This is a genomic window from Pseudomonas sp. AC242 (assembly GCF_979258655.1).
In genome coordinates this window covers 4,675,001-4,730,629 of record NZ_OZ409873.1, presented here as the reverse complement: position 1 = coordinate 4,730,629, position 55,629 = coordinate 4,675,001, and the positions used below count along the sequence as shown (strand labels likewise).

Sequence of the window (55,629 nt, the reverse complement as noted above, 5' to 3'; positions counted from 1 at the left end):
TTATTCGGTGATCCTGCTGGACGAAGTCGAGAAGGCTCACCCGGATGTGTTCAACATCTTGCTGCAAGTGCTTGAGGACGGTCGCCTGACTGACAGCCATGGCCGTACGGTGGACTTCCGCAATACCGTGATCGTCATGACCTCGAACCTGGGGTCGGTACAGATCCAGGAGCTGGTCGGTGATCGTGAAGCGCAGCGTGCTGCGGTGATGGATGCGCTGACGTCGCACTTCCGTCCGGAGTTCATCAACCGGGTCGACGAAGTGGTGATCTTCGAGCCACTGGCGCGGGATCAGATTGCGGGCATCACCGAGATCCAGTTGGGTCGCCTGCGTACGCGTCTGGCTGAGCGTGAGCTGAAGCTGGAACTGAGCCCGGAAGCGATGGATAAGCTGATCGCTGTCGGTTACGACCCGGTGTATGGCGCACGTCCTTTGAAACGGGCGATTCAGCGCTGGATCGAAAACCCGCTGGCGCAATTGATCCTTTCGGGTCACTTCATGCCAGGCGACACAGCAACCGGCGTGGTTGAGAACGACGAAATCGTTTTCAACTAAGTCCAAACGCCAATGAAAATTGGCAGGCCCCACCTTGTGGGGCCTTTTTTTTCGTTAGGCTGTTGAACTCAAAGGAAAAGGCTTGTAAAGTGCGCCCCGCAGTCAGTCGCCAAGACGGTCTCAGCTCACTGAGTTGAAATCTGAAATAAGTTGCAAATCATTAACTTGAAAGCAATTTAGGGGGTTGACAGAGGTGTTCTAGGTTGTAGAATAGCGCGCCTCAGACACACGAACGCAGCGATGCGAACGAGTGACTGGAAGCAACAAGTTTCACCGTTGTAAATTGAAATATGTAGTTCCGTGATAGCTCAGTCGGTAGAGCAAATGACTGTTAATCATTGGGTCCCAGGTTCGAGTCCTGGTCACGGAGCCAATTTCAAACCGGGGTATAGCGCAGTCCGGTAGCGCGCCTGCTTTGGGAGCAGGATGTCAGGAGTTCGAATCCCCTTACCCCGACCATTTTTGGGTCGTTAGCTCAGTTGGTAGAGCAGTTGGCTTTTAACCAATTGGTCGTAGGTTCGAATCCCACACGACCCACCATTTTTGAAACCAGTTAGCGCTGGGATCGAATCTTAAGATCAGAGGCCAAAAGCGCTGATCGAAGAAGGCGATCTTTGAAAGGTCGCCTTTTTTTTACCGGGGTATAGCGCAGTCCGGTAGCGCGCCTGCTTTGGGAGCAGGATGTCAGGAGTTCGAATCCCCTTACCCCGACCATATTAAAAATCCTCGTATCGAAAGATACGGGGATTTTTTTTGTCCGACAAAAACTCATTTCCCTTCAAGTCATCATACAACCTGCCGATAGCCCGCTAACACGAGGGGACTGCCATGGCTTTCGCCCCTTGAATCTGGCCAATACAAGAATAAGGGCGTGCGTCATGTTGCTTCGTCAGTTGAATATTGCTCCCCGGGCTGCCTTGGGATTTGCCCTGATTGCGGTGTTGGTCGCCTTGCTCGGCGTGTTTGCGCTGGGGCAGATGTCGAGTATTCGCGACAGTGAAGTTGCGGTAGAAAATCAGTGGCTGCCAAGCATTCGTGGCGGCGACGAGATTCGCGAGATCATGCTGCGCATTCGCACCATCTCGTTGCGCATGGCGCTGGACCAGGATGCGAACAATATCGCCACCTACCGCAGCCAGATGGACACCCGCGACAAGGAGCTGAGCGAGAAAATCGCCGCCTACGACAAACTGGTCAACACCCCGGAAGGCCAACAGTTATACGACCAGTTCAAAAAAACCTTCGCCGCGTATCGCAGCGGTATCGCTCAATCCTTCGCCCTTGCCGAGCAAGGCAAGCGTGATGAGCTGACCAAGTTGCTGTTGGTCGACATGAAAACTGTCGTCGATGGCTCCGGCAAACAACTCAACGACCTGGCAGACCTGTTTGCCAAACAGGTCGCGGCTGAAAGCCAGAAGTCCGCTGCGCACTACGAAAACTCGCGCACGATCGTCAGTTTGTTCATTGCGTTGGCCGCGCTGGCCACGGTGGCACTGGCGATGATGCTCACGCGCAGTATCGTTCGACCGCTGAGCAGTGCCGTGAGCGCCGCAGAAAGTGTGGCGCAGGGTGATCTGACCCGGCCGATCGAAACTCATGGCAACGATGAAGTCAGCCGTTTGCTCAAAGCCTTGGCGACCATGCAGCAAAACCTGCGCGAGACGCTGCAAGGCATCAGCGGTTCCGCCACGCAACTGGCGACCGCTGCCGATGAACTCAATGCGGTAACACTCGACAGTACGCAAGGGCTGCAACAGCAGAACCACGAAATCGAACAAGCCGCGACAGCGGTCAATCAGATGACGGCTGCGGTGGAAGAGGTCGCACGCAATGCGGTGTCGACCTCTGACGCGACCCGCCAGTCCAGCGAGTCGGCGCATCTGGGCCAGGTGCGTGTCAGTGAGACCGCCACGGCCATCAACGCACTGGCCAGCGATGTGCAACAGACCGGTGAGTTGGTGCAATCACTGGCCAACCAATCGCAGGACATCGGCAAAGTACTCGACGTGATTCGGGCGATCGCCGAGCAGACCAATCTGTTGGCGCTTAACGCGGCTATTGAAGCGGCGCGGGCCGGTGAGAGCGGGCGAGGTTTCGCCGTAGTGGCCGATGAAGTACGCGCGCTGGCTTATCGCACGCAGCAATCGACTCAGGAGATCGAGCAGATGGTCCAGGGCATGCGCAGCGGTTCGAGCCTGGCGCTGGATTCGATGCAGGCCAGTACCGCGCGGGCGACGACCACGCTGGCCTTGGCTGAGCGCGCCGGTGAGGCGCTGCAAACCATTACCGCGTCGGTGCATGAGATCCATGAGCGCAATCTGGTGATTGCCAGCGCTGCGGAAGAACAAGCGCAAGTCGCGCGGGAAGTGGACCGCAATCTGGTGAATATTCGGGATTTGTCGGTACGTTCTGCCGCCGGTGCCGACCAGACCAGCGCCTCCAGCCATGAGTTGTCGCAACTGGCCAATGCTTTGCAAGGCATGGTGCGGCGTTTCCAACTGTAAATAACCACACATGAAAAAGCCGCGCTTCTCACAGGAGAAGCGCGGCTTTTTTCTGCCGATCAGGCGCCGTCTTGATCTTTCAGGTGCTCGAACAGACCTTTTGGCATCTTCTTGCCGTTGGCTTCAAAATTGGCCTTTACGTTGTTGTAGGCCTCTTGCTCGTCGATGAAACCGTCATGGTTGGTGTCGATCTTGTCGAAGTCGGACTTCGGCGCGACTTTGAGGAATTCGGCGCGGGAAACCTTGCCGTCACCATCGCTGTCAGTCTTGGCCATCGAAGCATCGCCGCATTTGCCTTCACCGCATTTGCCTTCCGGCGCTTTCACCGAGGTATCGGCCGAAGCGACCATATAGCCCTGCGCCAGTGGCTGGGCGGCAAACACCGATCCGGACAACATCAGCCCGCCAGCCAAGGCTGCGCCGATCAGGCCAATGGATTTTTTACCGAGGGTCGAAGTACGGGACATTTACATTCTCCTGGCTGCACAACGCAACCACACGTTAAGGACGAAAGCCTGAGCAGGTGTGCTCGGGTGTGGCCATTAGGCGGTGGCGGTGTATCGCGACTGTGTCGCGCAGCGGGGGAGTTTGTAAGCGAAGGGCGATAAGGAGGGCGCAGATACACTACGAGACAGAATCACAAATCAAATGTAGGCCTTCGCCTGCTCGCGATAGCGGTGTATCAGACAACATCGTTGTCGTTTGACACACCGCTATCGCGAGCAGGCGAAGGCCTACAAGGTTTTTTAGTGCAGCTTCAGACGCGGCTCGGTGCCACGGCCAATCTTGCTGCCCAGCATCAGCATCGCCGTGCGGAACGGCCCGTACAGCGCCATCTGGTGCATGCGGTACAGCGACACGTAAAACATTCGCGCCAGCCAGCCTTCAAGCATCACGCTGCCGGTCAGGTTGCCCATCAAGTTACCCACCGCCGAAAAACGCGACAGCGAGATCAGCGAGCCGTAGTCGGTGTACTTGTACTCCGGCAGGGTCTTGCCTTCGATGCGCAGCTTCAGCGACTTGGCCAGCAACGACGCCTGTTGGTGCGCGGCTTGCGCCCGTGGCGGCACGTTACGGTCAGTGCCTGGTTGCGGGCACGCAGCGCAATCGCCGAAGGCAAAGATGTTCTCGTCGCGAGTGGTTTGCAGCGTCGGCAGCACTTGCAGCTGATTAATGCGATTGGTTTCCAGACCGTCGATGTCCTTGAGGAAACCTGGTGCGCGAATACCGGCAGCCCAGACTTTCAGGCTGGCCTTGATCTCATTGCCATCGGCCGTGATCAGACTGTCGGCGGTCACTTCGCTGACCGACGCGTTGGTCATGACCTTGACCCCGAGCTTTTCCAGGGTTTTGTGCACCGGCCCGCTGATACGCTCCGGCAGGGCAGGCAACACCCGTGGCCCGGCTTCGATCAGGGTGATGTGCATGTTTTCCGGTTTGATCCGGTCCAGACCATAAGCGGCCAACTCATGCGCAGCGTTATGCAGCTCTGCCGCAAGCTCGACACCGGTCGCACCAGCACCGACGATCGCCACGCTGATCTGCTCGACCACATCGGTTTGCCCGGCGTGTGCACGCAGGTAGTGATTCAACAGTTGCTGGTGAAAGCGCTCGGCCTGTTTGCGCGTGTCGAGGAACAGGCAGTGTTGCGCCGCGCCCTGAGTGCCGAAATCGTTGGTGGTGCTGCCGACACTGATCACCAGCGAGTCGTACTGCACTTCCCGCGCCGGCACCAGTTCTACGCCGTTTTCGTCGTAGGTTGCTGCCAGCTGGATTTTCTTCTGTGCGCGATCAAGCCCGCTCATGCGCCCCAGCTGGAACTCGAAGTGGTTCCATTTTGCCTGGGCAACATAGTTGAGTTCGTCTTCGGAAGAGTTCAGCGATCCGGCGGCCACTTCGTGCAGCAGCGGTTTCCAGATGTGCGTCAGGTTGGCGTCGACCAGCATCACGCTGGCCGTGCCGCGCTTGCCCAGAGTCTTACCCAGACGGGTAGCCAACTCCAGACCGCCGGCGCCGCCGCCGACAATAACAATACGATGGGACATAGGGATAACTCGCAAGGTTTTTAAAGGAAATCGGTGCGGTTACCCAAGCGAGCGCGAGGCAGCTCATAGCGTCAGGTAACTGATAAATCGGCTCAACAGGCCAAGACCAATGGTCACTGCCAGCACCAGCACCAGGAGCATCCACGGCCGGAATGGCCGGCGCTCGACTCGGTGTTGGGACAGTTGCAGGTACTCTTCGACATGTTTCTGGTCTTCAGGGTTCAGGCGGCTGGTCATATTTGCCTCGTCAGGTAGACGTTACTGAATGGGCAGAAGCTACAGCGGTTTTTACCCGGGGTTGAACGCAGCATAGCCGCTGTCCGGAACCGGCTCGACGCTCACACTATCTTCAAGGCGAATGATCCCGCTTTGTAACACCCGCGCGGTAATTCCGCCATGCCCGCGTACCGCTTGAAAGGTGCCCGGGCCGAGGTTGTTCTGCAGGCGTGCGCAGGGCTGACACCAGCCCGTGGTTTCGAATATTGCCTGACCGATGCGAAAGCGCCGACCCTTGAGGCTAAACAAATTGATACCGCTGATAACGAGATTGCGCCGCAGATCTTCAGGTCTGACCGGTTGATCATCAGGTCGCCCCATCAATGCGCTGATCACCGCCAAATGTTCCCACTGGATCAGGGTCACCTGCCGTGCGTTGCGCACACCAGGGCGGGCGTGATCGCCGGTCAATCCAGCTTCAAGTCGAGCCTCCACGGCATCAAGTTCGATCATCGGCCCACGGGATTCTGGACGCACGCCGATCCAGCGCACACATCCGGTCTGCGGCACATCGGCGATCAGTTGCTGCAGTGGCGTCACAGGCTGATCCCGACATCGAAAACGATGCTGCGACCGAGGTTGCTGCGCAGGAAGTCCGGTGCGTCCGGGTGGGCGAACAGCACTCGGGCGAACGTCGGTCCGACCAGCGACAGTGAGCGCCAGCCCTGGCGCAGATATTCAGTGGGCGGGGGAAAATGGCTGTTCAGGTCCAGTACCTCACGTTTAAGACTGGCGAAGGCGATGATATCCAGTTCGCCCAGATCCATGCCGCGTTCCTTGTAGTTGTGCGCTTTTTTGCGCAAGGTCGGCGCCAGTCGCATCAGGAATTCATTGGCCGGGATGCGCTTGGGCTTGGCTTCACGGCGCACCAGCTGGCTGAGAGAAAAGGCGCTGCGGCGTCGCTGCAGTTCATCGCGCCATTCGTCGTTGAGTCGGCGCCCCTCGTCGAGCACGAAGAACACCTCGAAATTGGCATCGCGAAACAGCACATCCGGCGGTTCGCCGGCCGGCGCGAATTCGTCGGCGCGGTAGGGAATGTTGAGGCCTTGCAGCAGGCGTTGGCAGACCCAACGCTCACGCTCCCATTTGCGGGCATTGGACAGAAAGGCGTTGGCCTGCTCGGCCGCGATGGTCAGCAGGCGTAAATAATCTGAGTCATCCATAAGCCCAAGCTTAGCGTTCAAATGCGACAAGCTGAAAGCGTTACGCGGCAAAGTGCATCAGTGGGCAGTCGAGAAGGGCGGTGTAGACTCATGGCAATCGATTATTTGCGCCAAACCGTGAGGACTCATCGTGAAATTTCGCTGGCTGCTGCTGTTTGCTGTTTTTCCGCTGTGTGCCCATGCACTCGAAACCGGCGAGCGTCTGGCTCCCTGGACGTTACTCGATCAGCACGAGCAACCCTTCACCCTCGACAACAGCACCACCACGCTGCTGGTGGCGCGCGATATGGACGGCGCCAAACTGATCAAAGAAGCGTTGAAGGATCGGCCCAAGGGCTATCTGGAGGCGCGCCACGCAGTATTCGTTGCCGACATCCAGCGCATGCCGGCGCTGATTGCCAAAATGTTTGCCGTACCGGCCATGCGCGACTACCGCTATCGAGTCATGCTCGATCGAGAAGGTCGGGTTGCATCGCGCTATCCCGGCGCGGAAGGGCAGGTGTTGTGGTTGCAACTCAAGGACGGTCAATTGCTCTCGCAACGTGAATACGCCAACGCGAGCGAGCTGCGCGAGGCACTGGAGAAGGCGCGCCCATGATCGGCGTCGAGGTGCTGGCGACTGAAAGTCTGCTGCTGGGCTGGCTGATTTACTTGCCGGTGTTGTTCTGGGCGATCCTGCGTGCACCGTGGGTCGAGTTGTTCAGCGACAGCCGGCGTCAGCATCTGCTGTTCGGCACCGTGTTTGCGTTGTTTCTGTTGTGGTTGATGCGCAGGGATTTCGACACGGGCGTGTCGTATCACTTCCTCGGCATGACGGCGGTAACGCTGTTGCTGGACTGGCCGCTGGCGATCGTCGGCGGGCTGGTGGCGCAAATCGGCCTGGTGCTGCTCGGGCGTCAGGATCTCGCGGCGATGGGGGTCAATGGTGCCTTGTTCATTTTGCTGCCGGTGCTGGTCACCGAGTGCGTGGCGATCCTCGTCGAGCGTGCGCAGCCGCGCAATCCGTTCGTGTACATCTTCTGTTCCGGATTTTTTGCCGCCGCGTTGTCGGCCCTGTTGTGCCTGGTCCTCAGCCTGACGCTGCTGTGGTACGACGGCCTCTTCGCCATGCCGGAGTGGCTGGAAGACTTCATCGGTTACGTGTGGCTGATCATTTTCCCCGAGGCGTTCATCAACGGCATGATCGTCAGTGCGCTGGTGGTATTCAGCCCGGAATGGCTGGAGACCTTCAACCGCACGCGCTACCTTTCGGCGCCGTGGAAGGACGACGACCCCAAGTCTTGATCCACATCAAACCCGCCACGCGCGGGAAATTTCATGCTCGCGCAAATCTCTTCAGGAGCAGCGGCATGAGCGTTTACGAGTGGGCAAGGCAGGAAACCAGGCAGAGTCTGGACATGGCGCAGGAGGTGGGCTTTGACCCGGGGTTGAGTTTGCGCGCCTTGCTCAGTGCGGTGGTGCAGCAGAGCAAGGCCGTGCGCAACGCCGAAGACCTGGCCGACGAGTTGCGCTTTCTGGCGGAAAACCTCGACGACGATCAGGACTACGGCTTTATGCGGCCCTGAGAGGATCAGTGGCGCGGATCGAAGTCACCGGAAAACAGTTCGTCCTCGGCATCCGGTGCGACCGGAATTTTGTGTTCTTCCGACGCCCAGGCGCCGAGGTCGATCAGTTTGCAGCGATCGGAGCAGAACGGCCGAAACTTGTTTTCGGCGGTGAATTCTACGGGGGCGCCACAGGTCGGGCATTCAACGGTGGGGATCTGGCTCATGCTTGGCCTCCGGATAAAGTCAGGTAAAAGTGATGCAGACGCTCGACTTCGCTGTGCAGCCAAGCGAGATCGCGGTCGTTGACCACCACGTCGTCGGCGCGGCTTACACGGTCTTCGCGGCTCGACTGAGCCTTGAGGATCGCCTGAACCTGCTGCTCGCTGGTCTGGTCACGCTGCAAGGTGCGTTCGATCTGCAATTGTTGCGGGGCGTCGATCACCAGGATGCGCTGGGTCATCGCGTATTGCCCGGATTCGATCAGCAGTGGCGAAACCAGAATCGCGTAAGGCGATTTTGCCAGCGCCAGGTGATGGGCGATTTCTTCGGCGATCAACGGATGCAGCAGCGCTTCGAGCCAGCGACGTTGCTCCGGCAATTCGAAGATCAGTTTGCGCAGGGCGGCGCGGTCCAGCGTGCCATCGGCCTGCAGCACGCCGGGGCCGAAGTGTTCGGCAATCTTTGCCAGGGCGGGACGGCCCGGTTCAACCACCCAGCGCGCCGCGTGATCGGCATCCACCACGTGGACACCCAAATCAATGAAGTGCTGAGCTGCCGCGCTTTTGCCGCTGCCGATGCCGCCGGTGAGGCCGAGAATCCAGGGTTTTTCCACAGGGGTATTCATTTCAAACCGACAAACTGCCAATAGAAGTCGGTTATTTGACCACCCCAGAGCAAGGCAATCCAGCCAGCAATTGCCAGCCACGGGCCAAAGGGTATCGGCGTGGAGGTTTTCTCATTGCGCAAGCGCAGTAAAACCACCCCGATAATGGCGCCCACCAGCGATGAGAGGAGGATGGTCAGCGGCAGAATCTGCCAGCCGCCCCACGCGCCAAGCAGCGCCAACAGCTTGAAATCACCGTGGCCGATGCCGTCCTTGCCGGTCAGCAGCTTGAACAGCCAGAACACCGACCACAGCGCCATATATCCGGCCACCGCGCCCCACAGTGCATCGTGCAACGGCACGAACACGCCGAAGCTGTTGACGATCAACCCCAGCCACAGCAACGGCAGCACCAGCACATCGGGCAGCAGTTGATGTTCGGTGTCGATCAGGCTCATCGCCAGCAACCCCCAGGAGAGCAAGATCAACAAGCACGCCGGCCAACCGAAACCGAAGTGCCAGGCGATGAAGGCCGAGAGCAACCCGCAAGTCAGTTCGGTCAAAGGATAGCGTTTGCTGATGGGCGCCGCGCACGCTGAACAACGCCCGCGCAGCCATAGATAACTGAGCAGGGGAATGTTTTCCCACGGACGGATCCGGTGGGCGCAATGCGGGCATTCGGAGTGCGGCAGCATCAGGTTGTAGGTCGGCAACGGCGCTTCGCCGGGCAAACCGAGTACGTCGTGGGCTTGCTGGCGCCAATCGCGTTCGAGCATTTTCGGCAGGCGCCAGATCAGCACGTTAAGGAAACTGCCGACCACCAGACCCAGCAGCAGGGCGGTGAAAACAAAGGCCAGTGGATACAGGGCGAACAGTTCGTCGATAGGCATGTCAGATCGCTGAGCCGAGTTGGAAAATCGGCAGGTACATGGCCACGACCAGCCCACCGACGATCACCCCCAGCACTACCATGATGAATGGCTCCATAAGGCTGGTGAGGTTGTCGACCATGTTATCCACTTCCTCTTCGTAAAACCCCGCGACCTTGTCGAGCATCTCGTCCAGCGCGCCGGACTCTTCGCCGATCGCGGTCATCTGCACGGCCATGTTCGGAAATACCCCGGTGCTGCGCATCGAAAAATTCAGCTGCATGCCGGTCGAAACGTCCTGACGAATCCGCAACACGGCACGCTTGAACACCACGTTGCCGGTGGCGCCGGCCACTGAGTCGAGCGCTTCCACCAGCGGCACACCGGCAGCGAATGTGGTCGACAGGGTTCGAGCGAATCGCGCCACCGCAGACTTGTACATCAGCGTGCCCACCAAGGGCAGTTTCAACAGCCAGGTGTCTTTGCGGTCGCGTAATGCCTGAGATGTTTTCAGTGCATGGCGGGTACCAAAGATCGCCGCGACCAGCGCGCCGAGCATCGCCCACCACCATTGCTGCATGAATTCCGACAGGCTGATCACCATCAGGGTGAAGGCCGGCAGTTCGGCGCCGAACCCCGAGAACACCGACTGGAATTGCGGCACCACTTTGACCAGCAGGATCCCGGTCACGACTGCCGCCACCAGCACCACGGCGGTGGGGTAGGTCATGGCTTTTTTGATCTTGGCCTTGAGCCGTTCGCTTTTTTCCTTATAGGTCGCGACGCGTTCCAGCAACGTGTCGAGGGCGCCGGACTGCTCGCCCGCATCGACCAGATTGCAATACAACTCGTCGAAATACTGCGGCTTCTTGCGCAGGGCTGTGGCGAAGCTGTTACCTGCCGCGACCTCCTGTTTTATCTCGTCCACCAGCTTGCGCATGGCCGGGTTTTCAAAGCCTTCGCCAATGATGTCGAACGACTGCAGCAGCGGCACTCCGGCCTTCATCATGGTCGCCATCTGCCGGGTGAACAGAGCGATGTCCTGGGCCTTGATGCGTTTGCCAAAACTCAACAACGAGGCGGACTTCTTGCGCACCTTGCCGGGATTGATCCCCTGTTTACGCAGTTGTGCCTTGATCAGTGCCGGGTTCTGTCCGCTCAACTCACCGGTGACTTTGCTGCCTTTCCTGTCCGTGCCTTCCCAGGCATAGATACTGATTTTCGCTGCCTTGACCGCCATGTTCAGTCCTTGGTGACCCGGTTGATTTCTTCAAGGCTGGTGATGCCTTGCATGGCCTTGTGCAGCCCGGAGGTGCGCAGGTCGTCGAAGCCGTCGCGGCGCATTTGAATGTCGATTTCCAGCGAGTTGCCTTCGGCCATGATCAAGCGTTGCAACTCCGGTGTGTTTTTCACCACTTCATAAATCCCCACGCGTCCCTTGTAACCGCCGTTGCAGTGATCGCAACCGACCGGCTCGTAGATCGTGAAATGGCCGATGCGTTCCTCGGGGAAGCCTTCCTTGATCAAGGTTTCGCGTGGGATCTCGATGGCTTTCTTGCAGTGGCTGCAGAGCTTGCGTGCCAGGCGCTGGGCAATGATCAGGCTGACCGAGGTGGCAATGTTGAAGCCGGGAATGCCCATGTTGTGCAGGCGCGTCAGGGTTTCCGCGGCGCTGTTGGTGTGCAGGGTCGAGAGCACCAGGTGACCGGTCTGCGCAGCTTTGATGGCGATCTCGGCGGTTTCCAGGTCGCGGATCTCACCGACCATGATCACGTCCGGGTCCTGGCGCAGAAACGAGCGCAACGCCTGAGCAAAGTCGAGTCCTTGTTTAGGATTGACGTTGACCTGGTTGATGCCTTCCATGTTTATCTCCACCGGGTCTTCGGCGGTGGAGATGTTGATGTCGACGGTATTGAGGATATTCAGGCCGGTGTAGAGCGACACGGTTTTACCCGACCCGGTGGGGCCGGTGACCAGAATCATGCCCTGTGGCTGCTTGAGTGCGGCCATGTACAGATCCTTTTGCTCGGGCTCATAGCCGAGGGCGTCGATACCGATCTGCGCGCTGGACGGGTCGAGAATCCGGATCACCACTTTTTCGCCCCACAACGTGGGCAGCGTGTTGACCCGGAAATCGATCGACTTGCTTTTCGACAGGCGCATCTTGATCCGCCCGTCCTGCGGTTTGCGCCGTTCCGAGATATCGAGGCTGGCCATGACTTTCAGGCGTGCGGCGATGCGCCCGGCCAGTTGAATCGGTGGTTTGGCCACCTCACGCAGGATGCCGTCGGTGCGCACCCGCACCCGGTAGTTTTTCTCGTAAGGCTCGAAGTGCAGGTCGGAAGAGCCACTCTTGATCGCGTCGAGCAGCATCTTGTGCACGAAACGCACCACCGGCGCATCGTCGGCATCGAGGCCACCGATGGCGTCCTGCTTGCTGTCGTCGACGGATTCGACATCGAGGCCGTCAAGATCGACATCGGCCATGTCTTCCAGGCCACTGCTGTGGGTGTCGAAGAACTTCTCGATGGCATCGGTGAGCTTGTCGTCCTCGACCAGAATGGCTTCGGTGCTCAGCCCGGTGCTGAACTGAATGTCGTTGATCGCTTGATGGTTGCTCGGGTCGGAGATGCCGACGAACAGCTTGTTGCCACGTCGCCACAAGGGCAGGGCATGGTGCTGACGCACAAGTTTTTCGCTGACCAGGCCCTTGGGTTGGGTTTCCTTGTCGAGGCAATTGAGATCAAGGAACGCCATGCCGAAATGCTCGCTGGCAATCTCGGCCACTTGCCAGCTCTTGACCAGTTTGTTCTGCACCAGATAGCTGACCAGCGACAGGCGATTGCGCTGGGCCTGTTGCCAGGCTTGCTGGGCGCTTTTTTCCGTGAGCAGTTCGGCCTGGACCAATTGCTTGGCCAGACCGCTCAGAGCGATGTCATTCATGGGAATTCCGCACACTTGCAGTTCATGACTTATAGCCTAGTCAAGTGACAGCGCCAAACACGGCGGGTGCAGGTGACAAAAAGTGTCAGATAGTGCGGTTGCAGGTTGTAGGAATTGGCGTTGCAAGCGCTTCGCGCCCCAATGGGCGGGTCTTGAAGGCATTGGCATGGCCTATGCTGCGTCACTTTCAGATCATGAGATTTCGACTCATGCATGGAGCGTGTCTATGAAAAAACAACAAGGGTTTACGCTGATCGAGCTGTTGATCGTGGTGGCGATCATCGGGATTCTGGCGACCATCGCCCTGCCGCAGTATTCCAAGTATCAGGCGCGGTCGAAGGTGACGGCGGGGCTGGCGGAGATCAGTGCGATGAAAGTGCCGTTCGAAGACACCATCAACCAAGGTACCGATCCGACGCTGACGCTGGTGGCCGGTAGTGCCACGGTCACAACGTCAAATTGCGCCGTGACCGCATCGGGCACCGCTTCGACCGGGGCCGGCACCATTGTCTGCACAATCAAGAACGCTCCTGGCCCTGTTCTGGACAAAACCATTACCTTGACCCGTTCATCGGGCACCGGTGCTGGCGTCTGGACTTGCGGCACCACTGTGGCGCCGGACTATTCGCCAAAAGGCTGCACCGCCAGTGGTACATAAGTTGAATGTGTGCTGAACAGGATGCCCCGCTTTGCGGGGCATTTTTCATTGCGCGACACTTCACAAAAGCTTCAATAATTTCAGCGTCTTAGGAACTTTCCAAAAAACCGCAACTTGCATGTGAATATTGCGCATGTCATGCAAATTGCATGATTTCGAAAATCTGCGTTAAACATAAGATATTGATTTATAAGGATTTTGTGTTGATGGAAAAGTTGGCACAGCGTTCGCAACTACCTTGGTAACCCTGCTGACAAGACAACCAGCAGACTTTCCAGAAAAACAGGAGTTACTCGTATGAAGAAGTTCGCTATCACTGCCGCTGCTGCTACCGCGCTGACCCTGACCATGGCTTCCGGTGCATTCGCACAATCCACTCAGGCTACCCAGGCTCCAATGACTCTGGCTGCCGGTGAAGTCACCCAGGCTAAAGAAGCTACTTCTGACACCTGGATCACCACCAAAGTCAAAGCTGACCTGGTCACCGAAAAAGGCATTCCAGGTACTGACATCAAAGTAGAAACCAACAAAGGCGTTGTATCGCTGTCGTCGACTACTGCTGTAACTGAATCGCAGAAAGACGTTGCTGTAGCGATCGCCAAGAAAATCAAAGGCGTTAAAGCGGTCTCTGCTGACGGCCTGAAAGCCGAGTAAGGCATGACTTCTCGCCTGGACCGGGAGAAGGCGCGACAGACGGGCCGAGCAATACGTCTGCCGCAACTTTAGAGTTCATGCGAACGGTCACACGGAGGTGACCATTACGGGCCCCGGCACTTGTGTCGGGGCCTGTTCTATTTTTAGAAGCAAAAGATCGCAGCCTTCGGCAGCTCCTACAGGGAAATGCATTCCAGATTGTAGGAGCTGCCGAAGGCCGCGATCTTTTGCTTTTTCAGTTGCCGCGTTTGCTGTTGATCTGCCGCAGGCGATTGCCTTCAAAGCGCAGGTATTGGTACATGCCGTTGCTCGGGCCGTAAGTCCATTCCTCGACCTGAAACTCCTCGCGGCGATTGGCGCTGCGCTTGTAGCCCAACACATCACGGCTGACCGGCTCACCGCATTTCTGCAGGACTTCGCTGGACCGGTCGCCAAGGCTGATCAATTGACTGCCGCAGCGCAGCGTATCGGACGCCGAGGCGTGACTGGCCGCGAGCGTCATTGCGAGCAAGGCCAGCCACTGAAGTTTCATCACTCGGCATCCAGATGCATTTGCGTGACCACGCGGCCATCGCTTTCGGCCTCGCCAAGGTTGGCGTCGATGAAGTACACGCGGTCGTCTGCCAGTTGGCCTTTATCGACCAGATAATCCTTGATGCTGCTGGCGCGGTCCTGACCCAACTGACGCAACAGCACGTCGCTGCCACTCCAGAACTTGATCACGCCTTCGCGCATTTTCGCCGTACGTTCTTCCTTGCCCAGATCCTTCCATTCCGCCGGTGGCTGGGTTTTCAGGCGGGTGCGGTAAATGCCTTCGAGCAGCGGACCTTTCTCGCTGTCCGGCACTTGCAGCAACGACGCCTGCGCCGGGACTTTATCGCCGCGACGCTGGAGCATCTTGTAGTAGTTGTACTGGTATTCACGTTCCAGACGCTGCTCGGCGAGCAATGGGCCATCGCTGCTTTGCGCGGCAGTACCCTCGATTTCCAGGCGCAGTGCCGGACGTTCCTTCAGTGCTTGGGACAGCTTGATCAGCGCCGCTTCGGCATCCTTGCTCAACTCGCTGGAGCCGGGCGCAAACGACACAGTGCCAAGATCTTGCGAACCGCCGCCACTGATCAACCCGCCGATCATTTTGAACGGCGCGGCCGCGGCTTTGACGATCAGGTTGCGCAAGGTCTGCCAGACAATCGGCATCACGCTGAATTGCGGGTTGTTCAAGTCGCCGGTCACCGGCAATTCGATGGAGATCTTGCCGTCGACGTCCTTGAGCAGGGCAATCGCCAGTTTCAGCGGCAGGCTCACGGCATCCGGGCTGTCGACTTTTTCGCCGAGCTGCAATTGTTCGACCACCACTTTGTTTTCGGCTTTGAGCTGGCCCTTGGTGATCAGGTAATGCAGGTCGAGGTTGAGCCGACCCTTGCGAATGCGGTAACCGGCGAATTTGCCGGAGTAGGGCGTCAACGTCGTCAGTTCGACCCGTTTGAAACTGGTGGCGATGTCGAGGCTGGCCATCGGGTCGAACGGATTGACCGCGCCCTTGATGGTCACCGGTGCATAGCGGTCGACCTTGCCTTTGATGTCGACGCTGGCCGGTTTTGCCTGGCGGCTGTCGATGGTGCCGATCTGGCCGTTGAGCTGCTGCACGGCGGTGGCGAAGTTGGGCGTCAGGCTGAAATCGGCGAAGTTGGCCGAGCCGTCATTGATCGCGATGCCACCGATGTGAATGCCCAGCGGTTTTTCGTTGCTGGCTGGTTTGGCTGCTGTGCTCTTTGCGCCACTGTCAGCGGGCTGCGGGATCAGCAGATCATCAATGTTGGTGGTGCGATCATCGTTGATCATGAACCGCGCGTACGGCTGGAACAGGTTGACCCTGTCGATCGACAGACTGTCGCCGTGCTGATAATTCAGGCCTTCGACCACCACTTGCTGCCACTTGAGGAAATCGCGGGTTTTCAGGGTGTCGAGGGTGTGCAGTTGATCGATCTGCGCGCGGCCGGTGACGCTGAGCGCCAGTGGTTCGGTGCTTTTTAGGTTGACCTTCAGGTCACTGCCGAGCATGCCGCTGCGCAGTTCCAGGCGAATGAAAGGATTGATGTAGGACTGTGCGACGCGCAGGTCGATGTCCTGGGTTTTCACGTTGAGCTGGGCGTTGACCGGGGCGAGATTGACGGTGCCGTCGGCGGTGATCTTGCCTTGCTTGCCCACGCCGCTTTCGAGCTTGAGCTTGAAGGGCGAGCCGTTGAGGCTGTCGAAATCCTGCAGGTCGACGTTGAGTGGGGTGATATCCAGTGCTACTGCCGGTTGGGCCGAGCGGTCGGCCAGATGCACGGTGTAGTTACGCAATTGCACGTCTTTGAGCAGCACTTGCCAAGGCTTGCTTGGCGCAGTCGGTTCAGCTTTCGGCGAGTCGGCAGCGGCGGGCGTGCTGGCAGGTTCTGCGGCGGCTTTGGCGGCCGGTTTCGACGGTTGGCTGGCGAACAGTTTCTGCCAGTCCAGTTGGCCGTCAGCTTCGAGCGCCGCCCAGGTTTCCAGTTTGTTGCTGCGGATCTTGCCGACCACGACTTGTTGCTTGGCCAGATCCAGCGAGGTTTCGCTGATGTCGAGACGTTCGAGTTTTGCCAGTGGGCGTCCATCAGGCGCCTTGATCGCGAAGGGCGCGATGCTCACCGCGACATTGTTCAACTGCAGTTCGGTTTCTTTCGACAGATTGAGTTTGTATTCGCTGCTGAGACTGATCACGCCGTCTTCAAGTACCAGCGGCACCGAGTCTCGCACGTAGGGCCAGAAGGCTTTCATCTTGCCGTCGGTGACTTTCAGGGTGCCTTCGGAAGTGAACGGGATCAGGCTGAAATTGCCACTCCAGTCGATCCGGCCACCGGCCGGGCCGATGGCGACCAGGGTCATGTCGGCGCTGTCTTCGGGCAGGGTGCTGAGGTTTTTCAGCTCGAAGCTGAGATCGTCGTAGAGAAACTCGATGGGTTCGCTGGGGCGCACGTCCTCAAAGTGCACGACGCCGCCGGCCAGTTTGATGTTGTCGATGCGCAGCGGGAACGGTTTGGCGTCCGGGTTGGCTGGTGTCGGCTCACTGGCCGGCACATTGAACAGGCCCAGCAGGTTGAGTTTGCCGTCTTTGGCGAAAAGGATTTCGCTCTTTGGTTTGTCCAGTTCGATGTTGGACAGATGCAGGGCTTTGGTCCACAGGCTGTCGATTTGCAGGTCGGCGTACAAGCGATCGAAGCCGATCTGTTCCTTGCCCGGCTCGCCGATGACCAGCCCCCACAGGGTGACTTCAAGGCTGAACGGGTTGAGCTCGATACGCTGGATATGCGCCGGCACCGTCGCGTAATTGGCCAGTTGTTGATTGGCCACACGCAGGGCGATGCCCGGCAAAATCAGAAACCCCAGCAGGCTGTAGAGGGCCAGAGCAGTCAACAAGGCGCCAATTGCGCGAATCAATCCTTTGGGCATGTGCGGCTTCATCTGTCTGAATCGGAGTGCCTTGGAGTATGGCACGCGATTCTGGTTCCGAAGTACCTCGCATGGAGCAGGATTGTTCAGATTTCTCTCAAAACACAGAACCCCTGTGGGAGCTGGCTTGCCAGCGATGAGGGAATACCAGTCGACAACTTTGTTGACTGACCCACCGCAATCGCTGACAAGCCAGCTCCCACAGGGTTGTTTATAGCTGCAGGATCAGGGTTTTCAGCGGCGGTTGCTGGTCCATGGACGGGAAGTCGGCGCCCGGGGTCATCACGCTCCACTCACGCACCGGTCGCCCGGCCTTCTCGGCGCAGCGCAGCACCTGTTCGCGCCAATCGTCCATGCTGACTTTCGCCAGGTTGTTGCAGCAGATCAGCACGCCGTTGTCGGCGGTGGTCAGCAAGGCCGGTTTGAGCAGGCTCTGATAGTCGCGCAGCAGGTCGACGGTACCGAATGCGCTCTTGGCCCAGGCGGGCGGATCAAGCAGGACCAGATCGTATTGACGCTGATCGAGGCGCTGGTAGCTCGGCAGTTTCTGCCCCCGACGCTGGCTGATCGGCAGGCCGGCGAGTTGCCGGATTGCCGGGAAGTAGTCCGACTGAATGAATTCCATCTCCGGCAACTGCGGGTTAAGCCGACCGTTTTCGCGTCCGACCGCCAGATTGCCTTCGGCGAAATCCAGATTGCACACTTCACTCGCGCCGCCGGCGGCGGCACTGAGGCCAACGCCGCAGGTGTAGGCAAACAGGTTGAGCACGGATTTACCTTTGGCGTGATCCTTGACCCAGCCGCGCGTGTTGCGCAGGTCGAGGAACAGCAGCGGATCCTGCCCGGCATGACGCCCGCGCACACGGTAGTTGAGGCCCCATTCGTGACCGACCAGATCAACCAGTGCGGCGTCTTCGGCTTTGTAGACGCTGTCTTCACGGTCGATGCGCGAGTTGCCACGGGAGCGGTCGTTGTAGACCAGCAAGGTTTCCAGGCCCAGGGTTTGATTGACCATCGCGTGCAGTTGCAGCAGGTCATCGCGTTCCAGCGTCTGGTGAAAACTCTGCACCAGCAGTTGCGGGCCGTAGCGGTCGATGGTCAGACCGCCGGCGCCTTCCTGGCTGCCGTGGAACAGCCGATAGCAATCGGTGCCCTGGCTGTGCAGCACAGCGAGCAAGTCCTGGCGTTGATCGAGGGCGGCGCGCAGCGCCTGATTCAAGGAAGACATGCATGCGCCTTGCTGGAGAGAATTGGGGCGCGGGAGTTTAGCAGCTTGGCGGGTAACCGAGGTGCTGCCTTCGCGAGCAGGCTCGCTCCCACATGGGAATGCATTCCAAATGTGGGAGCGAGCCTGCTCGTGAAGCTTTTTAGGTCAACAGGCCCATCCGCCGTTTCGCTCGTTGCACCGAACCATTGCGCATCGCCCAACGCAGCATCGGTGCGCTGCGCCTGACGCTGGCGCGAATCAATTGCCGTTGCAGCGAGCTCTGCCGGACATCGAGCATGTCGCTGGCCCAGTCCGGCAGCAGGTCGATGCCGGCCTTCATCATCAAATCACCAAAGGGTCGCGCCAGAACACTCGGCGCCGGTGCTGCGAGCAACAATCGCAAAACCTCGCGGCTGCGTTCATCGCACAACAACTGCGGGCGCATGCGTTGCAGATAGTCGGCCACGGCTTGCCGTGATTTCGGCACATCCCGCGCGCCCAGGCGTTCGGCAATCACGGCGATTTCCGCGTAATAACGATCCTGATCCGCCCCCGACAAATGCGGATTGCGATAACGCAAATGCGCGGCGAGAAAGTTACTGACTTCGGCCACATGCACCCACGTCAGCAAATCCGCATCGCTGGCCGCGTAAGGGCGGCCATCCGGCGCGGTGCCGACCACTTGCAGGTGAATGGTGCGCACCTTCTCGATCAACCAGTCGGCGTCGCGTCGCGAGCCGAACGTGGTGCCGGATACAAACTGACTGGTGCGCCGCAAACGCCCGAGCATGTCTTCACGAAAATTCGAATGATCCCAAACCCCGGCCAGTGCCAGCGGATGCAAAGCCTGCAGCAACAACGCACTGATACCACCGATCAACATGCTGCTGAAATCGCCGTGCACTTGCCAACTGACTGAGTCGGGGCCGAACAGGCCGGGGTCGCCCTTGGGGTTTTCCAGGTCGAGTTGACCGAGCGACAGCCCGGTCAGGCTCATGAGTTGGTTTTCAATACGACTGCGGATGAATTCCATGACCACTCAGTGCGAAAGGGCGGGCGCGGTCGGTTGACCACGCCAGGGGTGTTACTGATTGAGGCGCTTGTCGATCAGTCCCTGCACCACACTCGGGTCGGCCAAGGTCGAGGTGTCGCCGAGGCTGTCGAGTTCGTTGCAGGCGATCTTGCGCAAGATGCGCCGCATGATCTTGCCTGAACGGGTTTTCGGCAAGGCCGGCGCCCACTGGATCAGGTCGGGCTTGGCGAAGCTGCCGATTTCCTTGCTGACGTGGGCGAGCAGTTCTTTCTTCAGCTCGTCATTCGGTTCGGTGCCGTTCATGGGCGTGACGAAGGCGTAGATGCCCTGACCTTTGACGTCGTGGGGGTAACCGACCACGGCGGCTTCGGCGATGCTGTCGTGCAGCACCAGCGCGCTTTCCACTTCAGCCGTGCCGATGCGGTGGCCGGAAACGTTAATCACGTCGTCGATGCGCCCGGTGATCCAGTAGTCGCCATCCTCGTCGCGGCGTGCGCCGTCGCCGGTGAAATAGTAGCCGGGGTAGGGTTTGAAATAGGTGTCGACCATTCGCTGCGGGTCGCCATAGACGCTGCGGATCTGCGCCGGCCAACTCGACTTGATCGCCAGCACGCCGCTGCCGGCGCCTTTGATTTCCTTGCCGTGTTCATCGAGCAGCACCGGTTGCACGCCGAACATCGGTTGTGTGGCGCAGCCCGGTTTGATTCGCTGGGCGCTGACCAGCGGGCTGAGCATGATGCCGCCGGTTTCGGTCTGCCACCAGGTGTCGACGATGGGGCAGCGCTGTTCTCCTACGACATTGAAATACCATTCCCACGCTTCAGGGTTGATTGGCTCGCCGACGCTGCCGAGCAATCTGAGGCTGGCGCGCGAGGTTTCTTTCAATGGTTCGGCACCTTCGCGCATCAACGCGCGCAGAGCGGTGGGTGCAGTGTAGAAAATATTGACCTTGTGTTTATCGATGACCTGCCAGAATCGTGAGCTGCTCGGATAACTCGGTACGCCTTCGAACATCAGCGTGGTCGCGCCGTTGGCCAGCGGGCCGTAGACGATATAGCTGTGACCGGTGACCCAGCCGACGTCGGCGGTGCACCAAAACACTTCGCCGTCGCGGTAATCGAGCACGTATTTGAAGGTCATCGCCGCTTGCAGCAAATAGCCGCCGGTAGTGTGCAGCACGCCTTTGGGTTTGCCGGTACTGCCGGAGGTGTAGAGGATGAACAGCGGATCTTCGGCGTCCATCGGTTCTGGCGGGCAATCGTCGCTGACATCGCGCACGGCCTGGTGATACCAGATATCGCGCCCCTCGACCCAGTCGACCTTGCCTTGGCTGCGCTCGACCACCACGACGGTGCTGACGTCCGGGCAACTTTGCAGGGCTTTGTCGACGTTCTGCTTCAGTGGCACGAACTTGCCGCCGCGCACGCCTTCATCTGCAGTGATCACCGTGCGGCAATCGGCATCGAGAATGCGGTCACGCAGGGAATCAGGGGAGAAACCGCCGAACACCACCGAGTGAATCGCGCCGATCCGCGAACAGGCGAGCATGGCGTACGCGGCTTCGGGGATCATCGGCATGTAGATGCACACCCGGTCACCTTTCTTCACGCCACGGCTTTTCAGCACGTTAGCCAAGCGGCAGACGTGGTGGTGGAGTTTTTTATAAGTGATTTGCGCCGACTCGGCGGGATCGTCGCCTTCCCAGAGCAGGGCGGTCTGCTCGCCGCGCTGTTCCAGGTGACGGTCGATGCAGTTGTAGCTGACGTTCAGTTTGCCCCCGGCAAACCAGGCGGCTTCACCGGTTTTCAGGTCGTAGCGCTGAACGGTCTGCCACGGCGTGCTCCAGTCGAGGAAACGCGTGGCCTGTTCGGCCCAGAAGGCCGTGGGGTGTTCAATGGATTCGCGGTAAAGCCGTCGATACTCATCCTGACTCAATTGCGCAGCCCGGCGGACGGCATCGGCTTTGGGGAACGTGCTGATATCAAACATGACGGTTCCTTATTCTTGTGGTGCGACAAGGATAAAGATGCGCTGATGGGGGGAAGGGATCAAGGCCGCCCCTCACCCTAACCCTCTCCCAAAGGGAGAGGGGACTGACCGAGGTGTTTGGGCTTGATACATCGACTTGAAATTCCGGAGTCGAACTCAAGTATTGAAAAGCGTGAAAATCGGCTCCCTTTCCCCCTCTACCCCTTGGGGGGAGAGGGCTGGGGTGAGGGGGAAGCGATTTGGCTGCCACCGCGAAATCCACGCCAAACGCCAGACGAAAAAAAGCCCCTGAACTTCAGGGGCTCTCTATCAAGCAACAGATCAACCGCGGTGACGACCGCGGAAGTAGTTGATCAGGCCCTGGGTGGAAGGATCATCAGCAAGGGTTTCATCGCTGCCGACCAGGCGGTTGTAAACGCCTTTGCCCAGTTCCTTGCCCAACTCCACGCCCCATTGGTCGAAGGCGTTGATGCCCCAGACCACGCTCTGTACGAACACTTTGTGCTCATACATGGCAACCAATGCGCCGAGGCGACGCGGGCTGATGCGTTCGACCACGATGGTGTTGCTCGGGCGGTTGCCCGGGATCACCTTGTGCGGCGCGAGTTTGTGCACCTGCTCTTCGCTCATGCCCTTGTCGCGCAATTCCTGCTCGGCTTCCGGCAGGGTCTTGCCGAGCATCAGCGCCTGGCTCTGCGACAAGCAGTTGGCGTACAGCCACTGATGGTGGTCGGAGACCGGGTTGAAGCTGACGATCGGCACGATGAAGTCGGCCGGGATCAACTGCGAACCTTGATGCAGCAACTGGTGGTAGGCGTGCTGACCGTTGCAGCCGACGCCGCCCCAGATCACCGGACCGGTATCGGTCGACACCGGCGTGCCGTCCTGACGCACGCTCTTGCCGTTGGATTCCATGTCCAGCTGTTGCAAGTGCTTGGTGATGTTGCGCAGGTAGTGGTCGTACGGCAGGATCGCGTGGCTTTGCGCGCCCCAGAAGTTGCCGTACCAGACACCGAGCAGGGCCAGCAGCACCGGCATGTTCTGTTCGAACGGCGCGGTCTGGAAATGCTGGTCCATGGTGTAGGCGCCGGACAGCAGCTCCTTGAAGTTGGACATGCCGATGGCCAGGGCAATCGGCAAACCGATGGCCGACCACAGCGAGTAACGACCGCCAACCCAGTCCCACATCGGGAAGATGTTTTCTTCACGGATACCGAACGCCACGGCTGCCGCGTTGTTGCTCGATACAGCGATGAAGTGACGATACAGCTCGGCTTCCGAACCGCCCTGTGCCAGGTACCAGGCACGAGCAGCCTGAGCGTTCTTCAGGGTTTCGAGGGTGTTGAACGACTTCGACGAAACAATGAACAGCGTGGTCTCGGCGCGCAGTTTCTGCGTCAGCTCGTGGAATTCGCTGCCGTCGATGTTCGCCAGATAATGGCAACGCACGCCTTTCTGCGCGTACGACAGCAGTGCTTCGGAGACCAGCTCAGGGCCGAGGAACGAGCCACCGATGCCGATGTTGACCACGTCGGTGATCGGCTTCTCGGTGTAACCACGCCACAGACCGTCGTGGATGCGGCCGACCAGATCGGTAATCTGGTTCAGAACCTTGTGGACTTCCGGCATCACGTTGACGCCGTTGACCGACAGTTTGTCGCCTACCGGGCGGCGCAGGGCGGTGTGCAGCGCCGGGCGGCCTTCGGAAGTGTTGACGATTTCGCCTTCAAACAGCGCTTTGATGGCGCCTTTGAGATCGACTTCATTGGCCAGACCGACCAGCAGGTTGCGGGTCTGGGCGTTGATCAAATTCTTCGAATAATCGAGAAACAGTCCGCAGCTGCTGAGGGTGAACTGGTTGAAGCGCTGCGGATCGGCGTTGAAGGCTTCGCGCATGCTGAAATCCTGCATGGCTTGGCGGTGATCTTTCAACGCTTGCCAGGCGGGCAGAGCGGTAACGTCTTGAGGAGTGAGGTAATACGCCATCGCTGCGGTTTTCCTTTTTACTTGAACGGCCTTTTGAACACTGAACAGACCCGGCACGCCATGTTTGGGCATGGGATCAACTGCGTCGACACGATTTCTGGACACAGGGCGAATACAGTAAACCTCGCGCTGCGTTCTGTCTTGACTTTGTCTGACCAGATCCCTGTACTTTTTTAACATCGAGACCGGGAACTGGCCGACAAACGGAGGGGGAGCGGGGCGGTTTCGCGATCAGGCGAGCTGAACCGGGATGGCGTTGCTGGTGTGGCTCAGCTCATTGCCCGGCGCCATGTAAAGCATGCGCGGCTTGAAATTGACCAGCTCGGCTTCGCTGTAATGGGCGTAGGCACAAATGATCACGCGGTCGCCAACCTTGGCCTTGTGTGCAGCGGCGCCGTTGACGGAGATCATCCGCGAGCCTTCTTCGCCACGAATCGCGTAGGTGGTGAAACGCTCGCCGTTGTCGACGTTGTAAATCTGGATCTGCTCGTATTCACGGATGCCGGACAAGTCCAGCCACTCGCCATCGATGGCGCACGAACCTTCGTAATCGAGCACCGCATGAGTGACTTCGGCGCGGTGCAGTTTGGCCTTGAGCATGATCGCGTGCATGAGGGTTTTCCCGGGTTGGAATCGAACGGCGGGCAGTGTGCCCGAAGGCTTTGAGGGCGGCAATACAGCTGGAATGCAATCTTCATGACGCTGAAAAACACTGTAGGAGTGAGCCTGCTCGCGATAGCGGTGTGTCATTCAACACTGATGCTGACTGACACACCGCTATCGCGAGCAGGCTCACTCCTACAGGGGGTATTGCGGTGTAGGTTAAACCGGGGTATCGAGATTCAGGTGCAGGTTGTCGATCAACCGCGTAGTGCCGAGGAATGCGGCCACCAGAATCACCAGATCACGGTCTTCAGCCGTCGCCGGACGCAGGGTCAGGGCGTGGCGGATTTCCAGGTAATCCGGACGCAACCCAGATGCCTCCAGCAGTTGCTGCTGAGCACTGATCAACGCCGGGAAATCCCGTTCGCCTTGCTTGATCGACTCGGCAATGTTGCTCAGGCTGCGATAAACCACCGGGGCCACCGCACGTTGTTCTTCGCTGAGGAAGCCATTGCGCGAGGACAGCGCCAGGCCGTCGGCGGCACGCACAGTCGGTTCGCCAATGATCTGGATCGGCATGTTCAAGTCGTGCACCAGGGCGCGAATCACCGCCAGTTGCTGATAATCCTTCTGGCCGAAAATCGCCAAATCCGGCTGGACCATGTTGAACAGCTTGCTGACCACGGTCGCCACGCCTTCAAAGTGCCCCGGACGGCTGGCGCCGCACAGGCCTTCGGACAATTGCGGCACGCTGACCCGAGTCTGTCCGGCCATGCCGTCGGGGTACATTTCTTCGACCGTCGGGGCGAAGAGCAGGGAGCAACCGGCTTCGAGCAGCTTCTCCTGATCCGCTGCCAAGGTGCGCGGGTATTTATCGAGGTCTTCGCCGGCGCCGAATTGCAGCGGATTGACGAAAATGCTCGCGACCACGAAATCCACACGTTGCGTGGCTTTGGTGATCAGTGCAACGTGACCGCTGTGCAGATTGCCCATGGTCGGCACGAAGCCGATGCGCTTGCCTTCGCTACGGGCGCGGGCGACAGCGGCGCGCAGTTCGCGTACGGTTTTAACGGTGTTCATGCAGAGAATCCGTGTTCGATGCCAGGGAACGTGGTGGCTTTGACTTCGTTGACGTAAGCCTTCAGCGCGGACTGGATGCTGTCCTGACCCTGCATGAAGTTCTTCACGAACTTCGGCATGCGGCCAGTGATCGACAGGCCGAGCATGTCGTGCAGCACCAATACTTGACCGTCGGTGGCGTTACCGGCGCCGATCCCGATCACCGGAATCTTCACTGCCTGGCTGATTTCAGCGGCCAGTTCACTCGGCACGCATTCGAGCAGCAGCATCGCCGCACCGGCCTGTTCCAGCGAAATCGCGTCAGCGCGCATCTGCCGTGCCTGGTTCTCGTTGCGACCCTGCACTTTATAGCCGCCAAGAATGTTCACCGCTTGCGGGGTCAGGCCCATGTGCGCGCACACCGGTACACCGCGTTCGGCGAGCAGACGGATCGACTCGGCGAGCCACAACTGACCTTCGACCTTGACCATGTGCGCACCGGCCTGCATCAGCATGGCGCTGTTGGTCATGGTTTGTTCAAGGGTGGCGTTGGCCATGAACGGCAGGTCGGCAAGGATCAGGGCATCAGTGTTGCCGCGTTTGACGCAAGCGGTGTGGTAGGCCATTTCTGCGGTGGTCACCGGCAACGTGCTGTCGTGACCTTGCAGGACCATGCCGAGGGAGTCGCCCACCAGCAGCACTTCGACACCGGCCTCATTACAGGCGTGGGCGAAGGTCGCGTCATAGCAGGTCAGCATGGTGATCTTTTCACCTTTCTGCTTGAGGCTCTGGAGCGTGGTCAGGGTGATGGCTGGCATGTAAAAAATCCTCGTTCAGGCGCTCTGGAAACTACTGCGAGTAACGCGCGTGATTCTTCATCTACTCAGGCGCACGCTCTTTTGTCGTGCTTATAAGGCCTGGATTGCGCCCGTATGTGCCGGGTTGGCGGCAGCGGGACGCCTATAGTCGTGATGAGCCAACAGGAAGTCAATTGCGTGTGTTACCGCATTGTTACGAGGGGAGTGTTACCGCCGTTACTGATGCGATTCAGCGGCGCGGCGGGCCTGATTCGCGGGGTTTTTGTCCGACAATAAATCTGGATATGGAAAGCTATTCCTGTAGGAACTGCGGAACGCTGCGATCTTTTGATCTTGATTTTGAAGATCAAAAGATCGCAGCGTTCAGCAGCTCCTACAAGGGATTTATGTCAGGCGTGGGGGAGGCGTTCCAAGCCGACGAACGGGCAGGCTGCCAGCAGATTGGAGAGGTTGCGGCCATCGGCCAGGCGCAGGTCCTGTGGGGCCAGTTCGGCGAGCGGATACAACACGAACGCGCGTTCCTGAATCTGGTAATGCGGGACTTTCAGGCGCGGCTCGTCGATCAGTTGATCGCCGAACAGCAGAATATCCAGATCCAGCGTACGAGGCCCCCAACGCTCAAGGCGTTCGCGACCTTGATCGTTTTCGATGGCTTGCAGCGCGTCGAGCAGTGCAATCGGCGCAAGATCGCTGTCGAGCGCCGCGACCGCGTTGGTGTAACGCGGCTGGCCCGGCAGCAATGAATCGCTTTGATAAAAGGCAGAAACGCCAGCGAGCAGGGTCTGCGGCAATTGCCCCAGCGCCTCGACGGCGCTGCGCAACTGTTCGGCCGGGTCAGCGAGGTTGCTGCCCATGCCGATGTAGATGCGTTCCATGCCTTTACTCGCCTGTCGAAGCGCTCGGTGCGCCGGCGCGTTTGCGCTTGGAACCGCTGCTGCGGCGACGTTTGCGCGGCGCGCCACTGGCGTCATCACCTTTACCGCTGAGGTCGCGGATCATGTCGCGGCGCTCGCTGTCGTTGGCGTCCTGATAATCCGTCCACCATTCGCCCAGGCCATCGGTTTCCTCGCCAGCGCTTTCACGCAGCAGCAGGAAGTCGTAACCGGCACGGAAACGCGGGTTGTCCAGCAACAGGTCGGCACGTTTGCCGCTGCGCCGTGGCAGACGCTCCTGCATGTCCCAGATCTCGCGGATCGGCATGGTAAAACGCTTCGGAATCGCAATGCGCTGGCACTGTTCGGCGATCAGTTCGTGAGCGCCTTCCTGCATCGCCGGAATCGGCGGCATGCCACGTTCTTGCAGACGCAGCACGCGGGCCGGCAAAGCAGGCCACAACAGCGCGGCAAACAGGAACGCCGGGGTCACCGGTTTGTTCTGCTTGATGCGCAGGTCGGTGTTGGTCAGCGCTTCGCTGATCAGCGTGTGCGTGTACTCCGGGTTGTGTTCCAGCGCATCGGCACTGGCCGGGAACAATGGGGCGAACAGCTGCAGATCAACCAGCATTTCGAAAGTGATCGCACCGTGTCCCGAGAGGAACAGCTTGAGCACTTCTTCGAACAGACGCGCCGACGGGATCTCGCGCAGCATTGGCGCCAGTTCACGGATCGGCTGCACGGTGTGCTTTTCAATGCCGAAATTGAGCTTGGCGGCGAAACGCACCGCGCGCAGCATGCGCACCGGGTCTTCCTGGTAACGCTGCTTCGGATCACCGATCAAGCGGATCAGGTGGTTGCGGATATCGTGTACGCCGTTGGCGTAATCGAGGATGCGCTCGCTGACCGGATCGTAATACAGGGCGTTGATGGTGAAGTCGCGGCGTTGCGCGTCTTCTTCCAGGGTGCCGTAAACGTTGTCGCGCAGAATCCGCCCGCTCTCGTTACGCGAAGACTGGTTGCTGTCTTCGTCGTCTTCGTTTACCGGGTGATTGGCGCGGAAGGTCGCGACTTCAATGATTTCGCGGCCGAAATGGATATGCACCAGTTTGAAGCGGCGACCGATGATCCGCGCATTGCGGAATTCGGCACGGACTTGCTCGGGGGTGGCGCTGGTGGCGACGTCGAAATCCTTGGGCGTGATGCCCAGCAGCATGTCACGCACGCAACCGCCGACCAGATAAGCCTGGTAACCGGCACCTTGCAGGCGTTCGACGATATTCACCGCATAGCGGCTGAACTGCGTTTTCTGCAGCGAATGTTGGCCGCTGTTGAGCACTTCAGGGGTGCTGCGGATGTGTTGCGTACGACGCACGGGAGTTCGGAATGACTGGAACAACTTCTTCAGCATGGGATGCACTGTTTGAAGGAATGTTCGGCCATACCAAAGAATGACCGCATGATGGGCGCAGATTCTAGCATTTAGTCGGGGGATGGTGTAGGACACGGCCGATTTGAGCTGCAAGCCGCAGGCTACAGGCATCGCGCACGATAAAAAGGGGGGATTTTGCTACGAGGAGAAACTACAAGGGGAGCCGAAGCTCCCCAAGAAGTAGTTGCGTGCTCTTTTTATTATTGATTCGGGCTTCTTGTTTTTGTTGAGTGCCCTCGCCACGAAGTGTTTCCTTCGTGACCCTCCCAATCGGGAGCCAAGAGCAAACGGATTGCTTTGGTCGCTGAATTGCAGTGATCTCTCGATCCAACCAGTACAGGCTCTGTCTTAGGACAGTTTTTGTTGTTCTCGGCCTGGTCGTGGGGCAAGCCCCAAATACAACGCCTCTCCAAAAGAATCAGTTAGCTGCGCCTCTCGCCGTCTTGTTTTTATTGTGCGTGAGTCGATTCGTCTTATTTTTATTGTCTTGTGCATTGCTTGTTATTGTTCTTGTACTGAACATATAGCAGGTGCCGTGCCAACTTTTGCGAAACCCAATAAAACAAGGGGTTAGGTCGATATAACCGTTTTGTCGGGGCGAAAAAAAGCCGGGGTTTCGTTACCGATAACCCCGGCTTCTGTTACGTGAATCGACTGAGGTAACAGTTTTTTCACATCTTCAAGCGTTACCCGCACACTCGACAGGTAACGTTCAGCTCTCGCTGGCGACCCCGGTCTTGCGCCGCGGAATGCCCAGACGCTGACGGCGTTCCCACAGGCATTTACGGCTGACGCCCAGTTTGCGCGCCAGTTCGGTCTCGGTCATGTGGTCCTGATGCTCGAGGACGAAGTGCTGGAAGTAGTCTTCCAGCGACAGGTCTTCGGTCGGCTCATGGCTGCTGTTGCTGGCGTTACCGCCCGTTTGCGGTGGCAGACCGATGAACTCGTCGTCTTCCAGATCGCTCAGCTCGATATCGATGCCCAGCAGATCGGCGGAGATTTCCGGGCTTTCGCTCAGAATCACTGCGCGCTCGACCGCGTTCTCCAGCTCACGCACGTTACCCGGCCAGGAATAATGACGGATCGCCTGTTCGGCATCCGCAGCAAACTTAAGGTCGGTACGGTTGATGCGCGCGCTCTGGCGAGCGAGGAAAGCCGTTGCGATCTCATTGACGTCGGCACCGCGCTCGCGCAAGGCCGGCAGTTTCAGTGCGATCACATGCAGACGGTAATAAAGGTCTTCACGGAACTGGCCGATTTTCGCCAGGCTCTTGAGATCCCGGTGAGTCGCCGCGATCAGGCGCACATCGACTTTCTGCGACTGCACCGAGCCAACCCGGCGAATCTCGCCTTCCTGCAACACGCGCAGCAGGCGGGCCTGGGCTTCCAGTGGCAGCTCACCGATTTCGTCGAGGAACAAGGTGCCGCCGTCCGCCGCTTCAACCAGACCGGCACGCCCGGCGCTGGCGCCAGTGAATGCGCCTTTCTCATGGCCGAACAGTTCGGACTCGATCAGGCTTTCCGGAATGGCTGCGCAGTTCACCGAAATCATCGGCGCCTTGGCACGTTTCGACAGGTTGTGCAGGGCGCGGGCCACCAGTTCCTTACCGGTGCCGGACTCGCCCTGGATCAACACATTGGAATCGGTCGGCGCGACTTTGCGGATCTTGCTGTACAGATCCTGCATCGGCGGGCAGGAGCCGATGATGCCGATTTCGCCGTTGCTGTTGTCGACGGCGGATTTACCGCTGCCATTGGCCGGTTTGCTGGCAACCGCTTCGCCGGCCGCCGGTGCCGATTGGCGATCACGCAGGATCCGCGCGACAGCCTGAAGCATTTCATCGTGGTCGAAAGGCTTGGCGATGTAGTCCACCGCGCCCATCTTCATCGAGTCGACCGCCGAGCGCAGGCTGGCGTAACTGGTCATGATCAGCACCGGTGTGCCCTGGCCGAGCTTGATCAGCTCGGTGCCCGGCGCACCCGGCAAGCGCAGATCGCTGACGATCAGATCGAACGTAGGAATGGTGAAGCGTTCTTGTGCTTCCTGCACTGAACCGGCTTCGCTGACCTGGTACTGATTACGTTCCAGCAGGCGGCGCAAGGCGGAGCGGATAATTGTTTCGTCTTCGACGATCAAAATGTGCGGCATTGATTCGATACTCTCGACGGTCTCAGTTCACAGCGGACGTCGCTTCGACATGACGCGGTAAGGTCACCCGGATACGGGTGCCGCGTTGGCTTTGTACATCAGCCGGGCTGTCGATGGTGATTTGTCCATAATGCTCTTCAACGATGGAATAGACCAGTGCAAGGCCCAGACCGGTGCCTTCGCCAGGATCCTTGGTGGTGAAGAAGGGTTCGAACAATCGGTCCATGATGTTCTTCGGAATTCCGCTGCCTTCGTCCTCCACGATCAGATCGACCGTGTGTTCGCCGGCTTCGCTCTTGACCCGCACCGCACTGTGCGGCGGCGAGGCGTCGCGGGCGTTGGAGAGCAGATTGATCAGTACCTGGGCGAGCCGCTGCGGGTCACCCTCGACCCAGTGATCGGGGTCGCACAGGTTGTAGAACTGCACTTCGAAATTGCGTCGGTTCAGCGCCAGCAGGCCAATAGCATCCTGGGCAACTTCGGCCAGACACACGGGTTCATCGCTGTGCTGATGGCTGCCGGCGTGAGCGAAGCTCATCAGCGACTGGACGATGCGTGACACGCGTTTGGTCTGTTCAAGAATCTGCCCGCTGATTTCCGTCAGTTCGCCGTCGTCTTCACGCTCTTCGCGCAGGTTCTGCGCCAGACAGGCGATGCCGGTGATCGGGTTGCCGATTTCGTGGGCCACCCCCGCCGCGAGGCGACCGATGCTGGCCAGACGTTCCGAGTGCACCAGTTTGTCTTCGAGCATCTGGGTTTCGGTCAAATCCTCAACCAGTAACACCAGACCACTGTTACCCGGTGCGAGCGGTTCATCGATGGCGGCTTTGTGCAGGTTCAGCCAGCGGGTCTGGCCGTCAAGGGCCAGATGTTGTTTGTGCAAATGCTCGTCGGGCAGGTTGATGAAGCCTTGCAGCAACTCTTTCCACGGCTCGCCAATGGTGCTCAGACGCGAACCGACCACGCGTTGTGCGGCGATCCCGGTGAGTTCTTCCATGGCCTTGTTCCACATCAGGATCTCTTGATCCTTGGCCAGCGAGCAGACGCCCATCGGCAGTTCCTGCAGGGTCTGGCGGTGGTAACGACGCAGGGCATCGAGTTCGGCGGCCAGGCCTGTGAGGCGCGAGTGGTAATCCTCGAGACGGCTTTCGATGAAGTGGATGTCTTCGGTCACATAGTTTTCGCCGCCGGCCTTGTAGGGCAGGAAGGTTTCGACCATGTCTTGCGCCACGCTCGGGCCCATCAGGCCGGAGAGGTTGGCTTCGATGCGGTCGCGCAAACGACGCAAGGCGTACGGGCGGCGTTCGTCGAAAGGCAGATAGAGGTCACGCAGCGCTTGCTCGACCTCCTTCTGCGCAGCCTTGGCGCCCAACGGTTTCGCCAGTTGTGTGGCGAACTCCTGGGGCGAGGCAGCGTGCAGTTCGCGGCGTTGCGGGCGCCGGACGTTATCCACAGCGCAGGCTTCGGCGGCGCTGGCTTCTTCGGGGCTGGCGTTGGTGAACAGCGAGATCAGCGTGAACATCAAGACGTTGGCGGCGAGCGAGGCGATGGCCGCCATGTGCCAACTGGTGTCGTCGAGTACGTAAATCATGTTCAGCAGCGGGATGTAGAAACCCTGCAGATTGCCGACCAGCGGCAGCAGCATGGTCACTACCCAGACCAGAATCCCCGCCAGCAGACCGGCGATAAAGCCGCGCCGATTGGCGGTCGGCCAGTACAGCACCGACAACACGCCGGGCAGGAATTGCAGGGTCGCCACAAACGCGACGATGCCGAGGTTGGCCAGATCCTGTTCGGCGCCGAGCATCAGGTAGAAACCGAAACCAGCCATGATGATCGCGACGATCAATGCGCGGCGGGTCCACTTCAGCCAGCGGTAGATATTGCCTTCGGCCGGCGGTTGATAAAGCGGCAGCACCAAGTGGTTCAGCGCCATGCCCGACAGCGCGAGCGTGGTCACAATGATCAATCCGCTGGCCGCCGATAAGCCACCGACGTAAGCCAGCAAGGCCAGCGGTTTGCTGTTGGCGGCGATGCCGATGCCGAGGGTGAAGTATTCCGGATTGGTCGTTGCACCGAGCTTGAGCCCGGCCCAGAGGATCAGTGGTACTGCCAGACTCATCAGCAGCAGGAACAGCGGCAAACCCCAGCTCGCACTGACCAGCGAGCGCGGATTGAGGTTTTCGGTAAAGGTCATGTGATACATGTGCGGCATCACGATCGCCGAGGCGAAGAACACCAGCAGCAACGTGCGCCACGGGCCTTCCTGCAATGGCGTGTGCAGGGCGGCGAGGGCGGTCTGGTTCTGCAGCAGCCACAGCTCAAGTTGCTGCGGGCCGTCGAACACGCCATACAGCGCATACAAACCGACGCCGCCGAGGGCGATCAGTTTGATCACCGACTCAAAGGCGATCGCAAATACCAGTCCTTCGTGCTTCTCACGGGTGGCGATATGCCGGGAACCAAAGAAAATCGTGAACAGAATGATCAGCGCACAGAACGCCAACGCCACGCGGCTCTGGATCGGCTCGCCGGTGAGGATGCCGATGGAGTCGGCCACCGCCTGAATCTGCAACGCCAACAGCGGCAGTACGCCGATCAGCATGAAAATCGTGGTCAGCGCGCCGGCCCAGGTGCTGCGAAAGCGGAACGCGAACAGATCCGCCAGCGACGACAGTTGATAGGTGCGGGTGATTTTCAGGATCGGATAGAGCAGCACCGGCGCCAGCAGAAACGCGCCGGACACGCCGAGGTAACTGGAGAGAAAGCCGTAGCCGTACTGGTAGGCGAGGCCGACCGTGCCGTAAAACGCCCAGGCACTGGCGTAAACACCCAGTGACAGGGTGTAGGTCAACGGGTGGCGAATGATCGCGCGCGGGATCATGCCCCGTTCGCTGATCCAGGCAACGCCGAACAGCACCGCCAGGTACGCGGCGCTGACCAGGATCATCTGGGTCAGGCTAAAGCTCATCGGCATCTTTTTGGCTCTGCAGGATGAAGGTCACGACTATGAGGATCAGCCAGAGCAGATACGGGCGATACCAGGCGCCCGTAGCGTCGATCCACCAATCCATGATGGCGGGGGAAAACAGGTAGATCCCCACGACTAAAAGCAGGACCAAGCGATAGATGTACATCCCGGCCTCTCTTTTTTATGCGCGTGCCCGAAAACGTGCGGCGATGGTAACGGATGGGCGCACGACTGCAAGTGTCGTCATAGCAGTTGCGCTTCGGGCAGCGTCAGTGTGCGCGGGATCTGTGTGGCATCCCAGTGTGCGCTGCCCCACGCCAGCAACTCTTGCGGCGAGGCGTGGGCCAGTTCGGCACTTGGGTTTTGCCCCAGTGCGCGCAGGGCTCGCAGCAACAATGGCGTGGCTTGATCCGCTTCAAGCGGCGGCGAACGATAGGACTTGCCGAGCTTGTTGCCGTCCGGTTGAGTAATCAGCGGCAAGTGCAGGTAACGCGGTTGGCGCAAGCCGAGCAATTCTTGCAGATAGAGTTGGCGTGGGGTCGAGTCGAGCAGGTCGGCACCGCGCACGATGTCGGTGATGCCTTGCCAGGCATCATCGAGCACCACGGCCAGTTGATAGGCGTAGAGGCCGTCGCGGCGACGGATCACGAAATCGCCGACGTCGCGGCCCAGATGCTGGCGGTATTCGCCCTGAACACGATCGATGAAGTGGTATTCCAGTTCCGGCACGCGCAGGCGGATCGCCGCGTCTTGCTGATCGTGACCGGCATTGCGGCACAGGCCCGGATAGATGCCGTTGTACGCTTCGAGCTGTTTGCGCGAGCAGGTGCAAGCGTAGGCCAGGCCATGATTGAACAGGCTGTTGAGCACTTCGGCGTAAGCATCGTGGCGATCGCTCTGACGCACCATGTCGCCGTCCCATTCAAAGCCGTAACTCTCCAGCGCCTTGAGGATCGCCACCTGCGCACCGGGTTCTTCACGGGGCGGATCGAGATCTTCCATGCGCACCAGCCAGCGACCACCGACCGAACGGGCGTCGAGGTAGGAGGCGAGGGCGGCAACCAGCGAACCGAAGTGCAGGTGGCCACTCGGGGTTGGGGCGAAGCGGCCGATGTAGGCGGGGGATGTTTTGGCAGTCATGGAGACGAAGCTACTTTTCAGGCTATACGCAGGTCAACCTGTGGGAGCGAGCCTGCTCGCGATAGCGTAATTTCAGACGATTAAATGCTGAATGACACACCGATTTCGCGAGCAGGCTCACTCCTACAAAAGGCAAAAGGCAGAAACAAAAACGGAGCGTTCGCACGCTCCGTTTTTCGTTCAGGTCGAGATTACTTGCCGACCTGCTTTTCCTTGATCTCAGCCAGGTTCTTGCAGTCGACGCACATGTCGGCAGTAGGACGGGCTTCAAGGCGCTTGACGCCGATCTCGATGCCGCACGAATCGCACCAGCCGTATTCGCCGTCTTCGATCAGTTGCAGTGTCTTGTCGATCTTCTTGATCAGCTTGCGCTCGCGATCACGGGCACGCAGTTCAAGGGCGAACTCTTCTTCCTGACTGGCACGGTCGGCCGGGTCGGGAAAGTTGGCCGCTTCGTCCTTCATGTGATCAACAGTTCGGTCGACTTCCTGCATCAAGTCCAGTTTCCACTTGGTCAGGATCTTGGTGAAGTGCGCGCGCATGGGTTTGCCCATGTACTCTTCGTCTTTGGCCTGAACATAAGGTTCGAAGCCGCTGATCGCCGTTTGCTGCTGTTGCTTTGCTTGGGTGGGCATGAAATGGACCGCCTCTACTCTTGTAATCCATTGCGCAGGATTGCTCCATCACCGACACCTGCCGGCCCTGCGGCTGCAAGCGGGCGAACTTACCAGATCAAATCGGCCTGCGCTACTCCCGGATGTCGAGGCCCCGGCGGGTGGCGCTTGCAAATGTTTGGCAAGCCGTGTCTGGTGGTGTTGAAGACCTGTTCAATCACTGATTTTAGTCAATCCTGGAGCGTACGTGCGTATCGTTACAGTCCAGCGTTCTTGAGGCTGTGACCGCTGCGGGTTCTCGCTCGTTCCGGCAGATGGGTAGAATCGTCTCTTTTTCCCTGCCGAAGGAAAACCAATGGCTCAGCCTTACAGTGCGCGCAGTCGTGCGATCGAACCGTTCCATGTGATGGCGCTGCTGGCGCGGGCCAATGAGTTACAGGCTGAAGGTCATGATGTCATCCATCTGGAGATCGGTGAGCCAGATTTCACTACCGCTGAACCGATCATTCGTGCCGGGCAGGCGGCGCTGACGGCGGGCAAGACCCGTTACACCGCTGCGCGCGGCATTCCGGAACTGCGCGAGGCAATCGCCGGGTTTTATCAATCGCGTTATGGCTTGAATATCGACCCACGGCGGATTCTGATTACACCGGGCGGTTCCGGTGCGCTGTTGCTGGCCAGCGCGTTGCTGGTCGATCCCGGTAAACACTGGCTGCTGGCGGATCCGGGTTACCCGTGCAACCGGCACTTCCTGCGTTTGGTCGAAGGTGCGGCGCAGTTGGTGCCGGTGGGTCCGGACGTGCGTTATCAACTGACTCCTGATCTGGTCGAGCGGCATTGGGATCACGACAGCGTCGGCGCACTGGTGGCTTCGCCGGCCAACCCGACCGGGACGATCCTGACACGCGATGAGCTGGCCGGGTTATCCACAGCCATCAAGGCGAAACACGGGCATCTGGTGGTGGACGAGATCTATCACGGCCTGACCTACGGCACCGATGCCGCCAGCGTGCTGGAAGTCGATGACAGCGCTTTTGTGTTGAACAGTTTCTCCAAGTATTTCGGCATGACCGGCTGGCGTCTCGGCTGGCTGGTGGCGCCGGACGCGGCGGTCAGCGAGCTGGAAAAACTCGCGCAGAACCTCTACATCAGTGCACCGAGCATGGCGCAATATGCGGCGTTGGCCTGTTTCGAGCCGGATACTATTGCGATTCTTGAAGAGCGTCGTGCCGAATTCGGCCGTCGCCGGGATTTCCTCCTGCCAGCGTTGCGCGAGTTGGGTTTCAACATCGCCGTGGAGCCGGAAGGCGCTTTCTATCTCTACGCCGATATCAGCCAGTTCGGCGGCGATGCCTTCGCGTTCTGCCGACATTTCCTCGAAACCGAGCATGTGGCGTTCACCCCGGGTCTGGATTTCGGTCGCTATCAGGCCAGTCACCATGTGCGTTTTGCCTACACGCAAAACCTCCCGCGCTTACAGGAAGCGGTGGAGCGAATCGCCCGTGGCTTGAAGAGCTGGCAAGGCTGATGCGCTTTTATCCACCTCTGGAAGAGGCGCGACTGATCCGGCGTTACAAGCGTTTTCTCGCCGATATCGAAACCGTTGGCGGCGAGTTGCTGACCATTCACTGCCCGAACACCGGTTCGATGCTCAATTGTCAGGTCGAGGGTGGGCAGGTCTGGTTCAGTCGCTCCAACGATCCGAAACGTAAGTTGCCCGGTACATGGGAAATCGGTGAAACCCCGCAAGGCCGGTTGTTTTGCGTGAATACAGCTCGGGCCAACGGTTTGGTTGAAGAGGCGTTGCAGGCTGGCGTTATCACCGAGTTGAACGGCTTTACCGCGTTGAAACGTGAAGTCGCTTACGGGCAGGAAAAGAGCCGTATCGATTTCCGCCTCGAATACCCGAGTGGCCCGGCCTATGTAGAGGTGAAAAGCGTCACTCTGGGTTTCGACGGTACTGCGGTGGCGGCATTTCCCGATGCCGTGACCCAGCGTGGCGCCAAGCATCTGCGGGAGTTGGCGCATCTGGCACGGGACGGGATTCGCGCGGTGCAGTTGTACTGCGTCAATCTGAGCGGGATTGACGCGGTGCGGCCGGCGAAGGAAATCGATTCGGCGTACGCCGATGCACTTCTCGAAGCAGTGGCCTGCGGCGTTGAGGTGCTGGCGTATGGCGTGCGGCTGGACCATGAAGAGATGGTCATCGACCGGCGTCTCGACGTGTTACTCAACGGTTAAACATCGATCCACAGGCCTTGGGCGTCTTCGCGGCAGGGTATGGCGGTGAGTGATTGCCCGGCGCAGGGGCCAGCGACGCATTCGCCGTCCTCGATCAGAAACAGTGCGCCGTGGGTGGCGCACTGGATCAGGCTGTTGCTCGGGTCGAGAAACTGGTCTGGCTGCCATTCCAGCCCGACGCCGCGATGCGGGCAGCGATTGAGGTAAACATACGCCTGGCCGCTGCGGCGCACGGCGAACAGTTTGTTGCCGTCGATCTCAAAACCACGGCTTTTCGCTTCAGCCAGGTCGGCGCCCGCGCAGAGAAACTTCATGACTATCCTCTAGTGTCCGCTCGTGTCTGGATATGTCCGAGCTTGACGTTTAAATGCAAACAATTATCAAATGGCGACCTTCACCCGCAGGCGTCTGGCAGATGTCGAGGATACTTGGCCTGCCATCCTGATGCCCGGGAAAAACCTTATTCAAGGAAGCTGTGTATGCGCCTGAGTACCCGCGTTGCCGTGCTGTGTGTCGGACTTTTGGTCAGCCACCAGGCTGCAGCGGCTGATTTGCCGCAACGTTGGGTCAGTGCCGGCGGTGCGCTGTCGGAGTGGGTCAGTGCGTTGGGCGGCGAATCGAAACTGGTCGGCGTCGATACCACCAGCCAGCACCCGGAGTCGTTGAAGGCGCTGCCGAGCATTGGTTATCAGCGCAGCCTTTCGGCTGAGGGCATTCTCAGTCTGCGTCCGGATATCTTGATTGGCACTGAAGAAATGGGCCCGCCGCCGGTTCTGTCGCAAGTCAAAGCGGCCAAGGTTCAGGTGGTGTTGTTCTCGGCTCAACCGGATCTGCCGACGCTGGAGAAGAACGTTACTCATTTGGGCCAATTGCTCGGCGCCGAGCCGAAGGCTGCGCAGTTGCTGCAAACTTATCAACAGCAGCTCGATGCGCAGAAGGCGCGTGTTGTTCAAGTGCAGAGCAAACAAAAGGCGCCGGGCGTGTTGCTGTTGCTCGGGCATGCGGGCGGCAAACCGTTGATCGCCGGCAAGGACACTGCCGCCGACTGGCTGTTGCAGCAGGCCGGGGGGCGTAACCTGGCGACGCACACCGGTTACAAACCGTTCTCCGTGGAATCCCTCGCCAGCCTTGATCCTGAGGTGCTGGTGTTCGCCGACCGTGCGTTGACCGGTGAGGCGGCGAAAGCGGCGCTGTTCAAGGAAAACCCGATTCTCGATTCAAGCCGCGCGGTCAAGGCCGGGCGCGTGCTGGAGCTTGACCCGACTTTGCTGGTCGGCGGCCTCGGGCCACGTTTGCCGGCGGCGCTGAAAAGCCTGACTGACGGCTTCTACCCGGCCAAGAGCGGCCAATGACCACACTGGTAAAACCCCGTGCCTTGTTCATTGGCCTGACACTGCTGTGTTTGCTGGCGATCTGGCTGTCGCTGGCGTTGGGGCCGGTCAGCCTGCCGCTGTTCGATACATTACGCGCGGCGTTACGCATGCTCGGCCTGCCGCTGGCACCGGACGGTCTGGAGCAGGCGGAGCTGATCCTGGGGCAGATTCGTTTGCCGCGTACTTTGCTCGGGCTGGCGGTCGGCGGTGTGTTGGCTTTGTCCGGTGTGGCAATGCAGGGCTTGTTTCGTAACCCGTTAGCGGATCCGGGGCTGGTCGGCGTTTCCAGCGGCGCGGCATTGGGCGCGGCGATCGCGATTGTTGGTGGCTCGTTTTTCGGCGGTCTGCCGGAATGGTTTGGACCGTATCTGTTGTCGGTCTGTGCGTTTCTCGGTGGGTTAGGGGTGACGGCGCTAGTCTATCGACTGGGGCGACGCAACGGCCAGACCAATGTTGCAACCATGTTGCTCGCGGGGATTGCCCTGACGGCGCTGGCCAGTTCGGCCGTCGGCTTGTTCACTTATCTGGCGGATGACGCGACGCTGCGCACGCTGACCTTCTGGAACCTTGGCAGCCTCAATGGCGCCAGTTACGCGCGGCTGTGGCCTTTGCTGATCATCAGCGCCGGTGTCGCATTGTGGTTGCCGCGTCGGGCGAAAGCGCTGAATGCCTTGCTGCTCGGAGAATCCGAGGCCGGACATTTAGGCATCGATGTCGAGCGGCTCAAGCGTGAATTAGTGTTTTGTACGGCGCTGGGGGTTGGCGCCGCAGTGGCGGCAGCCGGGATGATCGGTTTTGTCGGGCTGGTGGTGCCGCATCTGGTGCGCTTGCTGGCGGGGCCGGATCACAAAGTCTTGCTGCCGGCATCGGTGTTGGCGGGGGCGAGCCTGTTGCTGTTGGCTGATCTGGTCGCGCGATTGGCGCTGGCGCCGGCAGAATTGCCGATCGGTATTGTCACCGCGTTTATCGGTGCGCCGTTCTTCCTCTATCTGCTGTTACGAGGGCGCGCCTGATGTTACGTGCACAGGATCTGCACATTCAGCGTGGTCGCAAGACAGTGCTCAGCGATGTCACGCTGCAGCTTGAACCGGGTGAAGTACTCGGTGTGCTGGGGCCGAACGGTGCTGGCAAAAGTACCTTGCTGGGCGCCTTGTGCGGCGAGTTGGCGGCGAGCAACGGCGGGGTTTCCCTCGACGGGCAGGCGTTGAGTCACTGGACTGGCCCGCAACGTGCGCAACGACTGGCGGTGTTGCCTCAGGTGTCGACCCTGGATTTTGCCTTTCGCGTTGAAGAAGTGGTCGGCATGGGCCGCTTGCCTTGGCAAAGCGGTTGGGTGCGCGATGACGAAATCATCGAGTCGGCGTTGACGGCGGCGGATGCCGGGCACTTGAGCGGTCGCAGTTATCTGGCGCTGTCCGGTGGCGAGCGTCAGCGTGTGCATCTGGCGCGGGTGCTGGCGCAGCTTTGGCCGGGGCAGGCCGGGCAGACGCTGCTGTTGGATGAGCCGACGTCGATGCTCGATCCGCTGCATCAACACACAACGCTGCAGGCCGTGCGCGAGTTTGCTGATCGTGGCGCCGCGGTATTGGTGATCCTGCATGATCTGAATCTGGCGGCGCGTTATTGTGATCGCATTCTGCTGCTGGAAGGCGGGCATCCGGTGGCGCTGGATACACCGCAGCAGGTTTTGCGACCGGACACGCTCCAGGCCGTATTCGGTCTCGAAGTGTTGGTGCAGCCGCACCCGGAGCGTGGGCATCCGCTGATTATCGCCCGCTGACTGGATCATCGAGGTGATTGCATGCGTGGGATGTGGCTGTTGGCGGTGGTGTTGCTTGCGGGGTGTCAGCATGCTGTGGTGCCACCGCCGGTCAGTGGCGAGATTCGCGATCTACGCAACGGCGAAGTGCTGACGGCGCAGCAGCTGGTGAAGCGCTTGGCTGAGCCTGAGCGGTTGATCATCGGTGAGCAGCATGACAATGCCGATCATCATGCCGCGCAGTTGTGGCTGTTGCGCTCGCTCGGCGAGCAGCGGCCGCAGGGCAGTCTTCTAATGGAAATGTTCACGCCGGACCAGCAGCCTCGTGTTGACCAGGCACGCCAGACGAAAACGCCGTCCGCTGATCTGCCCGGTGCATTGGCCTGGCAGGACGGTTGGGACTGGAATCTCTATGGGCCGATTGTCCGCTTCGCGCTCACTCAACCTTATCCGCTACTGGCGGCAAATCTGGATAGCGACGAGATTCGAACCTTCTATCGCAATCCGTCCGTGTTGAAGGGAGAGCGCAGCAATGCTGAGTCGGTGAAAGCCGTATTGTTGGAGCAGATCAGCGATTCCCACTGTGGCCTGCTGCCCGAATCACAGATGCCGGCAATGCTCGCTGTTCAGCAACAACGTGATCGGCGTATGGCCGAAGGGCTATTGGCGGCCCCGACACCTTCAGTCTTGCTGGCCGGTGCGTGGCATGCGCGCAAGGATGTTGGCGTGCCGTTGCATGTTGTGGATTTGGGCGCCACGGAGTCCCCGACGGTGTTGATGCTGGCAGAGCAGGGCACCGAGATAACGGCAGCGATGGCCGATTACGTTTGGTACACGCCCGCCACGCCCAAGCAGGATTACTGCGAGCAGATGCGCAAACAGTTCGGCAAATGACTTTTCCACAGGCAAAAAAAGACCCGGTAAAAACCGGGTCAAATAACCGTGATTAGCCTGATGAGGAGATAATCTGAGAGTCCGAACCAAGGGCTTTTCAGAATATCGACTGATCTCGCGACCAGTTGTGATAATCATAGCGATTCTCATTACCGAGTCAACAACTGTTTTTCCGTTTCTTTGAATTCGTCTGGTAAATGGCCGGAACACCCCGTAAACAAAGGGTTCAGCGCAGGCTTTCCGGTGGGGGTATTCGTGTGATCTGCCGATTCAGCTGGCCGATCCGCCGCGCCATGCTCTCGATCAGGCTGTGGGCGATCTTCGGATTGGTGCGAGTCATGCTCAAGAATTGTTCACCGGGAATCAGCATTATTGTGCTCGGTTCTCGGGCGATGACCGTGGCACTGCGTGGCTCGCCGGTGAACACGGCCATAGCACCAAAAATTTCGTCCTTGGGCACGTCGCCAACTTTCTGCCCGTCTACAAACGCTTCGGCATGCCCGTCGATGATTACGAACACGTGGTCAGCTGCGTCACCCTGGCTGATCAGGGTTTCACCGGCTTCGACCCGTTTGAAACCGTTGGTGCTGCGAAACTCGCGTGGCTTCAGCTCCGCGACGGCATGGGCAAGGATTGCCATTTGCCCGAGCAGATACTCCAGAAACTGCTCTGCCCGATGAGTGTCGGCATGCAAATGCTGGAAAAACTCACCACGCCGATAGGGCGTCAAGCGCAATGCCCCTTCATTGCATAAACGGCAATCAGCCCAGTTCTCACCTTGCTGGAGGCCGATCAAATCACCCTCCTGCCAATAAAACAGCGGGCGGGCGGCGATACAGCCGCTGATCCCACCTTCATTGAGCAGGAATAGCTGATCGGCGGGCAATTGCGCGAGCAAATCATCCGACGCTTCCAACTCCACAGTCGGCCCGCAAGGCGCCAAATCGCGCAGCCACAGTGCAGGCAAGCTCTGCAAACGGTTGATCAAGGCATCGGCCCAGGCCGATTGTTCCCCCAGTAAATACATAACGGTCTATGCCCGTTCAGTTCTTGTGGCGCGAGGAAATGGCTTCAAGCTGCTTGTTCAAGGCGTCCTTGCGTTCGGCGGGGATGTCGTTCCAGTGCACATCCATCAGCGCGCCTTCAATCGCATACAACAACACCTTCGATGCGCGAAACCCGCGGGTACGCACGGCCCGGTAGGCATCCACTGCGCCCAGGCGACGCAAGTCCGAGGCGCTGTGGATGCCCACGGCATGCAGCCATTGCGCCGACGTCTTGCCAAGATTCTTCAGGTGTTGCAGTTCATCATTCATCAAGCCTCCTTGCGACGGCCGAATGGTGCGTGGGCGAGCTTCTCAGGAGTGTAGCCATCAGTAGGAAAAGCGTGGTTGTTTGGTCGGATTCAACGCAAACGCTTCTAAGAAAGGGCGCTTTTAAGGGCTGCGAGCGCAGATGAGGAGGGGGGAACACAAATCAATGTAGGAGTGAGCCTGCGCGCGATAGCGGACTTGCAGGCACACATGTGTTGAATTCTAAACCGCTATCGCGAGCAGGCTCACTCCTGCAGGGACGGCGTTGTGTCAGGGAACAATGAGGCGATCAGCGGGTGCGATAACGCAAACGCGTGCCGAAATTCATCGACATCAGAATCTCGTCAGCGCTCAGCTCCGGCGGGAAATACGCCCCGGAAATCTGTGCGTGAGCCAGGCTTGCACCTTCCAGCGACGCATTGCGGAAATCGATGCCACGCAGATCGGCGGAACGGAAGTACGCGTCCCGGAAATCCACGCCATCGGCATTCAGTTCACGCAAATCGAGACCACGGAAATCGCCGCCGACCATGTCGATCGGGCCATCCTGTGGGCGCTCTTTGTTGAAACCTGTGATGTCATCTTTGTGCAGCAAGGCATACAGCGGGGTGTCGAGAAGTTTCGGCTGGCTCATGTCATATCACCGTTGGTTTTATGACGCCAGTATAGTGCCACTATTTGACGGCCGTGAAGCGAGCGAGGGCTTCACGGCCGAAATAGTTTCTTACAGGCCTGGCAGGCGCTGACGGATCTGCGCGACCACGGTGTCCAGCGTGCCGGATTCGTTGGTCTGCACGCGTTTGCTGCGCAGGATTTCTTCCGGCGTCAGCGCTTCACGATTGGCCTGCTGCGCTTCGATTACGGCCAGGGTGGCGTCAGACGGATCCTGTTTGTCGGCCTGACGAATCGCCAGCCAGCTCTCGATCACCGCTTGCGGTGCGTTGCAGTCGAGGATCAGGAACGGCGTACCGGTGGCTTCGGCAATTTTTGCCGCGTTGTCGCGTTGCTCGCGTTTGAGGTAAGTGGCATCGATCACCACCGGGAAACCGGCGTGCAGGATGACTTCAGCAATTTCATGCAGGCGTGCGTAGGTCGCGGTGCTGGCGTCGGCGCTATAGATGCCGGCCTGCACGTCGTTGGCCACGGTTTGCTCGCCGAACAAGCGCTTGCGCTCGACATCGGAGCGCAGGCGGATGGCACCCAGCGCTTCGACCAGACGCATGGCCACGTGGCTTTTGCCAACCGCGGAAACACCGTGGGTGATCGCCATGAAACGCGAGGGAATGGTGCTGTAGCTCTCCGCCAGGTTGGCGTAGTTGCGGTACTGGCGCAGGGTGGTGGCGCGCTGCACTGGTGTTGCGTCTGCCGGCATGCTGAACAGCGCAACCTTGGCGCGAACCAGTGCGCGGTAGGCTTTGTAGAAGTTCAGCACTTCCAGGCCTTGATAGTCGCCGGTCAACTCGAGGTACTGGCTGATGAAGCGGCGCGCCAGGGATTTCAGGCCACGGTCTTCCAGGTCCATCGCGAGGAAACCGGTGTCGGCCCAGACGTCCGTGAAACGGAACGGTTCGTTGAACTCGATGCAGTCGAAGATCACCACTTTGCCGTCAATGACCGTGGCGTTGCCCAGGTGAATATCGCCGTGGCATTCACGGGTAAAACCTTCGGTTTTGCGCTGAGCGAACAGTGGCTTGAGACGTTCGAAACTGCTTTCGGCCCAGGCTTTCAGTGCGTCGAGTTGCAGCAGATCGTTTTTGTCGCTGAGGAACGGCAGGATCTGCTCGAAGTTTTGCGCGACCGGCGCCATTACGCTGTCCGGGGTGCCGGCATCGTGTTCGGCCGGGACTTTTGGCGCGGTGAGGTGGAAGTGAGCGATCTGCTGCGCCATCTCGTCGATGTGCTGGGTGGTCAGCTCGCCATTGGCTTGCAGGGTGCTGAGCAAACCGCTCTGCGGGAACTGGCGCATTTTCAGCACGTATTCGATCGCTGCGCCGTCGCCGCCCAGTTGCGGTGCTTCAACGCTGCCAGTCACCGGCAACACTTCCAGATACAAATCATCAGTCAAACGCTGGTTCAAACGCAGCTCTTCTGCGCAGAAATGTGCACGCGATTCGAGACCGGTGAAGTCGAGGAAGCCGAAATTGACCGGTTTCTTCACTTTATAAGCGAAGGGACCGGTGAGGATCACCCACGAGATATGGGTTTCGATGACCTGAAACCCTTCGACAGGGTGCGGGTAGAGGGCCGGGTTTTGCAGGGCAGCGATCAGTGACTGGCTCACGGGCGATCCTTCAGAGACTGGGGGAAATTCGAGGTGGCCATTATGGCCGCTCGCCAGCCCGACGCAAACCTCGGAGCGCTCCTGTTGAGGATGAATAAAGTGCGTATAATCCGCCGCCATGACTCGAACTCGATCCCCCCGTACCAAGAAAAAGCCACCCTCCAAGGGCCTTAGCCCGTGGTTGAGCTGGGCCATTAAACTCAGTCTGGTCGGCCTTGTCGTGCTGGCCGGCTTCGCCGTTTACCTCGATGCCGTGGTGCAGGAGAAGTTCTCCGGCAAACGCTGGACCATCCCGGCCAAGGTCTACGCGCGGCCGCTCGAGCTGTTCGTCGGACAAAAGCTCAGCAAGGACGATTTCCTTACCGAACTCGATGCCCTTGGCTATCGCCGTGAGGCGGTCAGCAATGGCCCCGGCGCCGCAGCCGTCAGTGGCAATACGGTCGATCTGAATACCCGTGGCTTCCAGTTCTATGAAGGCCTGGAAAAACCGCAGCCGGTACGCGTGCGTTTCTCCGGCGATTACGTCGCAGAACTGTCGGCGACCAACGGTTCAAAGTTATCCGTAGTGCGCCTTGAGCCGTTGATGATCGGCGGCATTTATCCAAAGAATCTCGAAGACCGCATTCTGATCAAACTCGATCAGGTGCCGCCGTATCTGCTCGAAACCCTGGTCGCTGTAGAAGACCGCGACTTTTATAGCCACTGGGGCGTGTCGCCGAAGTCGATTGCCCGCGCTGTCTGGGTCAACACCTCTGGCGGCAAGATGACCCAGGGCGGCAGTACGCTGACCCAGCAGTTGGTGAAAAACTTCTACCTGACCAGCGAACGCAGCCTGACTCGCAAGCTCACCGAAGCAATGATGGCGATGCTGCTGGAGTTGCATTACGACAAGAAGGAAATTCTTGAGGCTTACCTCAACGAAGTCTTCGTCGGACAGGACGGTCAGCGTGCGGTGCACGGTTTTGGTCTGGCCAGCCAGTTCTTCTTCGGCCAGCCATTGTCCGAGCTGAAACTGCATCAGGTGGCGTTGCTGGTCGGCATGGTCAAAGGCCCGTCCTACTACAACCCGCGTCGTAATCCTGAGCGCGCGCTGGAACGGCGTAACCTGGTGCTCGACGTGCTTGAGCAGCAAGGCGTGGCGACTGCCGAACAGGTCGAAGCGGCGAAGAAAATGCCACTGGGCGTGACCACGCGCGGCAAGCTCGCCGACAGCTCGTTCCCGGGCTTTATCGATCTGGTCAAACGCCAGTTGCGTGAAGACTACCGCGACGAAGACTTGACCGAAGAAGGCCTGCGCATCTTCACCAGTTTCGATCCGATCCTGCAGATGAAGGCCGAAGCGTCGGTCAACGACACCTTCAAACGTCTGGCCGGGCGCAAGGGTTCTGATGACGTGGAAGCGGCGATGGTCGTGACCAATCCGGAAACCGGCGAAGTCCAGGCCATGATCGGCAGCCGTCAGGCCAGTTATGCCGGTTTCAACCGCGCACTGGATGCCGTGCGGCCGATTGGCTCGTTGATCAAGCCTGCGGTTTATCTGACTGCGCTGGAAAAACCGAGCCAGTACACCCTGACCAGTTGGCTGTCCGACGATCCGTTGTCGGTCAAAGGCGCGAACGGTCAGGTGTGGAAACCACAGAACTATGACCGTCGCTCTCACGGTACCGTGTTCCTTTATCAGGGCTTGGCGCATTCCTACAACCTGTCGACTTCGCGTCTGGGCCTGGAAGTCGGCGTGCCGAATGTATTGAAAACCCTGGGTCGACTGGGCGTGACGCGTGAGTTCCCGGCATTCCCGTCGATGCTTCTCGGCGCTGGCGGCATGACCCCGATCGAAGTCGCGACCATGTACCAGACGCTGGCCAACGGTGGTTTCAATACGCCGATGCGCGGGATTCGCAGCGTGCTGACCGCCGAGGGCGAGCCGCTCAAGCGTTATCCGTTTCAGATTGAGCAGCGCTTCGATCCGGCGTCCATTTATCTGATCCAGAACGCCATGCAGCGCGTGATGCGTGAAGGTACCGGCAGCTCGGTTTATAACGTGCTGCCCAAGACTCTGACGCTGGCGGGCAAGACCGGTACCAGTAACGATTCCCGTGACAGCTGGTTCGCCGGTTTCAGTCAGGATCTGCTGGCGGTGGTCTGGTTGGGTCGTGATGACAACGGCAAGACACCGTTCACCGGGGCGACTGGTGCGCTGCAGGTCTGGACCAGTTTCATGCGCAAGGCCGATCCGCTGCCGCTGGACATGCCGCAACCGGACAACGTCGTGCAGGCGTGGGTCGATTCGCGTACCGGGCAGGGCTCCGATGCCAACTGCCCGGGGGCGGTGCAGATGCCGTATATTCGCGGCAGCGAACCGCCACCCGGCGCCGCCTGTGCGGGCGAAACGCCTGCTTCCGGCGAGTCGGTGATGGATTGGGTCAAGGGCTGGATGAATTAAGCGAAGAGGGTTTCAAGTGAACAAGTGGTTGATTCCAGCGGTGACCGCCGTGGCTTTGCTCAGCGGCTGCTCTACCGTACAGCGTGGTTCGATTCCGGTGGTTGATTCCGGTACTGCGGTGTCCAACAGCGAGCGTATTTCGGCCAATGGCGGTTTCCGTCAAACGACGGTGAAGCGTCCTGCGCAGGGCCAGACTCAGGCCATTCCGCAAGGTGATACTGGTGTGGTGGTGATGGTGCCGGGCGGCGGCGCTGCCGTGTCGACACCGATCAGCGCTTCGCCAATCGTGCCAGGCCCGGCATCCGGCGGTATCACGGCGGGGCCGTACAATCCTTCGCCGGCCGAGTCCGCGCCGATCAATTCCGGCAGCTACAGCATGCCGTCGACGCCCAGCGGGATTCCTTCGGCCAGCAGCGGCGGTGGCTTGTCGGCAGATGAGCAACTGGACGGTCCGGTGCTTGCCTTGCTGACGACAGCTCAACAACAACAGGCCGGTGGCGACCTCAATGGCGCGTCCTCCAGCCTGGAGCGTGCTCAGCGTGTGGCGCCGCGTGAGCCGCAAGTGCTTTATCGTCTGGCGCAGGTGCGCATGGCCCAAGGTGACGCGCCGCAAGCAGAGCAGTTCGCCCGTCGTGCGTTGACCATGGCCAACGGTCGTCCGGACTTGCAGGCCAGCCTATGGGAAATCATTGCTCAGTCCCGTGAGAAACAAGGCGATTCCGCCGGCGCCGCTCAGGCCCGTCAGAAGGCCAAGGTTTCGCTGTGATGGATGCTCGTTTCCCGAAAATCGCTGATCAGCTGTTGCTGATCGAGCGTGAGCTGCGCACACAAGGCTGGTGGGATGAGGTTTCTCCGTCGGCCGAAGCGCTGAGCAGTGTCGAGCCGTTTTCGGTCGATACACTGGACTTCGAGCAGTGGCTGCAATGGATCTTCCTGCCACGCATGAAGATGATCCTTGAACAGGATTTGCCGTTGCCGAATGCTTCGGGGATTCAGGAAATGGCCGAAATGGTCTTCGCCCAGCGCAACCTGGGTGGCAAGGATCGTCAGTTGCAGGTGCTGCTCAAAGAGTTTGACCTGCTGATCACTGCCTCGCGCTAACCCAGACTGACACCGGATAGGTAGGAGCTGCCGAAGGCTGCGATCTTTTGATCTTGTTTTTGAAAGCAAAATCAAGAGATCGCAGCCTGCGGCAGCTCCTACAGGTGTCTATTCACAATTCCGCGCGATTTGTTTCTGTGCCTCGACGATGCGTTCCTGACGCTGTGCATCATCCAGCCGGCGCATCTGCCCCTCCACCTCCTCCCTCAGGCGCGGATTGTTCTGCAATTGCGCAAGGTTCGTCCGTGCCTGCTCGCAAAACTGCTTGAGCTGCGCCTGCTGGTCAGCCACCTGTTTCTTCACCTTGTCGTCGATAGCCTTCTGGTCACCGAGTACACCGCTGCCCGGCATTGCCCCGGGCTTGGGCGGGGGCGACGAGGGCGTCTGCAAGGTCGTCGACGGCTGGCCCGCTGGCGGCTGCGCATCGAAATGCGTGACGCCTTGAGCGTCGACCCATTTGTAGATTTGAGCGGCCATGCCCCATGGGCTGATGCCGATCAGCAGAGTGAGGAGGAGCGTTCGCATGCTGAATCCTTGGTAAAAGTGCGCAATTGACACTAACAGAGTAGCGGTTTTCAGGTTTTTTCTTGCGTTCTCATGTGTTTACCCACAATTAACCACATAGACGGCTTGACTTGGAGGGGGCGAAACAGAAGAATCCAAAGTCCGCTGTAGAGGGACTGCCAGAAGCAGACCCACTCGGTAGATCATGAGGCGCACATCCGCGCCGACCTGTTACACCCGCAACGCGTTACCTCGCGCTGGGTGGGAAAGGCCCGCAACACTTGGGACGATCCCAATACTTGCTCAGTCAGTGCTGACGTAGTCGGCGACCACCGTCGCTCATGCTCTGCCGAGAAGTAAACCTATTAAGACCCGCCCCTTTTTTGTGGACGGTATTCTGGCGTTTTAGAGGTGAACAACGTGGAGCTTTTATCTGGCGGTGAGATGCTCGTCCGCTTTTTGCGTGACGAAGGCGTCAAATATATCTACGGGTACCCGGGTGGTGCTCTCCTGCATGTTTACGATGCCCTGTTCAAAGAACCGGAAGTGACTCACATCCTGGTTCGTCACGAACAAGCGGCAACCCATATGGCTGACGGTTATGCCCGTGCCACCGGTAAAGCCGGCGTGGTATTGGTGACTTCCGGTCCTGGCGCCACAAACGCCATTACCGGGATCGCGACCGCCTATATGGACTCGATTCCAATGGTGATCATTTCCGGTCAGGTGCCAAGCACCATGGTCGGCACCGACGCGTTCCAGGAAACCGACATGATCGGTATCTCCCGGCCGATCGTGAAGCACAGCTTCATGATCAAGCACGCTTCGGAAATCCCGGAAGTCATGAAGAAGGCCTTCTACCTGGCGCAATCCGGTCGTCCGGGCCCGGTCGTGGTCGATATCCCGAAAGACATGACCAACCCGGCCGAGAAGTTCGAATACATCTTCCCGAAAAAAGCCAAGCTGCGTTCCTACAGCCCGGCCGTTCGCGGTCACTCCGGGCAAATCCGCAAGGCGGCAGAAATGCTCCTGGCGGCCAAGCGCCCAGTGCTCTATTCGGGTGGCGGCGTGATCCTCGGCAACGGTTCTGCACCGCTGACCGAACTGGCGAAAATGCTCAACCTGCCCGTGACCAACACGTTGATGGGCCTGGGTGGTTTCCCGGGTACTGATCGTCAGTTCATCGGCATGCTCGGCATGCACGGCAGCTACACCGCCAACCTGGCGATGCACCATGCTGACGTGATCCTCGCGGTCGGCGCACGTTTCGACGATCGCGTGATCAACGGCGCGGCGAAGTTCTGCCCGAACGCCAAGATCATCCACATCGATATCGACCCGGCTTCGATTTCCAAGACCATCAAGGCCGACGTGCCAATCGTTGGCCCGGTGGAGAGCGTCCTGACCGAAATGGTTGCGATCCTCAAGGAAATCGGCGAGACCCCGAACAAGGAGTCCGTTGCCAGTTGGTGGAAGCAGGTTGATGAATGGCGCGGTGATCGCGGCCTGTTCCCTTACGAGAAGGGCGACGGCAGCAAGATCAAGCCACAGACCGTGATCGAAACCCTCTGCGAAGTGACCAAGGGCGATGCCTTCATCACTTCCGACGTGGGCCAGCACCAGATGTTCGCTGCGCAGTACTACACGTTCAACAAGCCGAATCGCTGGATCAACTCCGGTGGTCTGGGCACCATGGGCTTCGGTTTCCCGGCGGCCATGGGCATCAAGTTGAGCTTCCCGGATGACGATGTTGCCTGCGTCACCGGCGAAGGCAGTATCCAGATGAACATCCAGGAACTGTCGACCTGCCTGCAATATGGCTTGCCAGTGAAAATCGTCATCCTCAACAACGGTGTTCTGGGGATGGTGCGTCAGTGGCAGGACATGAGCTACGGCAGCCGTCACTCGCATTCCTACATGGAATCGCTGCCTGACTTCGTCAAGCTGGCTGAAGCCTACGGCCACGTCGGCGTACGCATCACCGAATCGAAAGATTTGAAGTCGAAGATGGCAGAAGCGTTCGCCATGAAGGATCGCCTGGTGATCATCGACGTTTCGGTCGACACCAGCGAGCACGTCTATCCGATGCAGATCAAAGACGGCTCGATGCGCGATATGTGGCTGAGCAAGACGGAGCGTACTTAATCATGCGGCACATTATTTCCTTGCTTCTGGAAAACGAACCCGGCGCTCTGTCTCGCGTAGTCGGCCTGTTCTCGCAGCGCAACTACAACATCGAAAGCCTGACCGTGGCTCCGACCGAAGACCCGACCCTGTCGCGTCTGACGCTGACCACCGTTGGCCACGATGAAGTCATCGAGCAGATCACCAAAAACCTGAACAAGCTGATCGAAGTGGTCAAGCTGGTGGACCTGTCGGAAAGCGCTCACATCGAGCGCGAGCTGATGCTGGTCAAGGTCAAGGCCACTGGCGCCCAACGCGCCGAGATCAAACGCACCACCGATATTTACCGTGGACAGATCGTCGACGTCAGCGCCAGCGTGTATACCGTTCAATTGACCGGTACCAGCGACAAGCTCGACAGCTTCATTCAGTCCATCGGCACCGCATCGATTCTGGAAACCGTCCGTAGCGGCGTGACCGGCATTGCCCGCGGCGACAAAGTACTCAGCATCTAAACCAAATTAGCGAATGGCCTGAACGGCCTGGATATATAGGGGAAATTCATGAAAGTTTTCTACGATAAAGACTGCGACCTGTCGATCATCCAGGGCAAGAAAGTTGCCATCATCGGTTACGGTTCCCAGGGCCACGCCCAAGCGTGCAACCTGAAAGACTCCGGTGTCGACGTTACCGTTGGTCTGCGTAAAGGTTCGGCCACCGTTGCCAAAGCAGAAGCTCACGGCCTGAAAGTGACCGACGTTGCTTCCGCTGTTGCTGCTGCCGACCTGGTCATGATTCTGACCCCGGACGAGTTCCAGTCTTCCCTGTACAAGAACGAAATCGAGCCGAACATCAAGAAAGGCGCCACCCTGGCCTTCTCCCACGGCTTCGCGATCCACTACAACCAGGTTGTACCGCGTGCCGACCTCGACGTGATCATGATCGCGCCGAAAGCTCCGGGTCACACCGTACGTTCCGAGTTCGTCAAGGGCGGCGGTATCCCTGACCTGATCGCGATCTACCAGGACGCCTCGGGCAACGCCAAAAACGTTGCGCTGTCCTACGCCGCTGGCGTTGGTGGCGGTCGTACCGGCATCATCGAAACCACCTTCAAGGACGAGACCGAAACCGACCTGTTCGGCGAACAAGCCGTTCTGTGCGGCGGTACCGTTGAGCTGGTCAAAGCCGGTTTCGAAACTCTGGTTGAAGCTGGCTACGCGCCGGAAATGGCCTACTTCGAGTGCCTGCACGAACTGAAGCTGATCGTTGACCTCATGTACGAAGGCGGTATCGCCAACATGAACTACTCGATCTCCAACAACGCCGAGTACGGCGAGTACGTGACTGGCCCGGAAGTGATCAACGCCGAGTCCCGTCAGGCCATGCGCAACGCCCTGAAACGTATTCAGGACGGCGAATACGCCAAAATGTTCATCAGCGAAGGCGCAACCGGCTACCCTTCGATGACCGCCAAGCGTCGTAACAACGCCGCTCACGGCATCGAAGTCATCGGCGAGCAACTGCGCTCCATGATGCCGTGGATCGGTGCCAACAAGATCGTCGACAAAGCCAAAAACTAAGTCGTCGTCCCTTGTATGAAAAAACGCGGCCTCGGCCGCGTTTTTTCGTTTGAGCCGGTGGTTCTGGTATAAAGCTGCAGCGTTTGTGGCCGAACTGTCGTCCTCAAGCACCTGTCGAATTTTCTCCAAACCGTTGCAAGGTAATGTCCATGAGCGAACGTCCCGAAGAGCCGAACAAGGCTTCTGACGCCGAAAGCCTGCTGCCCATCGATGAACACATCGAGGAAGGGCACGACGCAGAAGGTCGTAAAGTCCGGCATCGTGGTATCTATCTGCTGCCGAATCTGTTCACCACTGCGAACCTGTTCGCAGGGTTTTACTCCATCATCAACTCGATGAGCGCCCAGGCGGCCTTGAGTGCCGGTGATTCCGCCAACGCGAGCAAGTATTTTGCTTTCGCTGCGATCGCGATCTTCGTTGCCATGGTGCTCGACGGCCTCGACGGTCGTGTCGCGCGCATGACCAATACACAAAGTGCCTTCGGCGCCGAGTACGACTCGCTGTCGGACATGGTCGCGTTCGGTGTTGCACCGGCGTTGCTGGCATTCGGTTGGGCGTTGGGCGATATGGGCAAGGTCGGCTGGATGGTCGCCTTTATCTATGTAGCAGGCGCGGCGTTGCGTCTGGCGCGCTTCAATACTCAGGTCGGTACGGCGGACAAGCGCTATTTCATCGGTCTGGCCAGTCCGGCGGCTGCTGGTGTGGTGGCGGGGATTGTCTGGGCGTTCAGTGATTATGGCATTCAGGGTTCGAAGATGTCGTTCCTGGTTGCGTTGATGGTGGCGGCCGCCGGCATGCTGATGGTCAGCAACATCAAGTACAACAGCTTTAAAGAGCTGGATCTGAAAGGGCGCGTACCGTTCGTGGCTATCCTTGCTGTGGTGCTGGTGTTTGCCGTGGTATTCAGCGATCCACCGCGCATTCTGTTGCTGGTGTTCCTTGCTTACGCGGCGTCCGGCCCGGTTCAGTACCTGTTGCATCTTCGTCGGCACAAAAAAGCCGAGTGATGTAATTTCCCGCATACTCCGCAGTCTATGGGTGCATCTGTCCTCCAAAGCTGCGGAGTTGCCATGTTGATCAAAGTCCCCAAAGCGTCCGACTGCCACGAGTCGGATGTCACACCTGAATCCATTTATCTCTCTCGCCGCCAATTATTGGGAGCCACTGCTGCCGGTATCGCCGTCAGCAGCCTGCCGCGCTGGGCCAATGCCGACGATGCGGCGCGGTATGCCGATGTCGAGCCGGGCAAGGCACCTGCATGGTTCATCGAGAAGCTGCCTTCTACTAAATGGGGAGCGGTCAACGTCAAGGATGAGGCGATCACGCCTTATAAAGATGCAACTCACTACAACAACTTTTATGAATTCGGTACCGACAAGGGTGATCCGGCAGCTAATGCCGGCTCGCTGAAAACCGAACCATGGAGCGTAGTGATCGACGGGGAGGTGGGTAAGCCTGGGCGCTATGCGCTGGAAGACTTCATGAAGCCTTATCAGTTGGAAGAGCGTATCTATCGTTTGCGCTGCGTCGAGGCGTGGTCGATGGTCATTCCGTGGATTGGCTTTCCGATCTCGGCGCTGCTCAAGCAGGTCGAGCCAACGTCCAAAGCCAAATACATTCGCTTTGAAACCTTGCAGGATCCCAAGAGCATGCCCGGCCAGCGCTCCGGTTTTGCCTTGATCGATTGGCCTTATGTAGAAGGCTTGCGGCTGGATGAGGCGATGAATCCCTTGGCGATTCTGGCGGTAGGCATGTATGGCCGTGAATTGCCGAATCAAAATGGCGCGCCGCTGCGTCTGGTGGTGCCGTGGAAGTATGGCTTCAAGAGCGTCAAATCCATCGTGCGCATCAGTCTGGTCAGCGAGCAGCCGAAGACGACCTGGCAGAGCATTGCGGCAGATGAATACGGGTTTTATGCGAACGTGAATCCTACGGTTGATCACCCACGATGGACGCAAGCACGAGAGCGTCGCCTGCCGAACAGTCTGTTCAAGCCGAATGTTCGTGATACGCAAATGTTCAACGGCTATGCGGATGAAGTCGCTTCTTTATATGCAGGGCTCGATCTGCGGAAGAACTACTGATGCGATTCCCGTACTGGCGTATAGGCGTTTTCATTGCGGCAGCGGTCTGGCCGATGCTGTGGTTGTATCAGGCGCTTGAGGATTTGCTTGGGCCGGATCCCGGCAAAGTGCTGGTTGATCGGCTGGGGCTGGGAACATTGGTGTTGTTATTGATCACCCTGAGCATGACGCCGATGCAGAAACTGACCGGCTGGGCAGGGTGGATTGCGGTTCGCCGGCAGTTGGGGCTCTGGTGTTTCGCCTATGTGGTTTTGCATCTGTGTAGCTATATGGCGTTCATTCTGGGTTTCGATTGGTCGCAGCTGACAGTCGAGTTGCGCAAGCGACCTTACATAATAGTAGGGGCGTTGGGCTTTCTCGGATTGTTGGCGTTGGCGGTGACTTCCAATCGCTACAGTCAGCGTCGTTTAGGTGTGCGCTGGAAGAAACTGCATCGTCTGGTCTACGTGATTCTGGGCCTGGGTTTGCTGCACATGTTGTGGATCGTGCGCGCTGATCTTGAAGAGTGGGCGATCTATGCCTTTATAGGTGCGGTGCTCCTGCTACTGCG

At 59.1% G+C, this 55,629-nt stretch carries 54 protein-coding genes, 4 tRNA genes and 1 pseudogene (2 of these 59 only partly in view); 27 read left to right on the top strand and 32 right to left on the bottom strand.

The annotated features are described in order from the left end of the window. The 7 genes and pseudogenes from clpB to ACZZ0A_RS21155 all read left to right on the top strand — a co-directional run. A protein-coding gene (gene clpB / locus ACZZ0A_RS21185; protein WP_007909871.1) for an ATP-dependent chaperone ClpB crosses the window boundary here: on the top strand, nt 1-556 show its final stretch. Its footprint begins 2,009 nt before the window's first position; 556 of the gene's 2,565 nt are visible here — the last part of the coding sequence; its start codon lies off the left edge, out of view; it ends in the stop codon at nt 554-556. A 297-nt stretch (nt 557-853) separates the two neighbouring features. Beyond that, nucleotides 854-929: transfer RNA gene (locus tag ACZZ0A_RS21180), tRNA-Asn, on the top strand. A 9-nt stretch (nt 930-938) separates the two neighbouring features. After that, a tRNA-Pro gene (locus ACZZ0A_RS21175) sits at nt 939-1,015 on the top strand. A gap of 5 nt (nt 1,016-1,020) precedes the next feature. After that, nucleotides 1,021-1,096 (top strand) — tRNA-Lys (locus ACZZ0A_RS21170). Between the two features lie 97 nt (nt 1,097-1,193). Then, nucleotides 1,194-1,270, top strand: a tRNA-Pro gene (locus tag ACZZ0A_RS21165). Between the two features lie 164 nt (nt 1,271-1,434). Beyond that, nucleotides 1,435-2,205, top strand: a pseudogene (locus ACZZ0A_RS21160) (MCP four helix bundle domain-containing protein); the annotation flags it as partial. Continuing rightward, nucleotides 2,197-3,060: a methyl-accepting chemotaxis protein gene (locus ACZZ0A_RS21155; protein WP_409212654.1), complete on the top strand. Its 864-nt coding sequence runs from the start codon at nt 2,197-2,199 to the stop codon at nt 3,058-3,060. The pseudogene ACZZ0A_RS21160 and the gene ACZZ0A_RS21155, both read left to right, overlap by 9 nt. A 59-nt stretch (nt 3,061-3,119) precedes the next feature. Here the strand turns inward: ACZZ0A_RS21155 and ACZZ0A_RS21150 are convergent, their stop codons facing one another. The 5 genes from ACZZ0A_RS21150 to ACZZ0A_RS21130 form a co-directional block, all read right to left on the bottom strand. After that, nucleotides 3,120-3,527, bottom strand: coding sequence for an HvfA family oxazolone/thioamide-modified RiPP metallophore (locus ACZZ0A_RS21150; RefSeq protein ID WP_463543693.1), 408 nt, complete (start codon nt 3,525-3,527; stop codon nt 3,120-3,122). Nucleotides 3,528-3,806: 279 nt separating this feature from the next. Further along, on the bottom strand, nt 3,807-5,105 hold the full coding sequence (locus ACZZ0A_RS21145) for an NAD(P)/FAD-dependent oxidoreductase (RefSeq protein ID WP_007909874.1): 1,299 nt from the start codon (nt 5,103-5,105) through the stop codon (nt 3,807-3,809). A 63-nt stretch (nt 5,106-5,168) separates the two neighbouring features. Beyond that, nucleotides 5,169-5,342, bottom strand: a complete 174-nt coding sequence (locus tag ACZZ0A_RS21140; RefSeq protein WP_007909875.1) for a DUF3094 domain-containing protein — start codon at nt 5,340-5,342, stop codon at nt 5,169-5,171. Nucleotides 5,343-5,393: 51 nt separating this feature from the next. Continuing rightward, the gene (locus ACZZ0A_RS21135; RefSeq protein WP_122607918.1) at nt 5,394-5,921 is read right to left on the bottom strand and encodes an MOSC domain-containing protein; all 528 of its coding nucleotides are present in this window, start codon (nt 5,919-5,921) and stop codon (nt 5,394-5,396) included. Then, nucleotides 5,918-6,544: a DUF1780 domain-containing protein gene (locus ACZZ0A_RS21130; protein ID WP_008078503.1), complete on the bottom strand. Its 627-nt coding sequence runs from the start codon at nt 6,542-6,544 to the stop codon at nt 5,918-5,920. Before ACZZ0A_RS21130 ends, ACZZ0A_RS21135 begins: the two co-directional genes overlap by 4 nt. A gap of 130 nt (nt 6,545-6,674) precedes the next feature. Between ACZZ0A_RS21130 and ACZZ0A_RS21125 the strand changes: the two genes are divergently transcribed. From ACZZ0A_RS21125 to ACZZ0A_RS21115, 3 genes are all read left to right on the top strand, one after another. Further along, nucleotides 6,675-7,142 carry an FAD/FMN-containing dehydrogenase gene (locus ACZZ0A_RS21125; RefSeq protein WP_095114081.1) on the top strand — a complete coding sequence of 156 codons (468 nt, stop codon included), beginning with the start codon at nt 6,675-6,677 and terminating at the stop codon, nt 7,140-7,142. Further along, nucleotides 7,139-7,828 carry an energy-coupling factor ABC transporter permease gene (locus ACZZ0A_RS21120; RefSeq protein ID WP_463543692.1) on the top strand — a complete coding sequence of 230 codons (690 nt, stop codon included), beginning with the start codon at nt 7,139-7,141 and terminating at the stop codon, nt 7,826-7,828. The genes ACZZ0A_RS21125 and ACZZ0A_RS21120 overlap by 4 nt, the downstream gene beginning before the upstream one ends. 65 nt (nt 7,829-7,893) lie before the next feature. Further along, nucleotides 7,894-8,109 carry a hypothetical protein gene (locus tag ACZZ0A_RS21115; RefSeq protein WP_007909901.1) on the top strand — a complete coding sequence of 72 codons (216 nt, stop codon included), beginning with the start codon at nt 7,894-7,896 and terminating at the stop codon, nt 8,107-8,109. A gap of 5 nt (nt 8,110-8,114) precedes the next feature. Here ACZZ0A_RS21115 and yacG read toward each other — a convergent pair whose 3' ends face one another. Genes yacG through pilB form a run of 5 tightly spaced genes read right to left on the bottom strand, consistent with a single transcriptional unit; the run spans nt 8,115 to nt 12,726 of the window. Then, complete coding sequence (gene yacG, locus ACZZ0A_RS21110) at nt 8,115-8,315, bottom strand: DNA gyrase inhibitor YacG (protein WP_007909902.1); 201 nt, start codon at nt 8,313-8,315, stop codon at nt 8,115-8,117. Further along, on the bottom strand, nt 8,312-8,935 hold the full coding sequence (coaE, locus tag ACZZ0A_RS21105) for a dephospho-CoA kinase (protein WP_463543691.1): 624 nt from the start codon (nt 8,933-8,935) through the stop codon (nt 8,312-8,314). The genes yacG and coaE overlap by 4 nt, the downstream gene beginning before the upstream one ends. Beyond that, nucleotides 8,932-9,804: a prepilin peptidase gene (locus ACZZ0A_RS21100; protein ID WP_463543690.1), complete on the bottom strand. Its 873-nt coding sequence runs from the start codon at nt 9,802-9,804 to the stop codon at nt 8,932-8,934. Before ACZZ0A_RS21100 ends, coaE begins: the two co-directional genes overlap by 4 nt. Before the next feature lies 1 nt (nt 9,805). Beyond that, nucleotides 9,806-11,023, bottom strand: coding sequence for a type II secretion system F family protein (locus ACZZ0A_RS21095; RefSeq protein WP_463543689.1), 1,218 nt, complete (start codon nt 11,021-11,023; stop codon nt 9,806-9,808). A 2-nt stretch (nt 11,024-11,025) separates the two neighbouring features. Next, nucleotides 11,026-12,726, bottom strand: a complete 1,701-nt coding sequence (gene pilB / locus ACZZ0A_RS21090; RefSeq protein WP_463543688.1) for a type IV-A pilus assembly ATPase PilB — start codon at nt 12,724-12,726, stop codon at nt 11,026-11,028. Nucleotides 12,727-12,952: 226 nt separating this feature from the next. Between pilB and ACZZ0A_RS21085 the strand changes: the two genes are divergently transcribed. Both ACZZ0A_RS21085 and ACZZ0A_RS21080 read left to right on the top strand, forming a co-directional pair. After that, nucleotides 12,953-13,384: a pilin gene (locus ACZZ0A_RS21085; RefSeq protein ID WP_007909907.1), complete on the top strand. Its 432-nt coding sequence runs from the start codon at nt 12,953-12,955 to the stop codon at nt 13,382-13,384. Nucleotides 13,385-13,681: 297 nt separating this feature from the next. After that, nucleotides 13,682-14,038: a BON domain-containing protein gene (locus ACZZ0A_RS21080; protein ID WP_047600285.1), complete on the top strand. Its 357-nt coding sequence runs from the start codon at nt 13,682-13,684 to the stop codon at nt 14,036-14,038. A gap of 235 nt (nt 14,039-14,273) precedes the next feature. On the opposite strand, the gene ACZZ0A_RS21075 is transcribed toward ACZZ0A_RS21080, so the two are convergent. From ACZZ0A_RS21075 to dksA, 16 genes are all read right to left on the bottom strand, one after another. Further along, nucleotides 14,274-14,570, bottom strand: a complete 297-nt coding sequence (locus ACZZ0A_RS21075) for a DUF2845 domain-containing protein (RefSeq protein ID WP_007909909.1) — start codon at nt 14,568-14,570, stop codon at nt 14,274-14,276. Beyond that, nucleotides 14,570-17,521, bottom strand: a complete 2,952-nt coding sequence (locus tag ACZZ0A_RS21070) for a DUF748 domain-containing protein (RefSeq protein WP_463543687.1) — start codon at nt 17,519-17,521, stop codon at nt 14,570-14,572. Before ACZZ0A_RS21070 ends, ACZZ0A_RS21075 begins: the two co-directional genes overlap by 1 nt. 199 nt (nt 17,522-17,720) lie before the next feature. After that, nucleotides 17,721-18,737 (bottom strand): class I SAM-dependent rRNA methyltransferase, encoded by a 1,017-nt coding sequence (locus ACZZ0A_RS21065; RefSeq protein WP_414916782.1) that lies wholly within the window; start codon nt 18,735-18,737, stop codon nt 17,721-17,723. A gap of 139 nt (nt 18,738-18,876) precedes the next feature. Continuing rightward, complete coding sequence (locus ACZZ0A_RS21060; RefSeq protein WP_463543686.1) at nt 18,877-19,749, bottom strand: oxygenase MpaB family protein; 873 nt, start codon at nt 19,747-19,749, stop codon at nt 18,877-18,879. Nucleotides 19,750-19,800: 51 nt separating this feature from the next. Continuing rightward, nucleotides 19,801-21,738, bottom strand: coding sequence for an acetate--CoA ligase (gene acs / locus ACZZ0A_RS21055; protein WP_007909913.1), 1,938 nt, complete (start codon nt 21,736-21,738; stop codon nt 19,801-19,803). 321 nt (nt 21,739-22,059) lie between these two features. Beyond that, nucleotides 22,060-23,724, bottom strand: a complete 1,665-nt coding sequence (gene pgi, locus ACZZ0A_RS21050) for a glucose-6-phosphate isomerase (protein ID WP_007909914.1) — start codon at nt 23,722-23,724, stop codon at nt 22,060-22,062. A gap of 231 nt (nt 23,725-23,955) precedes the next feature. Continuing rightward, nucleotides 23,956-24,336, bottom strand: coding sequence for an aspartate 1-decarboxylase (gene panD, locus ACZZ0A_RS21045; protein WP_003205654.1), 381 nt, complete (start codon nt 24,334-24,336; stop codon nt 23,956-23,958). A gap of 210 nt (nt 24,337-24,546) precedes the next feature. Continuing rightward, nucleotides 24,547-25,407 carry a pantoate--beta-alanine ligase gene (gene panC / locus ACZZ0A_RS21040; RefSeq protein ID WP_007909915.1) on the bottom strand — a complete coding sequence of 287 codons (861 nt, stop codon included), beginning with the start codon at nt 25,405-25,407 and terminating at the stop codon, nt 24,547-24,549. Continuing rightward, nucleotides 25,404-26,204, bottom strand: coding sequence for a 3-methyl-2-oxobutanoate hydroxymethyltransferase (gene panB / locus ACZZ0A_RS21035; RefSeq protein ID WP_463543685.1), 801 nt, complete (start codon nt 26,202-26,204; stop codon nt 25,404-25,406). The genes panC and panB overlap by 4 nt, the downstream gene beginning before the upstream one ends. A gap of 389 nt (nt 26,205-26,593) precedes the next feature. Further along, complete coding sequence (folK, locus tag ACZZ0A_RS21030) at nt 26,594-27,079, bottom strand: 2-amino-4-hydroxy-6-hydroxymethyldihydropteridine diphosphokinase (protein ID WP_463543684.1); 486 nt, start codon at nt 27,077-27,079, stop codon at nt 26,594-26,596. A gap of 4 nt (nt 27,080-27,083) precedes the next feature. Continuing rightward, nucleotides 27,084-28,487 (bottom strand): polynucleotide adenylyltransferase PcnB, encoded by a 1,404-nt coding sequence (locus ACZZ0A_RS21025; protein ID WP_038369032.1) that lies wholly within the window; start codon nt 28,485-28,487, stop codon nt 27,084-27,086. A gap of 733 nt (nt 28,488-29,220) precedes the next feature. Beyond that, nucleotides 29,221-30,657 (bottom strand): sigma-54-dependent transcriptional regulator, encoded by a 1,437-nt coding sequence (locus ACZZ0A_RS21020; RefSeq protein ID WP_007909919.1) that lies wholly within the window; start codon nt 30,655-30,657, stop codon nt 29,221-29,223. 22 nt (nt 30,658-30,679) lie between these two features. Further along, nucleotides 30,680-33,634: a sensor histidine kinase gene (locus ACZZ0A_RS21015; protein ID WP_007909920.1), complete on the bottom strand. Its 2,955-nt coding sequence runs from the start codon at nt 33,632-33,634 to the stop codon at nt 30,680-30,682. Continuing rightward, nucleotides 33,618-33,794 carry a hypothetical protein gene (locus ACZZ0A_RS21010; protein WP_003176118.1) on the bottom strand — a complete coding sequence of 59 codons (177 nt, stop codon included), beginning with the start codon at nt 33,792-33,794 and terminating at the stop codon, nt 33,618-33,620. The genes ACZZ0A_RS21015 and ACZZ0A_RS21010 overlap by 17 nt, the downstream gene beginning before the upstream one ends. 77 nt (nt 33,795-33,871) lie before the next feature. Next, nucleotides 33,872-34,768, bottom strand: a complete 897-nt coding sequence (gene gluQRS, locus ACZZ0A_RS21005; RefSeq protein WP_463543683.1) for a tRNA glutamyl-Q(34) synthetase GluQRS — start codon at nt 34,766-34,768, stop codon at nt 33,872-33,874. A gap of 191 nt (nt 34,769-34,959) precedes the next feature. Further along, complete coding sequence (dksA, locus tag ACZZ0A_RS21000) at nt 34,960-35,403, bottom strand: RNA polymerase-binding protein DksA (RefSeq protein WP_007909922.1); 444 nt, start codon at nt 35,401-35,403, stop codon at nt 34,960-34,962. A 334-nt stretch (nt 35,404-35,737) separates the two neighbouring features. On the opposite strand from dksA, the gene ACZZ0A_RS20995 reads away from it, so the two are divergent. After that, nucleotides 35,738-36,910, top strand: coding sequence for a pyridoxal phosphate-dependent aminotransferase (locus ACZZ0A_RS20995; protein ID WP_007909923.1), 1,173 nt, complete (start codon nt 35,738-35,740; stop codon nt 36,908-36,910). Then, entirely contained in the window at nt 36,910-37,623 is a 714-nt protein-coding gene (sfsA, locus tag ACZZ0A_RS20990) for a DNA/RNA nuclease SfsA (RefSeq protein ID WP_463543682.1), read from the top strand. Before ACZZ0A_RS20995 ends, sfsA begins: the two co-directional genes overlap by 1 nt. On the opposite strand, the gene ACZZ0A_RS20985 is transcribed toward sfsA, so the two are convergent. Continuing rightward, entirely contained in the window at nt 37,620-37,937 is a 318-nt protein-coding gene (locus ACZZ0A_RS20985) for a Rieske (2Fe-2S) protein (RefSeq protein WP_095114498.1), read from the bottom strand. The genes sfsA and ACZZ0A_RS20985 overlap by 4 nt on opposite strands. Nucleotides 37,938-38,102: 165 nt before the next feature. On the opposite strand from ACZZ0A_RS20985, the gene ACZZ0A_RS20980 reads away from it, so the two are divergent. From ACZZ0A_RS20980 to ACZZ0A_RS20965, 4 genes are read left to right on the top strand one after another with little or no spacing between them, the layout of a single operon-like run. Beyond that, nucleotides 38,103-38,975, top strand: coding sequence for a heme/hemin ABC transporter substrate-binding protein (locus ACZZ0A_RS20980; protein ID WP_463543681.1), 873 nt, complete (start codon nt 38,103-38,105; stop codon nt 38,973-38,975). Between the two features lie 50 nt (nt 38,976-39,025). Then, complete coding sequence (locus ACZZ0A_RS20975; protein WP_185051973.1) at nt 39,026-40,009, top strand: FecCD family ABC transporter permease; 984 nt, start codon at nt 39,026-39,028, stop codon at nt 40,007-40,009. Between the two features lie 44 nt (nt 40,010-40,053). After that, nucleotides 40,054-40,776 carry a heme ABC transporter ATP-binding protein gene (locus ACZZ0A_RS20970; RefSeq protein ID WP_463544107.1) on the top strand — a complete coding sequence of 241 codons (723 nt, stop codon included), beginning with the start codon at nt 40,054-40,056 and terminating at the stop codon, nt 40,774-40,776. A 21-nt stretch (nt 40,777-40,797) separates the two neighbouring features. Beyond that, complete coding sequence (locus ACZZ0A_RS20965; protein ID WP_447787138.1) at nt 40,798-41,649, top strand: ChaN family lipoprotein; 852 nt, start codon at nt 40,798-40,800, stop codon at nt 41,647-41,649. Nucleotides 41,650-41,875: 226 nt separating this feature from the next. Here the strand turns inward: ACZZ0A_RS20965 and ACZZ0A_RS20960 are convergent, their stop codons facing one another. The 4 genes from ACZZ0A_RS20960 to ACZZ0A_RS20945 all read right to left on the bottom strand — a co-directional run bounded on the left by ACZZ0A_RS20960 (nt 41,876) and on the right by ACZZ0A_RS20945 (nt 45,243). Then, a complete protein-coding gene (locus tag ACZZ0A_RS20960) occupies nt 41,876-42,676 on the bottom strand; it encodes a Crp/Fnr family transcriptional regulator (RefSeq protein ID WP_123375930.1) in 801 nt (266 codons plus the stop codon). A 16-nt stretch (nt 42,677-42,692) separates the two neighbouring features. Then, complete coding sequence (locus tag ACZZ0A_RS20955; RefSeq protein ID WP_003228231.1) at nt 42,693-42,965, bottom strand: TfoX/Sxy family protein; 273 nt, start codon at nt 42,963-42,965, stop codon at nt 42,693-42,695. A gap of 286 nt (nt 42,966-43,251) precedes the next feature. Then, nucleotides 43,252-43,596: a pentapeptide repeat-containing protein gene (locus ACZZ0A_RS20950; RefSeq protein WP_007909940.1), complete on the bottom strand. Its 345-nt coding sequence runs from the start codon at nt 43,594-43,596 to the stop codon at nt 43,252-43,254. A 90-nt stretch (nt 43,597-43,686) separates the two neighbouring features. Continuing rightward, complete coding sequence (locus tag ACZZ0A_RS20945; RefSeq protein ID WP_463543680.1) at nt 43,687-45,243, bottom strand: bifunctional aminoglycoside phosphotransferase/ATP-binding protein; 1,557 nt, start codon at nt 45,241-45,243, stop codon at nt 43,687-43,689. 118 nt (nt 45,244-45,361) lie between these two features. Here ACZZ0A_RS20945 and mrcB point away from each other — a divergent pair, with 118 nt between their 5' ends. The 3 genes from mrcB to ACZZ0A_RS20930 are packed head-to-tail and all read left to right on the top strand — an operon-like array spanning nt 45,362 to nt 48,787. Then, entirely contained in the window at nt 45,362-47,686 is a 2,325-nt protein-coding gene (gene mrcB, locus ACZZ0A_RS20940; protein ID WP_007909944.1) for a penicillin-binding protein 1B, read from the top strand. Between the two features lie 16 nt (nt 47,687-47,702). Then, the gene (locus ACZZ0A_RS20935) at nt 47,703-48,452 is read left to right on the top strand and encodes a hypothetical protein (protein WP_007909946.1); all 750 of its coding nucleotides are present in this window, start codon (nt 47,703-47,705) and stop codon (nt 48,450-48,452) included. Continuing rightward, a complete protein-coding gene (locus tag ACZZ0A_RS20930) occupies nt 48,452-48,787 on the top strand; it encodes a YqcC family protein (RefSeq protein WP_007909947.1) in 336 nt (111 codons plus the stop codon). The genes ACZZ0A_RS20935 and ACZZ0A_RS20930 overlap by 1 nt, the downstream gene beginning before the upstream one ends. Before the next feature lie 108 nt (nt 48,788-48,895). On the opposite strand, the gene ACZZ0A_RS20925 is transcribed toward ACZZ0A_RS20930, so the two are convergent. After that, on the bottom strand, nt 48,896-49,312 hold the full coding sequence (locus tag ACZZ0A_RS20925) for a DUF4124 domain-containing protein (RefSeq protein WP_414895043.1): 417 nt from the start codon (nt 49,310-49,312) through the stop codon (nt 48,896-48,898). Nucleotides 49,313-49,711: 399 nt separating this feature from the next. Here ACZZ0A_RS20925 and ACZZ0A_RS20920 point away from each other — a divergent pair, with 399 nt between their 5' ends. The 6 genes from ACZZ0A_RS20920 to msrQ form a co-directional block, all read left to right on the top strand. Then, nucleotides 49,712-51,436 (top strand): acetolactate synthase 3 large subunit, encoded by a 1,725-nt coding sequence (locus ACZZ0A_RS20920; RefSeq protein ID WP_007949940.1) that lies wholly within the window; start codon nt 49,712-49,714, stop codon nt 51,434-51,436. Between the two features lie 2 nt (nt 51,437-51,438). After that, entirely contained in the window at nt 51,439-51,930 is a 492-nt protein-coding gene (ilvN, locus tag ACZZ0A_RS20915) for an acetolactate synthase small subunit (protein ID WP_003176102.1), read from the top strand. Between the two features lie 48 nt (nt 51,931-51,978). Then, nucleotides 51,979-52,995 (top strand): ketol-acid reductoisomerase, encoded by a 1,017-nt coding sequence (gene ilvC, locus ACZZ0A_RS20910; RefSeq protein WP_007909969.1) that lies wholly within the window; start codon nt 51,979-51,981, stop codon nt 52,993-52,995. A 149-nt stretch (nt 52,996-53,144) separates the two neighbouring features. Beyond that, complete coding sequence (gene pssA / locus ACZZ0A_RS20905) at nt 53,145-54,002, top strand: CDP-diacylglycerol--serine O-phosphatidyltransferase (RefSeq protein ID WP_016983477.1); 858 nt, start codon at nt 53,145-53,147, stop codon at nt 54,000-54,002. A gap of 63 nt (nt 54,003-54,065) precedes the next feature. Then, a complete protein-coding gene (gene msrP, locus ACZZ0A_RS20900; RefSeq protein ID WP_007909973.1) occupies nt 54,066-55,079 on the top strand; it encodes a protein-methionine-sulfoxide reductase catalytic subunit MsrP in 1,014 nt (337 codons plus the stop codon). After that, nucleotides 55,079-55,629: the 5' portion of a protein-methionine-sulfoxide reductase heme-binding subunit MsrQ gene (gene msrQ, locus ACZZ0A_RS20895; protein ID WP_095114483.1), read on the top strand. 73 nt of this gene lie beyond the right edge of the window; only the first 551 of its 624 coding nucleotides appear in the window; its start codon is at nt 55,079-55,081; the stop codon falls past the right edge of the window. Before msrP ends, msrQ begins: the two co-directional genes overlap by 1 nt.

Bases quoted from the DNA above. Each gene is read 5' to 3' on its own strand.
- ilvC (WP_007909969.1), top strand. From the start codon at position 51,979: ATGAAAGTTTTCTACGATAAAGACTGCGACCTGTCGATCATCCAGGGC.
- yacG (WP_007909902.1), bottom strand. From the start codon at position 8,315: ATGAGCCAGATCCCCACCGTTGAATGCCCGACCTGTGGCGCCCCCGTA.
- ACZZ0A_RS21120 (WP_463543692.1), top strand. From the start codon at position 7,139: ATGATCGGCGTCGAGGTGCTGGCGACTGAAAGTCTGCTGCTGGGCTGG.
- panB (WP_463543685.1), bottom strand. From the start codon at position 26,204: ATGCCAGCCATCACCCTGACCACGCTCCAGAGCCTCAAGCAGAAAGGT.
- ACZZ0A_RS21025 (WP_038369032.1), bottom strand. From the start codon at position 28,487: ATGCTGAAGAAGTTGTTCCAGTCATTCCGAACTCCCGTGCGTCGTACG.
- ACZZ0A_RS21155 (WP_409212654.1), top strand. From the start codon at position 2,197: ATGCAGCAAAACCTGCGCGAGACGCTGCAAGGCATCAGCGGTTCCGCC.
- ACZZ0A_RS21015 (WP_007909920.1), bottom strand. From the start codon at position 33,634: ATGCCGATGAGCTTTAGCCTGACCCAGATGATCCTGGTCAGCGCCGCG.
- ACZZ0A_RS21100 (WP_463543690.1), bottom strand. From the start codon at position 9,804: ATGCCTATCGACGAACTGTTCGCCCTGTATCCACTGGCCTTTGTTTTC.
- ACZZ0A_RS20965 (WP_447787138.1), top strand. From the start codon at position 40,798: ATGCGTGGGATGTGGCTGTTGGCGGTGGTGTTGCTTGCGGGGTGTCAG.
- ACZZ0A_RS20955 (WP_003228231.1), bottom strand. From the start codon at position 42,965: ATGAATGATGAACTGCAACACCTGAAGAATCTTGGCAAGACGTCGGCG.
- ACZZ0A_RS21080 (WP_047600285.1), top strand. From the start codon at position 13,682: ATGAAGAAGTTCGCTATCACTGCCGCTGCTGCTACCGCGCTGACCCTG.
- coaE (WP_463543691.1), bottom strand. From the start codon at position 8,935: ATGAATACCCCTGTGGAAAAACCCTGGATTCTCGGCCTCACCGGCGGC.
- ACZZ0A_RS21095 (WP_463543689.1), bottom strand. From the start codon at position 11,023: ATGGCGGTCAAGGCAGCGAAAATCAGTATCTATGCCTGGGAAGGCACG.
- dksA (WP_007909922.1), bottom strand. From the start codon at position 35,403: ATGCCCACCCAAGCAAAGCAACAGCAGCAAACGGCGATCAGCGGCTTC.
- ACZZ0A_RS20995 (WP_007909923.1), top strand. From the start codon at position 35,738: ATGGCTCAGCCTTACAGTGCGCGCAGTCGTGCGATCGAACCGTTCCAT.
- ACZZ0A_RS21060 (WP_463543686.1), bottom strand. From the start codon at position 19,749: ATGGAATTCATCCGCAGTCGTATTGAAAACCAACTCATGAGCCTGACC.
- folK (WP_463543684.1), bottom strand. From the start codon at position 27,079: ATGGAACGCATCTACATCGGCATGGGCAGCAACCTCGCTGACCCGGCC.
- pssA (WP_016983477.1), top strand. From the start codon at position 53,145: ATGAGCGAACGTCCCGAAGAGCCGAACAAGGCTTCTGACGCCGAAAGC.
- ACZZ0A_RS21075 (WP_007909909.1), bottom strand. From the start codon at position 14,570: ATGAAACTTCAGTGGCTGGCCTTGCTCGCAATGACGCTCGCGGCCAGT.
- gluQRS (WP_463543683.1), bottom strand. From the start codon at position 34,768: ATGACTGCCAAAACATCCCCCGCCTACATCGGCCGCTTCGCCCCAACC.
- ACZZ0A_RS21115 (WP_007909901.1), top strand. From the start codon at position 7,894: ATGAGCGTTTACGAGTGGGCAAGGCAGGAAACCAGGCAGAGTCTGGAC.
- pilB (WP_463543688.1), bottom strand. From the start codon at position 12,726: ATGAATGACATCGCTCTGAGCGGTCTGGCCAAGCAATTGGTCCAGGCC.
- ACZZ0A_RS21010 (WP_003176118.1), bottom strand. From the start codon at position 33,794: ATGTACATCTATCGCTTGGTCCTGCTTTTAGTCGTGGGGATCTACCTG.
- ACZZ0A_RS21065 (WP_414916782.1), bottom strand. From the start codon at position 18,737: ATGTCTTCCTTGAATCAGGCGCTGCGCGCCGCCCTCGATCAACGCCAG.
- ACZZ0A_RS20980 (WP_463543681.1), top strand. From the start codon at position 38,103: ATGCGCCTGAGTACCCGCGTTGCCGTGCTGTGTGTCGGACTTTTGGTC.
- ACZZ0A_RS20960 (WP_123375930.1), bottom strand. From the start codon at position 42,676: ATGTATTTACTGGGGGAACAATCGGCCTGGGCCGATGCCTTGATCAAC.
- ACZZ0A_RS20925 (WP_414895043.1), bottom strand. From the start codon at position 49,312: ATGCGAACGCTCCTCCTCACTCTGCTGATCGGCATCAGCCCATGGGGC.
- pgi (WP_007909914.1), bottom strand. From the start codon at position 23,724: ATGGCGTATTACCTCACTCCTCAAGACGTTACCGCTCTGCCCGCCTGG.
- ACZZ0A_RS21140 (WP_007909875.1), bottom strand. From the start codon at position 5,342: ATGACCAGCCGCCTGAACCCTGAAGACCAGAAACATGTCGAAGAGTAC.
- ACZZ0A_RS20985 (WP_095114498.1), bottom strand. From the start codon at position 37,937: ATGAAGTTTCTCTGCGCGGGCGCCGACCTGGCTGAAGCGAAAAGCCGT.
- ACZZ0A_RS21150 (WP_463543693.1), bottom strand. From the start codon at position 3,527: ATGTCCCGTACTTCGACCCTCGGTAAAAAATCCATTGGCCTGATCGGC.
- sfsA (WP_463543682.1), top strand. From the start codon at position 36,910: ATGCGCTTTTATCCACCTCTGGAAGAGGCGCGACTGATCCGGCGTTAC.
- msrP (WP_007909973.1), top strand. From the start codon at position 54,066: ATGTTGATCAAAGTCCCCAAAGCGTCCGACTGCCACGAGTCGGATGTC.
- mrcB (WP_007909944.1), top strand. From the start codon at position 45,362: ATGACTCGAACTCGATCCCCCCGTACCAAGAAAAAGCCACCCTCCAAG.
- ACZZ0A_RS21070 (WP_463543687.1), bottom strand. From the start codon at position 17,521: ATGAAGCCGCACATGCCCAAAGGATTGATTCGCGCAATTGGCGCCTTG.
- ilvN (WP_003176102.1), top strand. From the start codon at position 51,439: ATGCGGCACATTATTTCCTTGCTTCTGGAAAACGAACCCGGCGCTCTG.
- ACZZ0A_RS20950 (WP_007909940.1), bottom strand. From the start codon at position 43,596: ATGAGCCAGCCGAAACTTCTCGACACCCCGCTGTATGCCTTGCTGCAC.
- ACZZ0A_RS21145 (WP_007909874.1), bottom strand. From the start codon at position 5,105: ATGTCCCATCGTATTGTTATTGTCGGCGGCGGCGCCGGCGGTCTGGAG.
- ACZZ0A_RS21020 (WP_007909919.1), bottom strand. From the start codon at position 30,657: ATGCCGCACATTTTGATCGTCGAAGACGAAACAATTATCCGCTCCGCC.
- panC (WP_007909915.1), bottom strand. From the start codon at position 25,407: ATGAACACCGTTAAAACCGTACGCGAACTGCGCGCCGCTGTCGCCCGC.
- acs (WP_007909913.1), bottom strand. From the start codon at position 21,738: ATGTTTGATATCAGCACGTTCCCCAAAGCCGATGCCGTCCGCCGGGCT.
- ACZZ0A_RS20930 (WP_007909947.1), top strand. From the start codon at position 48,452: ATGGATGCTCGTTTCCCGAAAATCGCTGATCAGCTGTTGCTGATCGAG.
- panD (WP_003205654.1), bottom strand. From the start codon at position 24,336: ATGCACGCGATCATGCTCAAGGCCAAACTGCACCGCGCCGAAGTCACT.
- ACZZ0A_RS21085 (WP_007909907.1), top strand. From the start codon at position 12,953: ATGAAAAAACAACAAGGGTTTACGCTGATCGAGCTGTTGATCGTGGTG.
- ACZZ0A_RS21130 (WP_008078503.1), bottom strand. From the start codon at position 6,544: ATGGATGACTCAGATTATTTACGCCTGCTGACCATCGCGGCCGAGCAG.